The organism is Nonomuraea solani, from assembly GCF_900108335.1.
GTDB lineage: Bacteria > Actinomycetota > Actinomycetes > Streptosporangiales > Streptosporangiaceae > Nonomuraea > Nonomuraea solani.
The window spans coordinates 338402-396072 of record NZ_FNVT01000001.1; the positions used below are offsets into that span (position 1 = coordinate 338402).

47 protein-coding genes (2 of these 47 running past the window's edge) are annotated in these 57671 nt (G+C 71.3%); 21 read left to right on the forward strand and 26 right to left on the reverse strand.

All coding sequences use genetic code 11. The features are described 5' to 3' along the window. The 3 genes from C4V41_RS01600 to C4V41_RS01610 form a co-directional block, all read left to right on the forward strand. Positions 1-548 carry the 3' portion of an SCO6745 family protein gene (locus tag C4V41_RS01600; protein WP_235029850.1) on the forward strand. 208 nt of this gene lie to the left of the window's left edge, so the window shows 548 of its 756 coding nt (coding positions 209-756); the start codon falls outside the window, past its left edge; its stop codon occupies positions 546-548. A gap of 19 nt (positions 549-567) precedes the next feature. Continuing rightward, on the forward strand, positions 568-2844 hold the full coding sequence (locus tag C4V41_RS01605; protein WP_103953903.1) for an ATP-binding protein: 2277 nt from the start codon (positions 568-570) through the stop codon (positions 2842-2844). A gap of 80 nt (positions 2845-2924) precedes the next feature. Then, positions 2925-3683 carry an SDR family NAD(P)-dependent oxidoreductase gene (locus C4V41_RS01610; RefSeq protein ID WP_103953904.1) on the forward strand — a complete coding sequence of 253 codons (759 nt, stop codon included), beginning with the start codon at positions 2925-2927 and terminating at the stop codon, positions 3681-3683. Here the strand turns inward: C4V41_RS01610 and C4V41_RS01615 are convergent. After that, positions 3676-4665: a helix-turn-helix transcriptional regulator gene (locus C4V41_RS01615; RefSeq protein ID WP_103953905.1), complete on the reverse strand. Its 990-nt coding sequence runs from the start codon at positions 4663-4665 to the stop codon at positions 3676-3678. The two genes, C4V41_RS01610 and C4V41_RS01615, sit on opposite strands and share 8 nt — an antisense overlap. Positions 4666-4817: 152 nt before the next feature. Here C4V41_RS01615 and C4V41_RS01620 point away from each other — a divergent pair, with 152 nt between their 5' ends. Genes C4V41_RS01620 through C4V41_RS01645 form a run of 6 tightly spaced genes read left to right on the forward strand, consistent with a single transcriptional unit; the run spans position 4818 to position 13241 of the window. After that, positions 4818-7238 (forward strand): GcvT family protein, encoded by a 2421-nt coding sequence (locus C4V41_RS01620; protein ID WP_103953906.1) that lies wholly within the window; start codon positions 4818-4820, stop codon positions 7236-7238. Continuing rightward, positions 7235-8437 carry a sarcosine oxidase subunit beta family protein gene (locus C4V41_RS01625; protein WP_103953907.1) on the forward strand — a complete coding sequence of 401 codons (1203 nt, stop codon included), beginning with the start codon at positions 7235-7237 and terminating at the stop codon, positions 8435-8437. Before C4V41_RS01620 ends, C4V41_RS01625 begins: the two co-directional genes overlap by 4 nt. Further along, on the forward strand, positions 8437-8679 hold the full coding sequence (locus C4V41_RS01630; RefSeq protein WP_103953908.1) for a sarcosine oxidase subunit delta: 243 nt from the start codon (positions 8437-8439) through the stop codon (positions 8677-8679). Before C4V41_RS01625 ends, C4V41_RS01630 begins: the two co-directional genes overlap by 1 nt. After that, positions 8676-11684: a 2Fe-2S iron-sulfur cluster-binding protein gene (locus C4V41_RS01635; protein ID WP_103953909.1), complete on the forward strand. Its 3009-nt coding sequence runs from the start codon at positions 8676-8678 to the stop codon at positions 11682-11684. The genes C4V41_RS01630 and C4V41_RS01635 overlap by 4 nt, the downstream gene beginning before the upstream one ends. A 53-nt stretch (positions 11685-11737) precedes the next feature. After that, positions 11738-12412 (forward strand): HNH endonuclease family protein, encoded by a 675-nt coding sequence (locus C4V41_RS01640; protein ID WP_235029851.1) that lies wholly within the window; start codon positions 11738-11740, stop codon positions 12410-12412. A gap of 37 nt (positions 12413-12449) precedes the next feature. Further along, complete coding sequence (locus tag C4V41_RS01645; RefSeq protein WP_103953910.1) at positions 12450-13241, forward strand: endonuclease/exonuclease/phosphatase family protein; 792 nt, start codon at positions 12450-12452, stop codon at positions 13239-13241. A gap of 54 nt (positions 13242-13295) precedes the next feature. Here the strand turns inward: C4V41_RS01645 and C4V41_RS01650 are convergent, their stop codons facing one another. The 3 genes from C4V41_RS01650 to C4V41_RS01660 are packed head-to-tail and all read right to left on the reverse strand — an operon-like array spanning position 13296 to position 15617. Beyond that, the gene (locus C4V41_RS01650) at positions 13296-13649 is read right to left on the reverse strand and encodes a PepSY domain-containing protein (RefSeq protein ID WP_103953911.1); all 354 of its coding nucleotides are present in this window, start codon (positions 13647-13649) and stop codon (positions 13296-13298) included. Positions 13650-13695: 46 nt separating this feature from the next. Continuing rightward, positions 13696-14943: a sensor histidine kinase gene (locus C4V41_RS01655; protein WP_103953912.1), complete on the reverse strand. Its 1248-nt coding sequence runs from the start codon at positions 14941-14943 to the stop codon at positions 13696-13698. Continuing rightward, positions 14940-15617 carry a response regulator transcription factor gene (locus C4V41_RS01660; RefSeq protein WP_103953913.1) on the reverse strand — a complete coding sequence of 226 codons (678 nt, stop codon included), beginning with the start codon at positions 15615-15617 and terminating at the stop codon, positions 14940-14942. Before C4V41_RS01660 ends, C4V41_RS01655 begins: the two co-directional genes overlap by 4 nt. Before the next feature lie 92 nt (positions 15618-15709). Between C4V41_RS01660 and C4V41_RS01665 the strand changes: the two genes are divergently transcribed. Continuing rightward, positions 15710-16123 carry a septum formation initiator gene (locus C4V41_RS01665; protein ID WP_103953914.1) on the forward strand — a complete coding sequence of 138 codons (414 nt, stop codon included), beginning with the start codon at positions 15710-15712 and terminating at the stop codon, positions 16121-16123. A gap of 3 nt (positions 16124-16126) precedes the next feature. Here C4V41_RS01665 and C4V41_RS01670 read toward each other — a convergent pair whose 3' ends face one another. The 8 genes from C4V41_RS01670 to aceB all read right to left on the reverse strand — a co-directional run bounded on the left by C4V41_RS01670 (position 16127) and on the right by aceB (position 25227). Then, positions 16127-18043, reverse strand: a complete 1917-nt coding sequence (locus C4V41_RS01670; RefSeq protein ID WP_103953915.1) for a zinc metalloprotease — start codon at positions 18041-18043, stop codon at positions 16127-16129. 63 nt (positions 18044-18106) lie between these two features. Next, positions 18107-18319 carry a DUF2277 domain-containing protein gene (locus C4V41_RS01675; protein ID WP_103953916.1) on the reverse strand — a complete coding sequence of 71 codons (213 nt, stop codon included), beginning with the start codon at positions 18317-18319 and terminating at the stop codon, positions 18107-18109. Positions 18320-18322: 3 nt separating this feature from the next. Further along, positions 18323-19063 carry an IclR family transcriptional regulator gene (locus C4V41_RS01680; RefSeq protein ID WP_103953917.1) on the reverse strand — a complete coding sequence of 247 codons (741 nt, stop codon included), beginning with the start codon at positions 19061-19063 and terminating at the stop codon, positions 18323-18325. 16 nt (positions 19064-19079) lie between these two features. Continuing rightward, positions 19080-19823: an IclR family transcriptional regulator gene (locus C4V41_RS01685; protein WP_103953918.1), complete on the reverse strand. Its 744-nt coding sequence runs from the start codon at positions 19821-19823 to the stop codon at positions 19080-19082. Continuing rightward, positions 19820-21022 carry a (Fe-S)-binding protein gene (locus tag C4V41_RS01690; RefSeq protein ID WP_103953919.1) on the reverse strand — a complete coding sequence of 401 codons (1203 nt, stop codon included), beginning with the start codon at positions 21020-21022 and terminating at the stop codon, positions 19820-19822. Before C4V41_RS01690 ends, C4V41_RS01685 begins: the two co-directional genes overlap by 4 nt. Next, entirely contained in the window at positions 21023-22189 is a 1167-nt protein-coding gene (locus C4V41_RS01695; RefSeq protein WP_235029852.1) for an FAD-binding oxidoreductase, read from the reverse strand. It lies immediately after the preceding gene. 8 nt (positions 22190-22197) lie between these two features. Then, positions 22198-23634, reverse strand: a complete 1437-nt coding sequence (locus C4V41_RS01700; RefSeq protein ID WP_103953921.1) for an FAD-linked oxidase C-terminal domain-containing protein — start codon at positions 23632-23634, stop codon at positions 22198-22200. A 15-nt stretch (positions 23635-23649) separates the two neighbouring features. After that, positions 23650-25227 (reverse strand): malate synthase A, encoded by a 1578-nt coding sequence (gene aceB / locus C4V41_RS01705; RefSeq protein WP_200823763.1) that lies wholly within the window; start codon positions 25225-25227, stop codon positions 23650-23652. Between the two features lie 153 nt (positions 25228-25380). Between aceB and C4V41_RS01710 the strand changes: the two genes are divergently transcribed. The 7 genes from C4V41_RS01710 to holA all read left to right on the forward strand — a co-directional run bounded on the left by C4V41_RS01710 (position 25381) and on the right by holA (position 36925). Beyond that, entirely contained in the window at positions 25381-26073 is a 693-nt protein-coding gene (locus tag C4V41_RS01710; RefSeq protein WP_103953923.1) for a DUF4097 family beta strand repeat-containing protein, read from the forward strand. Positions 26074-26160: 87 nt separating this feature from the next. Next, the gene (gene hflX, locus C4V41_RS01715) at positions 26161-27573 is read left to right on the forward strand and encodes a GTPase HflX (RefSeq protein WP_103953924.1); all 1413 of its coding nucleotides are present in this window, start codon (positions 26161-26163) and stop codon (positions 27571-27573) included. A gap of 470 nt (positions 27574-28043) precedes the next feature. Continuing rightward, entirely contained in the window at positions 28044-29252 is a 1209-nt protein-coding gene (hutI, locus tag C4V41_RS01720; RefSeq protein WP_103953925.1) for an imidazolonepropionase, read from the forward strand. A 256-nt stretch (positions 29253-29508) separates the two neighbouring features. Then, positions 29509-30276: a DegV family protein gene (locus C4V41_RS01725; RefSeq protein WP_235029853.1), complete on the forward strand. Its 768-nt coding sequence runs from the start codon at positions 29509-29511 to the stop codon at positions 30274-30276. A gap of 1007 nt (positions 30277-31283) precedes the next feature. Then, positions 31284-31697, forward strand: a complete 414-nt coding sequence (locus C4V41_RS01730) for a ComEA family DNA-binding protein (protein WP_235029921.1) — start codon at positions 31284-31286, stop codon at positions 31695-31697. Positions 31698-32373: 676 nt separating this feature from the next. Further along, entirely contained in the window at positions 32374-35364 is a 2991-nt protein-coding gene (locus tag C4V41_RS65205) for a ComEC/Rec2 family competence protein (protein ID WP_268808540.1), read from the forward strand. 589 nt (positions 35365-35953) lie between these two features. Further along, positions 35954-36925 carry a DNA polymerase III subunit delta gene (holA, locus tag C4V41_RS01745; protein WP_103954684.1) on the forward strand — a complete coding sequence of 324 codons (972 nt, stop codon included), beginning with the start codon at positions 35954-35956 and terminating at the stop codon, positions 36923-36925. Positions 36926-37355: 430 nt separating this feature from the next. On the opposite strand, the gene C4V41_RS01750 is transcribed toward holA, so the two are convergent. Together C4V41_RS01750 and C4V41_RS01755 are read right to left on the reverse strand one after the other, a co-directional pair. After that, entirely contained in the window at positions 37356-38483 is a 1128-nt protein-coding gene (locus C4V41_RS01750; protein WP_103953928.1) for an epoxide hydrolase family protein, read from the reverse strand. Between the two features lie 48 nt (positions 38484-38531). Continuing rightward, positions 38532-39017, reverse strand: a complete 486-nt coding sequence (locus tag C4V41_RS01755; protein WP_103953929.1) for a MarR family winged helix-turn-helix transcriptional regulator — start codon at positions 39015-39017, stop codon at positions 38532-38534. A 67-nt stretch (positions 39018-39084) separates the two neighbouring features. On the opposite strand from C4V41_RS01755, the gene C4V41_RS01760 reads away from it, so the two are divergent. Next, positions 39085-40260 carry an MFS transporter gene (locus C4V41_RS01760; protein WP_103953930.1) on the forward strand — a complete coding sequence of 392 codons (1176 nt, stop codon included), beginning with the start codon at positions 39085-39087 and terminating at the stop codon, positions 40258-40260. On the opposite strand, the gene C4V41_RS01765 is transcribed toward C4V41_RS01760, so the two are convergent. The 6 genes from C4V41_RS01765 to C4V41_RS01790 all read right to left on the reverse strand — a co-directional run bounded on the left by C4V41_RS01765 (position 40253) and on the right by C4V41_RS01790 (position 49055). Further along, on the reverse strand, positions 40253-40945 hold the full coding sequence (locus C4V41_RS01765) for an ABC transporter ATP-binding protein (protein ID WP_103953931.1): 693 nt from the start codon (positions 40943-40945) through the stop codon (positions 40253-40255). The genes C4V41_RS01760 and C4V41_RS01765 overlap by 8 nt on opposite strands. After that, positions 40938-41873, reverse strand: a complete 936-nt coding sequence (locus C4V41_RS01770) for an ABC transporter ATP-binding protein (RefSeq protein WP_103953932.1) — start codon at positions 41871-41873, stop codon at positions 40938-40940. Before C4V41_RS01770 ends, C4V41_RS01765 begins: the two co-directional genes overlap by 8 nt. Continuing rightward, entirely contained in the window at positions 41870-44455 is a 2586-nt protein-coding gene (locus C4V41_RS01775) for an FtsX-like permease family protein (RefSeq protein ID WP_103953933.1), read from the reverse strand. The genes C4V41_RS01770 and C4V41_RS01775 overlap by 4 nt, the downstream gene beginning before the upstream one ends. Then, complete coding sequence (locus C4V41_RS01780) at positions 44452-47511, reverse strand: ABC transporter permease (RefSeq protein ID WP_103953934.1); 3060 nt, start codon at positions 47509-47511, stop codon at positions 44452-44454. The genes C4V41_RS01775 and C4V41_RS01780 overlap by 4 nt, the downstream gene beginning before the upstream one ends. Positions 47512-47689: 178 nt before the next feature. Then, the gene (gene rpsT / locus C4V41_RS01785; protein WP_103953935.1) at positions 47690-47959 is read right to left on the reverse strand and encodes a 30S ribosomal protein S20; all 270 of its coding nucleotides are present in this window, start codon (positions 47957-47959) and stop codon (positions 47690-47692) included. 109 nt (positions 47960-48068) lie between these two features. After that, positions 48069-49055: a glycoside hydrolase family 18 protein gene (locus C4V41_RS01790; RefSeq protein ID WP_103953936.1), complete on the reverse strand. Its 987-nt coding sequence runs from the start codon at positions 49053-49055 to the stop codon at positions 48069-48071. A gap of 55 nt (positions 49056-49110) precedes the next feature. Between C4V41_RS01790 and lepA the strand changes: the two genes are divergently transcribed. Beyond that, on the forward strand, positions 49111-50940 hold the full coding sequence (gene lepA, locus C4V41_RS01795) for a translation elongation factor 4 (protein ID WP_103954685.1): 1830 nt from the start codon (positions 49111-49113) through the stop codon (positions 50938-50940). A 3-nt stretch (positions 50941-50943) separates the two neighbouring features. Here lepA and C4V41_RS01800 read toward each other — a convergent pair whose 3' ends face one another. Both C4V41_RS01800 and C4V41_RS01805 read right to left on the reverse strand, forming a co-directional pair. Next, entirely contained in the window at positions 50944-51360 is a 417-nt protein-coding gene (locus C4V41_RS01800) for an acyl-CoA thioesterase (RefSeq protein ID WP_103953937.1), read from the reverse strand. Then, on the reverse strand, positions 51357-51650 hold the full coding sequence (locus C4V41_RS01805) for a hypothetical protein (RefSeq protein WP_103953938.1): 294 nt from the start codon (positions 51648-51650) through the stop codon (positions 51357-51359). The genes C4V41_RS01800 and C4V41_RS01805 overlap by 4 nt, the downstream gene beginning before the upstream one ends. A 58-nt stretch (positions 51651-51708) precedes the next feature. Between C4V41_RS01805 and C4V41_RS01810 the strand changes: the two genes are divergently transcribed. Then, complete coding sequence (locus tag C4V41_RS01810) at positions 51709-52200, forward strand: GNAT family N-acetyltransferase (RefSeq protein ID WP_235029854.1); 492 nt, start codon at positions 51709-51711, stop codon at positions 52198-52200. 144 nt (positions 52201-52344) lie between these two features. On the opposite strand, the gene C4V41_RS01815 is transcribed toward C4V41_RS01810, so the two are convergent. Then, positions 52345-53835 carry a DUF6297 family protein gene (locus C4V41_RS01815; protein ID WP_235029855.1) on the reverse strand — a complete coding sequence of 497 codons (1491 nt, stop codon included), beginning with the start codon at positions 53833-53835 and terminating at the stop codon, positions 52345-52347. Positions 53836-54062: 227 nt separating this feature from the next. Next, positions 54063-54686 carry a heme ABC exporter ATP-binding protein CcmA gene (ccmA, locus tag C4V41_RS01820; protein WP_103953941.1) on the reverse strand — a complete coding sequence of 208 codons (624 nt, stop codon included), beginning with the start codon at positions 54684-54686 and terminating at the stop codon, positions 54063-54065. Between the two features lie 163 nt (positions 54687-54849). On the opposite strand from ccmA, the gene C4V41_RS01825 reads away from it, so the two are divergent. Then, a complete protein-coding gene (locus C4V41_RS01825) occupies positions 54850-55089 on the forward strand; it encodes a hypothetical protein (RefSeq protein ID WP_146103490.1) in 240 nt (79 codons plus the stop codon). A 414-nt stretch (positions 55090-55503) separates the two neighbouring features. Here C4V41_RS01825 and C4V41_RS01830 read toward each other — a convergent pair whose 3' ends face one another. Then, on the reverse strand, positions 55504-56766 hold the full coding sequence (locus C4V41_RS01830; protein ID WP_103953943.1) for a glycoside hydrolase family 18 protein: 1263 nt from the start codon (positions 56764-56766) through the stop codon (positions 55504-55506). A gap of 41 nt (positions 56767-56807) precedes the next feature. Further along, positions 56808-57671: the 3' portion of an FAD-dependent oxidoreductase gene (locus C4V41_RS01835; RefSeq protein WP_103953944.1), read on the reverse strand. It continues 363 nt past the right edge of the window; 864 of the gene's 1227 nt are visible here — the last part of the coding sequence; its start codon lies off the right edge, out of view; the stop codon is at positions 56808-56810.

Consider the following 57671-nt stretch of genomic DNA (forward strand, 5'->3'; position numbering starts at 1 on the left):
ACGTCGAGGAGAGCTGGAACGGCGGCCGCAAGCTCGCCGTCGACCGGGCCGTCGAGCTCTACGCCGAGGTGTGCCGGGAGTGGGGCCGGCGCAAACTGGGCGACTACGACGGCTGCGCCAGGCTCGCCGAGTTGCTGGAGCCGGTCGTGCGGGCGGCCTCGCCGGTCGGGGCGCCGCTGTTCGCCGGCTGGCGGGCCGTACCGCTGCCCCAGGACCCGCCCGCCAGGGCCGTCCAGCTCATGCACGTCATCCGTGAGCTGCGCGGCGCCCTGCACGCCAACGCGGTGATCGCGGCGGGCCTGCACCCGCTGGAGGCCACGCTCGCGGCCGGCCACGACGCCACGCCGTTCGGTCAGGTGAACGGCGACATGATCGCCAAGTTCTTCGCCTGGCCCGAGCCCTACACCGAGCCGGGGCCCGACGTCGTGGCGCGGCGCGCGGCGGTCGAAGAGGCCACCAATGACCTCATGGCACCGGTATTTTCGGTCCTCAACGACAGCGAATCGGACGAGCTGATCGAGCTTCTGCGTTTTGGGCACGCTCGTTGACCTGGCAGACTGACTGCCCATGGACGTGGACATCTGGGCCTGGGTCGGCGAAACCCAGCAGCAGCTTTCCGAGGCGGGCAACGTTGGCCTCGCCATGGCGCTGGGAGACCTCCCCGCACAGGCTTATGAGGGCCGATATCCGCAGCTCGACGTCATGGCACCGGCCATCGCGCAGCAGGCGGAGTCCCTCGAGCTGCCGTGGCTCGAGTTCTACGCCCGCTACTGGCATCTGGTCGGCCGCATCGGCGACCGGGCCCAGGGCGCGGTCGCCCTGGACGACGCGCAGCAACTTCTGACGTTCGCTCAGCGCGAAGACGTGCGCGACTGCCCGGCCGCTCCGGCCGCGGTCGAGGCGCTGGTCGTCGCGTGGGCCAACACCGACGGCCCCGGCTACGCCGCCGAGCGCCTGGAGACGCTCAGCACCCACCTCGACGCGACGAGCCCGGAGAAGTCCGCCTTCACCGCGCTCGCGACCGCCTATGTCGCCGCCCTCATCGACGCCGGCAAGCCGGACGAGGCCGTGACCTACGCCGAGTCGGCCGTCGAGCGGCTGCGGGTGGCCGGGCGCGAGTCGAGCTGGGAGCTCGGCGCCGAGAGCGCCCGCGCGCTGCTGGCCGCGGGGCGCACCGAAGACGCGCTCAACGCGCTGCAGGCGGCGGCCGGGTTCCAGGCCGACGACCCGGTGGCCAAGGAGCACCGCGACGGCGTGCGCCGGTCCCTGATCCTGGCCACGCTCGGCCGCACGGCCGAGGCCGTGGACGCGCTGCCCGACCTCGACGTGGTGGGCGAGCACCCGCGCGTGTTCGTGGAGTGGGCGCAGGCCGTCAACAAGCTGGCCGGCTCCGCGCAGATCACCAACACCTGGCAGCTCGGCCGCGTCCTGCGCCAGTGGATGGACTACTTCGGCATGATGGGCGGCTACCGCGCCCGCGTCGAGCTCGCGCTGATCGGGGGCGAGCTGGCCATCGCCAGGAAGGGCGTGTGGCAGGCCAGGCTGCTGGCCGACGCGGCCGAGTCCGGCGCCGGCGAGCTGCGCGAGCCCGGCGACCTGAGCGAGCGCATCGCCTCCCTGCGGGCCGCCGCCGACGCCGCCATCGAGCCCGAGGCGCCGGGCCCGCTGGAGGAGACGGTCGGCCTGTTCGACGCCGCCGACGGCTTCAACGCCGACCCGGAGAGGTGGGTCGGCTGGCTGGCCCCGCTGTCCGGCAAGGACCTCGAGGCCACCCGCCGCCACACCACCACGCTGGGCTTCCTCGGCTACCCGGCCACCGGCGCCGACATCTACTGGAAGATGCTGGTCGACAGCGGCGACATCGCCACCGCCGACTCCGAGGACGTGGCCTACATGACCACGCTGCTCGTCGAGGCCCGCCAGGACGAGCGCCTGGAGCAGATGGCGGCGCTGCTGCCGCACGACGCCCAGCACCTCGCCCTCGCCAGGCTGCACAGCGCCCGCGAGCGCTGGCAGGAGACGGTCGAGGCGGCCGAGCACGCCGTCGCGGCCGGGTCCGGCCTTGAGGCCCGCCGCCTGCTGTCCGGCGCCGCCCAGCAGCTCGACCTGAACGAGCGGGCCGCCGGGGTGCTGCTGGAGGTGCTCGACGAGCTGGTCGACGAGGACGTCTGGCGCATGATCGTCATGGCGACCTCGGCCGAGGACTGGGAGACCGTGCGCAAGGGCGCGGCCAAGATCGGCATGCCGATCAAGTCCACGGAGGGCCCGATCGAGGAGGAGATGGGCCTCATCAGGCTCATCCTGCCCGCCCCCGACGGCGGCCAGCGCCAGGTGCTGTCCATCCGCACCGGTCCCGCCACCGCCAGGCTGGCCCTGCCGCAGCCGCGCGGCATGGACTACAACGCCGGCGACCTGGTCGTGTTCGACCCGCAGTTGCTGGAGCCCGTCCCCGACGACCCGCAGGAGCAGCAGAACTTCGTGCCGCCGTTCGCCGCGGTGCGCATTCTGCGGCCCGGCGGCTACACCAGCTACTTCTTCGACGGCGCCGCGCCGAGCGAAGAGGACTGGGCCGAGTTCACCGAGGTCATGGCCGAGCGCGGCTGGCCGATGTGGGTCTACAGCGACGAAAACTACGCCGTCAACCACCCGACCAGCGGTGAGTCGCTGCCGGGCGTGTTCGGCTGGGTCGCGGTGCCGCCCAACGTGTCGCCGTCCGAGGTCGACGCCCTCCTCGACGACGCCACCGAGCGGTGGGTGCACCCGCTGGCCTGGCTCGACCTGGCCCGCGAGATCGACGTCGAGATCGAGCGGCACGAGCGGATCGTCAAGGAATACGGCCTCTAGAGGCTCTCAGGTGATGCTCCGGTCCTCCTGGCAACACGGGGGCCGGAGCGTTTCGTTTCGGCGGGAATGCGGGGTCTGACATGCTGGAGCGCTTCCGGCTCGACGGCAAGGTGGCGATCGTCACCGGCGCCTCCTCCGGGCTGGGCGTGGCCTTCGCCCGCGGCCTGGCCGAGGCCGGCGCCGACATAGTGATCGGCGCCCGGCGCCTCGACCGGCTGGAGGAGACGCGCCGGCTGGTCGAGGAGACGGGCCGCCGCTGCCTGGCCGTGGCGACCGACGTGTCCCGGCCCGAAGACTGCGACGCGCTGGTGGCCGCCGCCGTCGAGACCATGGGCGGCGTGCACGTGCTGATCAACAACGCGGGCATCGGCACCGCCGTGCCCGCGACGCGCGAGACCCCCGAGGAGTTCCGGCGGGTCGTCGACGTCAACCTGCACGGCACCTACTGGATGGCGCAGGCGTGCGCGCGGGTGATGCCGCCCGGCTCGTCGATCGTCAACATCGGCAGCGTGCTCGGCGAGACCACGGCCGGGCTGCCGCAGGCGGCCTACAGCGCGTCCAAGGCGGGCGTCATCGGGCTCACCCGCGACCTGGCCCAGCAGTGGACCGGGCGGCGCGGCATCAGGGTCAACTGCCTGGAGCCGGGGTTCTTCGCCTCGGAGATGACCGAGCAATACCAGCCCGGCTACCTGGAGGCCATGGTGGAGTTCCGGGTGGTCATGAAGCGGGCGGGCGACCCGGCGGAGCTGGTGGCGGCGGCGGTGTTCCTGGCGAGCGACGCGTCGTCGTACATCACCGGGGTGACGCTTCCGGTGGACGGCGGGATCCTGATCACTTAGGGGCCAGCAAATCGTGCTGGGCGGCCAGGAAGCCGGCGTGGAAGCGGGTCCTGGCGCCGAGGCGCTCGCACAGCACCTGGACGCGGCGCTGCACCGTGCGCGGGCTCAACCCCAGTTGCCTGGCGATGGCGTCGTCCTTCATGCCGGCCGCGAGCAGCGCCAGCACCTCGGTGTCCGGGCCCTGCGGCCACGCCTCAGGCTCCAGGGTCTCCGCCGACAGGCGCAGTGGCACGGCGGCCCGCCACAGCGTCTCGAACAGGCCCACCAGCGCGTCGAGCAGCGCGGACGGGTGCACCACCAGGGCGCTCTCCACGGCCCGGTCCTCGTCGGAGACCAGCGGCAGGATGGCGGTGCGGGCGTCGGCGATGGCCAGCTTGACCGGCACCTGCCCGAGCCTGGCCTGCTCGCCGTCCTCGATCGCGCGGCGGGTGTGGGCCAGCATGCCGGGCTGCTCGAACGCCTGCGGGCCGTAGATGCCCCGGGTGGGCGCTCCCTGGCGGGCCGCGCGCTGCCGGTTCTCCTGGTCGTCGCTGATGTCCACCGCGTACGGCGGATGCACCAGCACCAGCATCTCCCGCGTGGCGTTGCGTTCGAGCTGGAGATAGCGGCGGGCCACGGCGTCGCGCCCGGTCACCACCTCCAGCACCTCCTCGGGATGCGGCCCGCTGCGCTCGGCGACCTCGGTGGCCAGCAGCGCGGCGGCGGCCCTGCTGTGGGCGATCTCCTCCTGGCGGCGCGCGACGAGGATGTCGATGGCGACGTTGGGGGGCGTGGCGACCAGCCGCAGCGGCCGGCCCGCCACCCGGGAGATCAGGCCGAGATCCTCCAGCCGGGGCAGCATGCGGCGGATGGCGGCGGCCGACGAGCCGGTGTCGGTGGCGAGCCGGCTCAGCGTCGCGGGCCCGTGCCTGAGCAGGGCTCGGTAGGCGGTCTCCTCGGCGACGGTCACACCGAGCCCTTCGAGCAAGCGCCGCTGCGCCATGTCGCCTCTTCCTGACATGCCTTGATCTCGATTCAGGGTAGGGGGCGCCGCGGCCGGTGGTCCACCGAGGCTCTTGTTCGAAGGTGCGCGGGGCTTTATGTTCGTTGCGTACTGAGCCACGTGTTGCGCATTGAGGAACAACCGGAGGCGTCATGAGTCGGCCCCGTTTGGTGATCGTGGGGGCGGGGATCGTGGGCTGTGCCCTCGCCGACGAGCTCACCGAGCGGGGGTGGACGGACGTCACGGTCGTTGACCAGGGGCCGCTCTTCGCGGCGGGCGGATCCAGTTCGCACGCGCCCGGCCTCGTCTTCCAGACGAACCCGTCGAAGACGATGACCGAGTTCGCCGCCTACACCGCGGCCAAATACTCGCGGCTCGGCGTCTTCCGGCAGGTCGGCGGCCTGGAGGTGGCCACCACGCCGGAGCGCTGGACCGACCTGCACCGCAAGCTCGGCTGGGCCGAGTCGTGGGGCGTCGAGGCGCGCCTGGTCGACGCCGCCGAGTGCGCCGCGCTCTGGCCGCTGCTCGACCGGGACCGGGTGCTCGGCGGGCTGTACGTGCCATCGGACGGGCTGGCCGCCGCCGTGGACTGCGGCGAGGCGCAGGCGGCGCGGGCCGTCTCGCGCGGGGCCAGGTTCCTGCCGGGGCACACGGTGGTCGGCATCGAGCAGCGGGGCGGCCGGGTCACCGGGGTCGCGGCGGTGACGGCGGGGGAGTATCGGACGCTCCCCGCCGACGTGGTGGTCTGCGCGGCGGGCTTCTGGGGGCCCTCGATCGGCGCGATGGCCGGGCTGACCGTGCCGCTGCTGCCGCTGGCCCACCAGTACGCCAAGACGGGCCCCTTACCCGCCCGGTTCGAGGGCCCGATCCTGCGCCACCAGGACCGCGACCTGTACTTCCGCCAGCACGGCGACCGCCTCGGCATCGGCTCCTACGCGCACCGCCCCATGCCGGTCACCCAGGCCGAGATCGGCCCCAAGGCGACCACCATGCCGTCGGTGCAGGCGTTCACCGAGGAGGACTTCGACCCCGCCTGGCGCGACGCGGTCGAGTTGCTGCCCGCGCTCGCCGAGTCCAAGTACGAGGACGGCATCAACGGGATCTTCTCCTTCACGCCCGACGGCTTCCCGCTGATCGGCGAGGCGCCGCACCTCGACGGGTTCTGGCTGGCCGAGGCCGTCTGGGTGACGCACTCGGCCGGGGTCGCCAGGGCGCTGGCCGAGGTGCTGGTGGACGGGCGTTCGAAGATCGATCTGCACGAGTGCGAGCTCAACCGGTTCGAGAAGGCGCAACTGTCGCCCGCTTTCGTCGAGGAGCGCGGCAAGCAGAACTTCGTCGAGGTCTACGACGTCATCCATCCGCTGCAGCCGATGGAGTCGCCGCGGCCGCTGCGGACCAGCCCGTTCTACGTCCGGCAACAAGAATTAGGCGGATACTTCCTGGAAGGGGCCGGGTGGGAGCGGCCGCACTGGTTCGAGGCGAACACGCCGCTGCTGGAAGACCTCGTACGCCGCCGCGGCCCCGAGCACCACATGGCGGCCGAGCCCTTCCTGGGCGTCGCCCAGCGGGGCGAGTGGGCGAGCCGCTACTGGTCGCCGGTCGCCGCCGCCGAGTCCCGCGCGACCAGGGAGCGGGTGGCGCTCTACGACATGACCCCGCTCAAGCGGATCGAGGTCAGCGGGCCGGGATCGGCGGCGTTCCTGCAGCGCATGACCACGAACAACGTGGACAAGAAGCCCGGCTCGGTCACCTACACGCTGCTGCTCGACGTCGAGGGCGGCATCAGGTCCGACCTCACCGTGGCCCGGCTGAACGAGGACACCTTCCAGGTCGGCGCCAACGGCAACCTGGACCTCGACTGGCTGGCCGGGCACGCGCCCGGCGGCGTACGGGTGCGTGACCTGACCCCCGGCACCTGCTGTGTCGGCGTGTGGGGGCCGCAGGCCAGGGAGCTGGTGCAGGGGCTCACGGACATGGACCTGTCGCACGAGAACTTCCGCTACTTCAGCTGCAAGAGCGGATATGTCGGGCAGGTGCCGGTGCTCGCGCTGCGGGTGTCTTATGTGGGCGAACTCGGCTGGGAGCTCTACACCAGCGCCGACATGGGCCTCAAGCTGTGGGACACGCTCTGGGCGCCGGGCCTGGCGATCGCCGGCGGGCGGGCCGCGTTCAACAGCCTGCGGCTGGAGAAGGGCTACCGGCTCTGGGGCGTGGACATGACGACCGAGCACGATCCGTACGAGGCGGGGCTGGCCTTCGCCGTCCGGCCGGACAAGGACTTCATCGGCCGCGACGCGCTGTCCGCCGACGTCACGCGCCGGCTGGTGCCGCTGCTCAGCACCGAGGTGGTGATGGGCAAGGAGCCCGTACGACACGGTGGCCGCACGGTCGGGTACGTCACCAGCGCCGCCTACGGCCACACCATCCAGCGCCCGATCGCGTACGCCTGGCTGCCCGCCGAGCTCGCCGAACCCGGGACGCATGTCGATATTTCCTACTTCGGCCGCCGCGTCCCCGCGGAGGTCGCCGCCGAGCCGCTGTACGACCCCGGGATGGAGAAGATCAGGCGTTGACCCACCCCGACTTCCTCTGGCGCAACCCCGACCCCGAACCCGCCTACGACGTGGTCATCGTCGGCGGCGGCGGGCACGGCCTGGCCACCGCCTACTATCTGGCCAAAAATCATGGCATCACCAACGTCGCCGTCCTGGAGCGCGGCTGGCTGGCCGGCGGGAACATGGCCCGCAACACCACGATCATCCGCTCCAACTACCTGTGGGACGAGAGCGCCGCCATCTACGAGCACTCGCTGAAGCTGTGGGAGGGCCTGAGCGACGAGCTGGACTACGACCTTCAGTTCAGCCAGCGCGGCGTGCTCAACCTGGCGCACAGCCTGAGCGACGTGCGCGAGGGCAGGCGCAGGGTGAACGCCAACCGGCTCAACGGCGTGGACGCCGAATGGCTGGACGCCGACGAGGTCAAGAAGTTCTGCCCGATCATCAACGTGTCCGGCCGGGCCCGCTACCCGGTCATGGGCGGCACGCTGCAGCGGCGCGGCGGGATAGCCAAGCACGACCACGTGGCCTGGGCGCTGGCCCGCGCGGCGGACGCGTACGGGATCGATCTCATCCAGGGCTGCGAGGTCACCGGGTTCGAGATCACGGACGGGCGGGTGCGCGCCGTGCTCACCTCGCGCGGCCGGATCGCCGCGGGCAAGGTCGCGCTCGCGGCGGCCGGGCACACCTCGGTGCTAGCGGAGCGGGCCGGGATCCGGCTGCCGCTGCAGTCGCACCCGCTGCAGGCGCTGGTGTCGGAGCTGCTGGAGCCGGTGCTCGACTGCGTGGTCATGTCGAACGCCGTCCACGTCTATGTCAGCCAGGCCCACAAGGGCGAGCTGGTCATGGGGGCGGGCATCGACGCGTACAACTCCTATGGGCAGCGCGGCGGCGTCCACGTCATCGAGGCGCAGATGGCGGCGGCGCTGGAGCTGTTCCCGATCTTCAGCCGGGTGCGCGTGCTGCGCACCTGGGCCGGCATCGTGGACGTCTCCCCGGACGCCTCGCCCATCATCGGGCCCACCCCGGTCGAGGGCCTGTACCTCAACGCCGGCTGGGGCACCGGCGGCTTCAAGGCCACCCCGGGCTCCGGCTGGGTGTACGCCCACACGCTCGCCCATGAAAGCCCGCATCCGCTGGTGGAGCCGTTCGCGCTGGACAGGTTCACGACGGGGGCGCTCATCGACGAGCACGGCGCGGCGGCGGTGGCGCACTGATGCTGCTCATCGACTGCCCGCACTGCGGCTCCCGCGACGAGAACGAGTTCCACTACGGTGGCCAGGCCGGGATCGCCTACCCCACGGGGCAGACCTCCGACGAGGAGTGGGCCGGCTACGTCTTCCTGCGCGACAACCCCAAGGGCTGGTTCCACGAGCGCTGGTTCCACGCGCACGGGTGCCGCACCTGGTTCACGGTCGAGCGGCACACGGTCACCCACGAGATCCGGAAGGCGCCATGAGGTTCACGTTCGACGGCCGGCCGCTGCGCGGCGAGCCGGGTGACACGCTGGCGGCCGCGCTGCTGCGCAACGGCGTGCGGGTGGTGGGCCGCAGCGTGGAGCTGGGCCGGCCGCGCGGCGTCTTCACCGCCGGTCCCGAGGAGCCGAACGCGCTCGTCCGCGTGGGGGCCGATCCGATGCTGGCGGCCACCACCGTGGAGCTGTACGACGGGCTGGAGGCGTGGAGCCTGCGCGGCAAGGGCCGGGTGGATCTCGACGCGGTGGACGAGCGGCGCTGCGACAAGGGCTACCTGCACTGCGACGTGCTCGTGGTCGGCGGCGGGCCCGCCGGGCTGGCCGCCGCCGTCGCGGCCGGGCACTCGGGCGCCCGGGTGATCCTCGTGGACGATCAGCCCAGGCTGGGCGGCGACCTGCTGAACAGCCGGGTCCTGCTCGACGGCGCCCCCGCGCTCGACTGGGTGGACGGGCTCGAACTGCCCGGCCGGGTGCTCACGCGGACGACCGCCGTCGGCTACTACGACCACAACTACGTGGTGGCGGTGGAGCGGCGGCCACGGGGCGAGCGGCTGTGGCACATCAGGGCGGGCAGCGTGGTGCTGGCGACGGGCGCGCACGAGCGCTCGGTGGCCTTCCCCGGCAACGACCGGCCCGGCGTGATGCTGGCCTCATCGGCCCGGACCTACGCGAACCGGTACGGGGTCGCGGCCGGGCGGCGGGCGGTGGTGTTCGCCTGCGCGGACTCCGGTTATGAGGCGGCCAGGGACCTGGCGGCGGCCGGGGTGGAGATCGTCGCGATCGTCGATCCGCGCGGCACCGGCCAGATGGTGACCGGCACCACGGGCGACGCGGACGGCGTGCTGAACGGCGTCCACGTGGGCGCGCTGCACTACGAGGCCGACCTGCTGGCCGTGGCCGGAGGCTGGAACCCGGCGGTGCACCTGTTCAGCCAGTCGCGCGGGCAGGTGCGCTTCGACGAGGCCCTCCAGGCGTTCGTGCCGGGCGTCTCGGCCCAGGCCGAGCGTTCGGCCGGAGCCTGCAGGGGCCTGTACGGCACCCGCGAGGCCATCGCCGACGGCTACGCCGGTGCGGACCTCCCCATCCCGGAGTGCGACGAGGACGGCCCCCGGCGGCCGCCGGCCGCGCTGTGGACCGTGTCCTCGGAGGAGGACGAACCCGCCTTCGCCGACCTGCACCGGGACGTGACCGTGGCCGACCTGGCCAGGGCGGCGGGGACCGGGATGCGCTCGGTGGAGCACGTCAAGCGGTACACCACCGCCGGCACCGGCGCCGACCAGGGCAAGACCTCGGGCGCGGTCGTGGTGGGCGTCATGTCCGCCCTCCTCGGCGCCGCCCCTGGCCAGGTGGGCACGACGACGTTCCGGCCGCCGTACACGCCGGTGTCCTTCGCCACCCTGGCCGGACGCGACCGCGGCGAGCTGTCCGACCCCGTCAGGACCACCGCCATGCACGACGCGCACGTCGCCCTCGGGGCCGTGTTCGAGGACGTCGGCCAGTGGAAACGCCCGCACTACTTCCCCCGGGACGGCGAGTCCATGGAGGCCGCCGTGCTGCGCGAATGCCACGCCGCGCGCACCGCCGTGGCCGCCATGGACGCCTCCACCCTCGGCAAGATCGACATCCGGGGCGCGGACGCGGGCGAGTTCCTGGACCGGATCTACACGAACATGTACTCCACGCTCGCCGTCGGCGCCTGCCGCTACGGCGTGATGTGCGCGGCGGACGGGATGGTGTTCGACGACGGCACCACGACCAGGCTGGCCGACGAGCACTTCCTCATGACCACGACCACGGGCAACGCCGCCGCCGTGCTCGACTGGCTGGAGGAGTGGCGGCAGACGGAGTGGCCGGATCTGGACGTGTCGTTCACCTCGGTCACCGACCACTGGGCCACCGTCGCGGTCGCCGGCCCCCGCGCGCGGGAGGTCGTCGCGGCGATCGCGCCGGAGGCGGCCGGGCTGGCCTTCATGCGGTACGTGAGCACGCCCGTGCTGGGGGTGGCCGGGCGGGTGTTCAGGATCAGCTTCTCGGGCGAACTCGCCTATGAGGTCAACGTGCCCCGGCGGTACGGGCGGGCGTTGTGGGAGGCGGTGCTGGAGCTCGGCGCGGTGCCGTACGGGACCGAGACCATGCACGTGCTGCGGGCCGAGAAGGGCTTCGCGATCGTCGGCCAGGAGACCGACGGCACCGTCACCCCACAGGACCTCGGCATGTCGTGGCTGATCTCCGAACGCAAGCCCGACTACGTCGGCAAGCGCTCGCACGCCCGCCCCGACACCCTCAGGGCCGATCGCAAGCGCCTGGTCGGCCTGCTGCCCGACGACCCGGCGGTGGTCGTGGGAGAAGGCGCCCAGCTCACGGTGGACGGCTCCGCGCCGATGCTCGGCCACGTCACCTCCAGCTACGCCAGTGCCGCGCTGGCGCTGGCCAGGAACGTGACGACCGGCGACCGGCTCACGGCGGTGTCGGGCGGTGTGGCCCACCCGGTGACCGTCGTCGAGCCCGTCTTCTACGACCCGGGCAACACCCGCCGCGACGGCGATCCCGTGACCGGGGTGCCCGTCTACGCGGGCGAGTGCCGCGCCGAGAGCCCTGCCGCCCGCTTCGAGAGCGCGTCCGTACGGCTGCGCGAACTCCCGTACGAGCCCATGTGGGAGGTCCAGGGCGCCGACCCTGGCGTCGGCCTGCGCCTGGGCCCGTCCTGGTGGCTCGTCACCGGAGACGCCACTCCTGGCCCCCGCTGGGTGGACGTCTCGGACCAGCGCACCGTCCTGGAGCTGTCGGGCCCGGCCGCGCACGACGTACTGATCACCGGCTGCCCGATCGACCTGCACCCGTCCGTGTTCCCCGGCCACGCCCAGACCCTGCTCGGCCGGGCCTCCGTCATCCTGGAGCGGCGATCCCCCGACACCTACCGGATCTACGTCAGGTCATCATTCACCAGATACCTGACAGAGTGGCTGCTTGATGCTCTTGAGGCGTTATAACCCCGGATAAGGGCATTACCTAGACTTTACGAAAACAAGTCTGGGAGTTGGCAGTGCGGATTCGGGTGTTCATGGCCGGTCTGGCCACAGTGACGATGCTGGCCGGCTGCGGAGGCCTCGACGCGCAGTCCTCCTCGGACGGCGGGAAGACGAGCAAGGCGGACTCGGCCTCGGTCTCCGACGCCCGCAAGAAGCTGGCCAAGCTGGAGGTCAAGGGCCGGGCCCCGAAGACGGGCTTCGACCGCGACAAGTTCGGCCCCGCCTGGTCCGACGTGGACCGCAACGGTTGCGACACGCGCAACGACATCCTCAAGCGCGACCTCGACAACGAGAGGTTCAAGTCGGGCACCCATGACTGCATCGTCCTGAGCGGCACCCTGCGCGACCCGTACAGCGGCAAGACCATCGACTTCAAGCGCGGCCAGGACACCAGCATGGACGTCCAGATCGACCACCTGATCCCGCTGTCGGACGCCTGGCAGAAGGGCGCGCAGAAGTGGTCGGCGGCCAAGCGCAAGGAGTTCGCCAACGACCCGCTGAACCTGATGGCCGTGGACGGGCCGCTGAACGGCCAGAAGAGCGACTCCGACGCGGCCACCTGGCTGCCGCCGCGCAAGGCGTACCGGTGCACCTACATCGCCCGGCAGATCGACGTGAAGGCGAAATACGAGGTCTGGCTGACGTCCGCGGAGAAGGACGCGATGGAGACCATCCTGGATGGCTGTTGATCTGTACGGCGCGTCAGGATGTCCGTAAGATCCGGCCATGATCGCGACAAAACGGGCGCCCGTGATCGCCGCCCTCGCCCTCCTCGCCACCACCGCCTCCTTACCCGCGGAGGCGGCCGCGAGCAGGACGGTAAGCGTCGTGGTGTTCGACTGGAACATCCTCGGTGAGAGCGCCGACATCCCGGCCATGGCCAAGGTCATCCGGGACAGCGGCGCCAACGTCGTCACTCTTCAGGAGGTGCACCGCAGGCCGGGCGCCGACCAGGTACGGCAACTGGCCGACGCGCTGGGCTGGGACATCACGGCCAACGCCCACTTCGGAGTCGGCGACGACGTCGGGCCGTGCGACGCCCCGGAGGAGGGCAAGGCCGGCAACGCGATCCTGTCGTCGTTCCGGATCGTCGAGCGGGTCACGATCCCGCTCTCGAACTTCGCCACCTGCCCGGTCAACCGGTCGATGGCCGGCGCCAAGCTCGACCTCGGCGGCGGCGCCCAGGTCACGGTCTTCACCACCCACCTGTCCCCGGGCCTGTCGGCGACCTCGGTGTCCCGCCGCGAGGCCCAGGCCACCAAGATCCGCGACTACCTCGGCACCAGGACCGGGGTGGTCCTGACCGGCGACTTCAACGCCCTGCCCACGGACCCGCTGTCCAAGAGCTTCGTGTCGGCCGGCTGGACGGACACCGGCGCCCGGTACGCCAACAAGCCCACCCACGGCACCGCCCGCATCGACTACGTCTACACGCGCGGCGTCACCACCACGAGCGGCTCCGTGCTGTCGAGCACCCTGTCCGACCACCGCCCGATCGTCATGCGCATGACCCGCTGACACGGCGACGCCGGCCCGCCGTGGGTGGCGGGCCGGCGTCGTATGCCAGGCGGATCAGTCGTCGTCGTTGTCGTCGTCCTGGTCGTCCTGGTTGTCCTGGTCGGCCTGGCTCTTCTCCTGGTGGGTCACCTTGCCGGAGGCCGCGTCCACGGCCACCTCGTACTGCTCCGCGCCCTTGGTCAGTTCGAGCTCCCACGCGTCCGCCTTCGTGCCACGGGCGTCGAAGTCGAGCTCGCTGACCCAGGTCCCGGGAACCGCCTTGAGAGCGGTGTCGATGGCCTGCTGCGCGGTGACCTTCGGCGCGACGGGAGCGGCGGCCGTGGCGGTGGCGGCGTAGGCCGCGCCCCCGCCGGCGGTCAGTACGACGATCCCGGCACCTGCGATGATGAGCTTCTTCGTGATCTGCATGGCTCTACAAAACCGCGATCACCGGTAATCGCACGCTAAATGATGGTTAAGCCATCTTTATCCCTTTCAAGAGGGCCGCTACGCGGGCACCGCCGCCGGCTGCCCGGGAGACCGTCAGGTGGCCGCCCGAGGACTCCGCGGTGCGCCGGGCGATGTCCAGCCCGAGGCCCGTCGAGCCGCCCCCGCTGTTGCCCCGTTCCAGCAGGTCCGGCTCGAAGCCCGGGCCCGAGTCCTCCACCGCGAGCAGGGCCCCGTCAGGGCGTGGCTCCAGGCGTACCGACATGGAGGCTCCTTCGGGGGTGTGGGCGAAGACGTTGCCGAGCAGCGCGTCCACGCAGGCCGCGAGCTCCTCCGCGCCCACCCCGACCGGCAGCGGGCCGGAAGGCAGGGAGATCGTCACCTCACGGCCCTGGTCCTCGGCCAGTACCGACCAGAAGCGCACCCGCTCCCGCACCACCTCGGCCGCGTCGCACGAGCCGCGGCCCGCCGAGCGGCGGCGCGCCTCCGTGATGACGGCGCTCACCGCGCGCTCCAGCGCGTCCACCCGGGCCTGGACCCGCGCCGCCTCCTCCGGGTCGCGCATCGACTCGGCGTCCAGCCGCAGGCCGGTCAGGGGGGTGCGCAGCCGGTGCGACAGGTCCGCCACGGACTCCCGCTCGGCGACCAGCAACTCGTCGATCCGCCCGGCCAGATGGTTGAGCGCCAGCGCCACCGACCGCACCTCGGGAGGCCCGCCGGGAACGGCCCTGGCGCTCAGGTCACCGCCGGCGAGCCGATGGGAGACCCCGGCCAGCGCGTCGACGGGCCGGGTCACGGCCAGCGCCAGCCGGTCCGCCAGGACGATCCCCAGCACCACCAGCCCGAGCCCGAGCAGCGACAGTGCCAGCCACGCCTCCCGCACGCCCTTGGTCAGCTCGGAGTCGGGCACGAACACCCTGATCACGGCCGTGCCGCCGGGGGACTGGGCGGAGACCAGCACCTCCCTGCCCCCGTCGGTCTCCGCGGTGACGCTGCGGCCGGTGGCGGCCAGGCGTACCGCGTCGGAGCGGGCGGCGGACCTGCCGACCGTGCTCCCGTCCGGCAGGAACACCGTCACCGGGCGCGCCACCTGCTCCACCGCCAGCGTCAGGTCGGGCGTGCCCACCGCGACCGCCACCGACTCGGCGGCGGCCGTGGCCCTGCTCATGGCGCCGTTCTCGGCCACGGCGCGGATCAGCAGCGCCATCGGCACCAGCAGCGCGACCAGCACCAGCGACGTCGTCGCCGCGACCAGCAGCGCCAGCCACCGCCTCACGAGGGCTCGACCAGCTTGACGCCCACCCCGCGCACCGTGTGCAGGTATCGGGGCTCGGCGGCCGTCTCGCCGAGCTTCCTGCGCAGCCACGACAGGTGTACGTCCACGGTCTTGTCCGCGCCCCCGTACGGAAGCTGCCACACCTCCGTCAGCAGCTCCCGCTTGGTCACCACCTCACCGGGGCGCGCCACCAGATAGTGCAGCACGTCGAACTCGCGCGGCGTCAGATCCAGCTCCTGCCCGTCCAGCGTCGCGGTCCGCGCCCGCGGATCGACCCGCAGCGCCCCCACCGTCAGCGTCTCGGGGACCGACCCGCCCGCCCGCCGCATCACGGCCCGCACCCGTGCGTCGAGCTGCGCCGCACTGTACGGCTTCACCACGTAGTCATCGGCCCCCGCGTCCAGCACCGGCACCATCTCGGCGTCCCCGTCCCGCGCGGTCGCCACGATCACCGGCACCCGGCTGACCGCCCGCAACATGCGCAGCAGCTCCACCCCGTCGAGGTCCGGCAGCCCCAGGTCCAGCACGATCAGATCGGGCCGGTCCTGCACCGCCAGCCGCAGCCCCTCCAGCGCGGTGGGCGAGGACGAGACCGCGTGGCCGAGCTCCCGCAGCCCCCGGCTCAGCGCCGTGCGGATCGCCACGTCGTCTTCGATGAGCAGAATGTCGGCCATACCAAGAACCTAGACGCCTCATGGCGCCGCCTTGGGCAGCCTTAGCGTCGCCTTAACCTGGTCTTAGCCGGACATGGGGGAACCTGGTGGCGATGAAGAGACTCGTCCTGGCCTGGGCCGCCACCGCGACCGCCGCCACCGGCGCCGCCGTCGCGGTGCTCGGCCTGCTCGGCAACGGCCTCACCGGCACTTCCAGCCACGTGCTCACCCGGCCGGAGGTGCGCGCGGCCCTGGCCACCGCCACTCCGCGCGCCGCCGGCCCGTCCGGCACCGCGCCCGCGCAGACGTCGCCGGGCAAGCTCATCCGCAGCGCGGGCGGGACGGTGATCGCCGCGTGCACCGGTGACCAGGTGACGCTGCGTTCGTGGAGCCCGGCGCAGGACTACTCGGTGGACGGCGTCGAGCCGGGGCCCGCCCTGGAGGCGAAGGTCGAGTTCGAGCCGCCGGAGGGCGAGGAGATCGAGCTCACCATCGCCTGCTCCGGCGGCCGGCCCGTCGTCCGGTGAGCCTCAGGAGACCTCCGCGCTGAGCGCCGCCTTCGTCAGCTCCGCCTGCCGCTCGATCTGTCCCATGACGATCGGGTTAACGCCCTTGGCCTGGAACGTGGCGACCATCTTGTCCATGACCGCGTTCGCCCGCCCCAGGTCGCCCTGCCGCGCCTCTGCCCTGGCCAGGCGGCGCATCACCAGGTTCAGGGTGATGTTGTCCAGGCCGGCGTCACGGGCGACCGCGCTGAGGTGCTCGATGCCCTGCTTGGGGTCGGGCGGCCGGATCCGCAGCCGGTTGCCGGGGGTCAGCTCCTTGAACTCCCGCTCGGCGTTGAGGCCCTTGACCATGCGGGCGTACACGGCCAGCGGGTGGTTCCCGAACTTGCCGATCACCTCGTCCAGCGCCAGGTTGCCCGAGCGCAGCGCCGGTGAGTCGGAGCCCTGCAGCGAGAAGAGCTGGCCCTGTTCGTCGCCCAGCATCAGCTCGGCCACCTGGTGGTCGTCCTTGCCGACCGGGAAGCGCACCTTGACCAGGCAGGAGGGGGAGACGATGCGGGAGCCGTCGGCGGCGATGTACTGAGCGCGGACGTGGTATTCGCCGGGCTGCTGGAAGTAGTGGCCGTCGCGCCCATGCCCGATGTACGCGCTGCGGTACATGGCCGGGTTGCCCTCGTCCAGCCGGATCTCCGGTGAGGTGTCCACGCAGTGCCGCATCATCGGCCGGTACAGCACCGTCCTGCCGCCCGGCTGGGTGATCGACACCTGGGTGAACTCGGTGTCCGGATGCAGGTGCCCGTGCGTGGCGCGCGGCTCGCCCGCGTAGGACAGCTTGAACTCGACCACGACGGGCTCGCCCAGCTCGAACGAGTCCTTGGCGCGCAGCTCCAGCCGCAGCCCCGAGTGATCCTCGACCGGCTGCTCGAAGGGGTCGATCTCGGCGGCCCCGGTGCCGAACGCGTTCGCGCCCATGGCCACGTCGCGGTAGAAGCCGTGCCGCAGGTGGACCAGCTCCGGGTCGGTGAACTGGAAGGGGAAGGCCGCCCAATAACCCGTCTCGCCGCCGGGGCGGTAGTTCTGCACGTAGTTCATCCACGACAGATCGCCGAAGCCGCCGTCCGGGCCCAGGGGCTGCGGGGGTCTGCCCAGGTTCTTCTGCCACGAGTGCAGCAGGTTGAAGGCGTGCCCCAGCTCGTGCACGTACGTCCGCAACTGCGCCCGTTGCGCCTGCGGCGTCGTCCCCTTGATCGCATCGTAGAACACCGCGGCTCCCTGCCGCTGGTGGGCGTCGTTGTAGTCGAACATGATCCCCCGGTAGCCGCCCACGTGCTTGCTGGCCACCAGCAGCCACACCCGCCAGGCCGTCACGTCCCCGAACGCGCTGAAATGCCGCGTCATCGCGTGATGCAACTCGGCGTCGTCCCATGCCAGGTCAGCGCCCGAGCCCTCCACCGAGACCACCTCGGGCTGAGCCAGAGTCAGCTCGATGCCCGCCTCCGCGTAAGCCGCGCTCACGGTCAGCTCCCTGGCCGGCGAGCCGCCCGGCCCGGGCAGCGACCCCGTCTGGTACGACACGAACGGCACCGACCCGGTCACCGAGTCCACCTCCAGCAGCACGCTGCGGAAATGCGGCGAGGCGAAGGAGATCTGGTACGTACGCCCGGCGACCGCGGCCGTCCCACCGCCGCCGGTGATCGTGACACTGACGTCCCGCACCGCGGTGGTGAACGTGAAGTCCCCACGCCCCTGGATCCGCGCCTCGTCACCCTCGGCCTGCACCATGGGCGCGTTGACCACGAACGAACCGGTGTAGGACGTCGTCGCGCCGGCCACGGTGAACAGATCGCCGCTCACGCGCCCCGTCGGCCTGGTCCCGTCGACGTCGACGCGGAGCGCCAGCCGCGAGTCGCCGTCCTGTCCCTGGTACAACCCGCTGATCATGGCAGCTCCCTGGGGGATCGCTGGGGTTATATCCGGGAACACTTCTCCCAGAGACAGGCCCTGTCAACGACTCCCGCGAACTTCGAGCGCCCCCAGAAGTTCCTCCGATGCTCTGGTGATCGTCTCCACGGCCCGGTCGAACGCCTCCGCGTTGTGCGCCGCCGGCGCGCGGAAGCCGGAGATCTTCCTGACGTACTGCAACGCCGCCGCCCGCACGTCGTCCTCGGTGACGTCGTCGGTGTAAGGGGGCCGGAGAGTTTTGATGCTTCTGCACATGGTCTAACCGTAATAGCCGATGCGCTGGCTTATCTCCTTCGCGGCCGCCACGAGCAGCGCGCCCACCTCGGGCAGCCGGCGCGGCGTGAGCCGGTAGGAGGGCCCGGAGGCGCTGACCGCGGCCACGACCGCGCCGTCGGCGCCCCTGATGGGGGCCGCCACCGCGTTCAGGCCCACCTCCAGCTCCTCCTCGGTCGTGGCCCAGCCGCGCTCCCTCACCTCGTCGAGCCGCAGGCCGGCGGCCGAGGTGACGGTCTTGGGCGTGTAGCGCTCCAGCTCGGCCGGCAGCCGCAGGGCACCGAAGGCCAGCAGCACCTTCCCGCTGGAGGTGGCGTGCGAGGGGGTGCGCTGCCCGACCCAGTTGTGGCCGCTGATCGCGGCGGGGCCGCGTACCTGGCTGATGTTGACCGGGTCGCCGCCGCGCGCCACCGCGATGTTGACGGTCTCGCCGACCGCCTCCGCCAGCTTCAGGCACACCGGCCGGCTCTCCCGCGACAGGTCGAGCTGGGCCGTGGCGGCCCCGGCCAGCCGCACCACGCCGAACCCGAGCCGGTAGCGCCCCCGGTCACCGCTCTGCTCGACCAGCCCGCCCTGCTCCAGCGCCGCCAGCAGCCGGAACGCCGTGGACTTGTGCACGTCGAGCTCTGCCGCGAGATCGGTCACCCGCGTGTCTCCGTCGCGGGCGAGGATCTCCAGGATCGCGATGGCACGATCGACCGACTGAACCGTCGTGCTGTTGCTCATAGCGCAACAGGATACGTCAGCCCGCCGGGCTCAGCTCGTTGCCGAAGTCGGAGGCGAGCTTGCGCATGCCCTCGGCCAGCTCGTCGCGGTCCAGCGCGTCGATGCGCTCGGCGGGCCCCGACACCGACATCGCGGCAACGACCCGGTCACCGCCCAGCACGGGCACGGCCAGGCAGTGCACGCCCAGCTCCTCCTCGCCCAGGTCCATCGCGTAGCCGCGGCCTTTCACGGCGTCGAGCTCGGTCAGCATGGCGGCCAGGTCGGTGATCGTGTTGGGGGTGCGGCGCGGCATGCCGGTGCGCTCGAACACGGCGACCGCCTCCGACGCCGGCCGCCCGGCCAGCAGCACCTTGCCCACGGCCGTGCTGTGCGGCAGCACCCGCCGGCCGACCTCGGCGAACATCCGCAGCCTGCGCGGCGAGGGCACCTGCGCCACGTAGACGATGAAGTCGCCTTCGAGCACGGCCAGGTTCGCGGTCTCGCCGGACAGCTCGACCATCTTGGTGAGGTACGGCCGCGCCCACACGCCGACCATGCTCTCAGCGATCCCGCCCAGCCGGACGAGCCCGCCGCCCAGAGCGTAACGGCGGTCGGACTCCTGGCGTACGTAGCCGCGGGCCAGCAGGGTCTGCAGCAGGCGGTGAATGGTGCCGTACGGCAGCCCGGTCCTGGCGGCGATCTCCGAAAGGCCCGCCTCGCCCCCGTGTTCGGCCAGCGCCTCCAGCACGTCGAGCGCCCGCTCGACCGACTGAACGCTCACAGACCCACCCCGCGCAGCGAGGCGTCCAGCACCTCGGCCGTGTGAGCCACCCTGATGGTCGCGCCGCCGCGCCGCATGGCGGCGGCGATCTGCATGGTGCAGCCCGGGTTCGCGGAGACCAGCAGCTCCGCCCCGGTCGTGCCGACCGCCTTGGCCTTCCGGTCGCCCAGGTCGCGGGCGGCCTCCGGCTGCAGCAGGTTGTACGTGCCCGCCGACCCGCAGCAGATCGCCGACTCGGGGATCTCGCGCAGCTCCAGCTCCGGAATCGCGTTCAGCAGCTCGCGCGGCTGGGCGCGTACGCCCTGGGCGTGGGCCAGGTGGCAGGCGTCGTGGTAGGCGACGCTGAGCGGCAGCGGATGCCGCTTGGCCACGGGCCCCAGCTCCGCCAGATACTCCGACAGATCCACCACCCGGAACCCGGGCTCACGGCCGAGCAGCTCGGCGTACTCCTTCATCGACGACCCGCAACCGGCCGCGTTCACCACGACGGTGTCCACCCCGGCCCGCTCGAACGCCCTGACCGTCCCGCGCGCCAGCCGCCTGGCCTGGTCGTCGCGCCCCGAGTGCACGCTGAGCGCCCCGCAGCAGCCCTGCCCGCGCGGGATCACCACGTCGCAGCCCTCCAGCGCGAGCACCCGCGCGGTGGCCGCGTTGACCTGCGGGAAGAACTCTCCCTGGACGCATCCGGTGAGCATCCCGACCACGGCCCTGCGCTCGCCCCTGGCCTTGACCACGCGGGGCATCCGCTGCCGGTGCTCGACCTTCGGCGCGAGCGCGGCCATGGCGCCCAGGCTCGGGTGCACCCGGGTGAGGAACGGCGCCATCCGCGCGGACAGCCACATTCCGGGCCGCAGCAGCCGCAGCCGGCGCGGGTAGGGGAACAGGCTGAACACGATCCCGCGCACGGCCCGCTCGCGCGGCTCGCGTACGTGCTGCCGCTCCACCTCGACCCTGGTCTGCTCGATCAGCCGGTCGTACCGGACGCCCGAGGGGCAGGCCGTCACGCACGCCATGCACCCCAGGCAGGCGTCGAAGTGCCCCGCCATCTCCGGGGTGATGGGCGTGCCCTCGACGTGCTGCTTCATCAGGTGGATCCGCCCGCGCGGCGAGTCCATCTCCTCGCCCCACAGCGCGTACGTCGGGCAGGTCGGCAGGCAGAACCCGCAGTGCACGCAGTCGTTGATCAGCTCTGGATCCACCTAAACGCCTCCTGGGAACCGGCCGGGAGACATCCTGCGCCCGGGATCGAACCGTTCCTTGACCCGCCGCATCAACGGCAGCGCGCTCACGTGCCCCCATCGCTCGACGCTCGTGTACGGCGCCGCCAGCACGTGCACCCGCCCACCGGCCGCCTCCACCCGCTCCCGCAGCCCGGTGACCAGCGCGCCCAGCTCGCCCTCCCCGAGGGTGTGCCACGCCTCCAGCAGCACCCGCCCCGCGACGGGCGAACCGCGCAGCGACAGCCCGGTCACGGCCGCCGCCTCCAGCACCGTCCCGGTGGCCGACGGCGGGAACCGCACCTCGACCAGCACCTCGTCGCCCTGGATCCGCCCCCACCACGACGGCCGCTCACCGGTCACCGAACCCTGGCCGATCAGCGCGCGCAGCGCCTCGGCCCTGGACTCGGCCGCCGCGCCCTCGACCAGCACGGCCAGCGTGATCGGCCCGCCGGGCTCCGGCCGGTCCACCTCGACCGCGCTCGGCTCGGTCTGCGAGGCCGCCAGCGCGGCGGCGACGGGTGGCAGCTCGGCCGTGCCGAGCTCGGCGACGACCCAGCGGCGATCGGGAGGCAGCGGATGCAGGCGGAACGTGGCCTCCGCGATGACGCCGAGGGTGCCGTACGAGCCGGTGAAGAGCTTGCCGAGGTCGTAGCCGGCGACGTTCTTGACCACCTTGCCGCCCGATTTCGCGATCGTGCCGTCGGGGAGCACGACCGTGATGCCGATGAGCAGGTCGCGGGCGGTGCCGTAGCGGAAGGCGCGCGGCCCGGGCAGCGCGGCGGCCAGTGTGCCGCCCACGGTCGTGTCCTCGGGGAACGGCACGTCGAGCGCCAGCTCCTGGCCCTTGTCCGCGAGCGCGGCCGACAGGGCGTCCATCGTGAGGCCGGCCTGGGCGCGTACGACGAGGTCGCCCGCCGCGTGCTCCAGGAGGGAGTTCATGCAGCACATGTCGAGCAGCACGTCGCAGCGCTCGGGCGGCAGGCCCCAGTGCAGCTTCGTGCCGCCGCCCGCCGGCACCACCGCCAGATCCCGCTCGGCGCAGGCCCGCAGCACCGCCGCGACCTCCTCGACGGTCTCCGGCAGCGCCACCCAGCGGGGGAGCACCCCGCCGACGGCGTCGTCGGAGTCAGGCTGCCTGACCGTCACCCCGCCGATCAAAACTGCTCCGCCTTTCCGGACTCGACCAGCGGATGTACGCCCTTGCGCACGCCCGGCACCTCACCGCAGAGCCGGGGGGTGGGGAACACCTTGCCCGGGTTCGCCAGCCCTTGAGGGTCGAACGCGCACCGGACGAGCTGCATGGTGTCGAGATCGTCCTCGCTGAACATCCTCGGCATATACCGCGATTTATCAACACCGACCCCGTGTTCGCCCGTGATCGACCCGCCGTGCTCGATGCACAGGTCGAGGATCGCGCCGGAGACCACCTCCGCCCGCTCGCCCGCCCCCGGCTCCGCGTCGTCGAACAGCACCAGCGGATGCAGGTTGCCGTCGCCGGCGTGGAAGACGTTGGCCACCTTGATCCCGTGCTCGTGCGAGAGCCGGTCGATGGCGGCCAGCACGGTGGGCAGGGACGTGCGCGGGACCACGCCGTCCTGGACGATGTAGGCCGGGCTGATGCGCCCGACCGCCGCGAACGCCGACTTGCGGCCCTTCCAGATCGCCGCCCGCTCGGCCGGATCGGCCGCCACGCGCAGCTCGAACGCGCCGGAACAGATCTCCCTGAGCTGCTCGAACTGCCGCTCCACCTCGGGCGCGGGCCCGTCCAGCTCGACGATGAGCACCGCGCCGGCGCCCTCGGGGTAGGAGCAGGCCACCGCCGCCTCGGCCGCCGCGATGGCCAGCGCGTCCATCATCTCGATCGCGGCCGGCACGATGCCCGCCCCGATGATCGCCGAGACCGCCAGGCCGCCCTGCTCGATGTTCTCGTACGCGGCCAGCACCGTGGTCACGGACTCGGGGGCGCGGCTGAGCCGTACCGTGATCTTGGTGGCGATGCCCAGCGTGCCCTCCGAGCCGATGAACGCCCCCAGCAGGTCGTAGCCCGGGTCCATGCGGTCGAGCGTGACCAGGTCGCCGTCGGGGGTGACGATCTCGCAGGCTTCGACGTGGTTGACGGTGAAGCCGTACTTGAGGCAGTGGGCACCGCCGGAGTTCTCCGCGACGTTGCCGCCGATCGAGCAGACCTGCTGGCTGGAGGGGTCGGGGGCGTAGTAGTGGCCACGGTCGCGGACGGCCTCGGTGATGGCCAGGTTCGTCACGCCGGGCTCGACGACGGCCCTGCGGTTGGGCAGGTCGATCTCCAGGATCGCGCGCATCTTCGAGGTGACGATGAGCACGCCGTCCTCGCGGGGGAGCGCGCCGCCCGACAGGCCCGTGCCCGAGCCCCTGGCCACGAAGGGGACGCCGAAGTCGTTGCAGAGGCGTACCACGCGGGCGACCTGCTCGGCCGTGCCGGGCAGCACGACCACGCCGGGGGTCGCCCGGTGGTTGGTGAGGCCGTCGCACTCGTAGGTGCGCAGGCGTACGGGATCGGTGATCACCGAGTCGTGCGGCAGGAACGACCGCAGAGCCGCTATCAGGGTTTCCATCACCGATCCCTTTCTTTATGGCATTTGAGCATAGGCCGGAAGGGTCAGGAAGTCGGCGAAGTCGTCGTCCAGCGCCACTTCCTTGAACAGCGCCGTCGCCTGACCGAACAACTTCTCGTCGTAGCCCGGCTCCTCGGCGATCTTGGCCAGCTCCTCCGTGATGATCCGCTCGACGAGCTCCTTCGTCACCTGCGCGCCCGTGTCGGCCAGCGTGATGTCGTTGTGGATCCACTGCCAGATCTGCGAGCGCGAGATCTCGGCGGTGGCGGCGTCCTCCATGAGGTTGTGGATGGCCACCGCGCCCAGCCCGCCCATCCAGGCGGCCAGGTAGCGCAGCGCCACGTCCACGTTGTTGCGCAGCCCCGCCTCGGTGATGCCGCCCGGCGTCTCGGAGACGGCCAGCAGCTCGGCGGCCGACACGCTGACGTCCTCGCGCAGCCGGTCGAGCTGGTTGGGCTTCGACCCCAGCACGCCGTCGAACACCTCGCGGCAGATCGGCACCAGGTCCGGGTGCGCCACCCACGACCCGTCGAACCCGTCGCCCGACTCGCGCGTCTTGTCCCCCCGAACCTTGTCCAGCGCGACGGCGTTGACCTCCGCGTCACGCCGCGACGGGATGAACGCCGCCATCCCCCCGATCGCGTGCGCGCCGCGCTTGTGGCAACTGCGCACCAGCAGTTCGGTGTACGCGCGCATGAACGGGGCGGTCATCGTCACCGCGTTCCGCTCGGGCAGCAGGAACTCGCGGCCCCTGGTCCTGAACTTCTTGATGACGCTGAACAGGTAGTCCCAGCGGCCCGCGTTGAGCCCCGCCGAGTGGTCGCGCAGCTCGTAGAGGATCTCCTCCATCTCGAACGCCGCCGGGTACGTCTCGATGAGCACGGTCGCGCGGATCGTGCCGTGCGGGATGCCGAGCAGCTCCTGCGCCCTGGTGAAGACGTCGTTCCAGAGCCTGGCCTCCAGGTGGGACTCGATCTTGGGCAGGTAGAAGTACGGGCCCTTGCCCTTGTCGATCTGCCGCTGGGCGCAGTGGAAGAAGTAGAGGCCGAAGTCGAACAGCGACGCCGCCACCGGCTGCCCGTCGACCTCGGCGTGCTTCTCGTCCAGGTGCCAGCCGCGCGGCCGGACGACGACGGTGGCCAGCTCGGCGTCGGGCTTGAGCGCGTACGACTTGCCGCCGGTCTCGAAGTCGATCGTACGGTCGAGGGCGTCGCGCAGGTTGAGGTGGCCGCTCACGCAGTTTTCCCAGAGCGGGGAGTTGGCGTCCTCGAAGTCGGCCAGCCACACCTTGGCGCCCGAGTTGAGCGCGTTGATGGTCATCTTCTTGTCGACCGGGCCGGTGATCTCGACCCGGCGGTCCTCCAGGCCCGGCGCCGGGGGAGCGACCCGCCAGTCGCCCTCCCTGACCTCCTTGGTCTCGGGGAGGAAGTCGAGCGTGCCGCCCGCCGACAGCTCCGCCTGCCGCGTCTGGCGGGCCTCCAGCAGCTTGATCCGGGTGCCGCCGAACTCCCGCTGGAGAGCCGCCACGAACGCGAGCGCCTCCGGCGTGAGGATCTCGTCGAACCGGTCGTGCATCGGGCCGGTGATCTCCATCATTCCTCTTTCCGCTCTGTGGAAAATGAGTTCTGGATTGTGGAAGCGAAATTACTCCCCTGGTCGTTCCCCGGTCAAAGGCGGGGGTTACCCCGGAGAGTCTTCGGGGGCATCCCGGATGTGCGCGGGGCCCGGCCGCGCGAGGATTCACCCATGAAGACGATTGCGATCGCGGGCGGGCTGCTGGCCTCCGCAGCGCTGCTCAGCGGGTGCGGGCTCGCGAGCATCACCGGCCCGAGCAACGAGGACACCGCGTCCTACCAGGTGACGGAGAAGGTCACCAGGCTCGATCTCAAGAGCGGCTCCGGTGAGGCCCTGATCACGGAGACGGACGGGACCGCCGTACGCGTCGTCGAGACCCTCCGCTGGCGCGGTGACGACAAGCCCAAGCCCGAGCACAAGGTCGAGGCGGACGCGCTGCTCCTCACCTACGACTGCTCGTCGGAGTGGGGGAACTGCAGCGTCGACTACAAGATCGAGGTGCCCAAGGGCCTGAGAGTCGACCTGGACGCCGGTTCCGGCAACCTGACCCTTCGGGGGCTGACCGGGGAGATCGACGCGAACGTGGGCTCCGGCGACCTGGACGCCACCGGCCTGGCCGGCAAGAAGGTCTATGCCAAGGCGGGGTCGGGCAACATCGAGCTCAAGTACACGACGGCGCCCCAGACCGTCGATCTGCAGGTCGGCTCGGGAGACATCACGCTGCACGTGCCCGAGGGCGGTTATGACGTGAAGACCGAGGTGGGCTCCGGCGACGCGAACGTCTCCGTCAAGGACGAAGCCTCCTCGCCGAACAAGATCTCGCTGTCGGCGGGCTCCGGCGACATCACGGTCCGGCACGGATGATAACCAGGTGATTGCGCGCGGGATGTCGTGCCACCATCGTGGGAAGACATCGAGGTGTCCAGACGTTCCCTAATAGAGATGACACGAATGCACGAATACTCCGCGCTCGACGAGTTCGAGACCGGCGACATGGACCTTGAGGAGCGCCAGGCGCTGCGACGCGTGGCGGGCCTCTCCACCGAACTCCAGGATGTCTCCGAGGTCGAATACCGGCAGCTGCGGCTTGAACGGGTCGTCCTCGTCGGTGTCTGGACCTCTGGCACGGTCGACGATGCCGAAAACTCGCTCCTCGAGCTGAAGCTTCTGGCCGAGACGGCCGGATCCGAGGTGCTCGACGGGCTGATCCAGCGTCGTCAGAAGCCCGACCCGGCCACCTACATCGGCTCGGGCAAGGCCCTGGAGCTGCGCGACGTGGTCGAGTCCAGCGGCGCCGACACCGTGATCTGCGACGGTGAGCTGACCCCTGGCCAGCTCCGTCAGCTTGAGGAGACGGTCAAGGTCAAGGTGATCGACCGTACGGCGCTGATCCTCGACATCTTCGCCCAGCACGCCAAGAGCCGTGAGGGCAAGGCCCAGGTCGAGCTGGCGCAGCTTTCCTACCTGCTGCCGCGCCTGCGCGGCTGGGGTGGCAACCTGTCCCGGCAGGTCGGTGGCCGCGCCGCGGGCGGCGTCGGCATCGGCGGCCGTGGCCCCGGTGAGACCAAGATCGAGCTCGACCGGCGGCGCATCCGCGAGCGGATGTCCAAGCTGCGCCGGCAGATCAGCGGCATGTCCACCTCCCGCGACACCATGCGCAGCCGGCGCCAGCGGCGCGAGGTTCCCGCCGTGGCCATCGCGGGCTACACCAACGCGGGCAAGTCCTCGCTGCTCAACCGCGTCACCGGCGCGGGCGTGCTGGTCGAGGACGCGCTGTTCGCCACCCTGGACCCGACGGTGCGCCGCGCGCGCACGCCGGAGGGCAGGGTGTTCACGATCGCCGACACCGTCGGCTTCGTGCGCCACCTGCCGCACCAGCTCGTCGAGGCGTTCCGCTCCACGCTGGAGGAGGTCGCCGACGCCGACCTGATCCTGCACGTGGTCGACGGCTCGCACCCCGACCCCGAAGGCCAGCTCGCGGCGGTCCGTGAGGTGTTCGCCGACATCGAGGGCGCGTCCGACGTGCCCGAGATCGTGGTGATCAACAAGGCCGACGCGGCCGACCAGGAGGTGCTCGACCGGATCGCCCGGCGCGAGCGCGACCACATCGTGGTCTCGGCGCGGACGGGCAAGGGCATCACCGAGCTGATGGCGCTCATCGAGGAGCGGCTGCCGCGGCTGGACCACGAGGTCCACCTGCTGGTGCCGTACGACAGGGGTGACCTGATCTCCCGGGCTCACAAGGAGGGCGAAGTGCTCTCGGTGGACCACGTGGAGGACGGCACGATCCTGCACGCGCGTGTGCTGCCCAGCCTGTCGCAGGAGCTGCTGCGGGTGGGCAAGCCGGTCGAACGCGTCTCCTGACCGTCTGTACGTTCCGGTATCTACCGGCACGCTTGGGCAGCTCTCGCCGTAAAGCGCGCAGAGCTGCCCAAAAGCGGCAGTGGCTCCCGAACCCTGGGATTGCTAGGATTGGCCAGACCTAACGTTGGTCTGGTCTTTGGTTTGGGTTCGGGTTCTGGGTTTCAGATGATGACTGCAGGTGTCGAAGTCGTCAGCGGGGGCCGTGGGGACGAGTCAGGGCTGCGTGACAGTTGGGATGAATGGTCTTTCTTCCGAATAACCCTGTACACCGGCCCGGCATGTGAAATAACGTAACTGAACTGAAATCGCCGGATCATGGGTCCGGCGATACGGTCACCGCACCAACCTGATGCGGATGAGAGCAGGAGACCCCCCATGTCGTCCGGACCCGGAGCGGACTCAATGGGCGCGGCACAGGCCGTGCGCTGTGCTCTGCGCACGTGCGGGGGGTCATGCGGGGTGGTGATGCGGTGACCGTTCGACTCCTGACCAACATCGGCAGACTCTGGACCGGCAACGAGGTCCTCAGCAACGCCGCCATCCTCGTGCACAACGACCGCATCGCGTGGGTCGGGCGCGCGCCCGACCTTCCGCAGAGCGTGCCCGGAGTCGTCGACGACATCGTCGACGTCGACCACGTGGAAAACCTGGGCGGCGCCCTGGTCACGCCCGGGCTCATCGACGCCCACACGCACCCGGTCTACGCCGGCAACCGCTACGCCGAGCTGGCCATCCGCACCGGCGGCTCCACCTCCGCCTCGATCACCGCGGCGGGCGGCGGCGTGGGCTCGACCGTCACCGTGACCCGCGGCACCGACCCGTGGACCCTCTGCAACGGCGTGCGCGAGCGGCTGCGCGGCTGGCTGCTCAGCGGCACCACCACCGTCGAGGCCAAGACCGGCTACCACCTCACCCGCGACGGCGAGCTCGCCGACGTGCGGCTCCTGCGCGAGCTGGAGAAGGAGCCGATGATGCCGCGGGTGCACGTCACGTTCCTGGCCGCGCACGTGGTGCCGCCGGAATACTTCGGCAGGCAGCGCGAATACGTCGAGGCCGTGGGCGCCTGGTGCGCCGACGCGGCCGCGGCGGGCGCCGACAGCGTCGACGTCTACTGCGACGAGGGCTACTTCACCACCGAGGAGTCCCGCTGGGTCCTCGCCTCCGGCCGTAACGTCGGGCTGCTGCCGCGCATCCACGCCGGCCAGTACAGCCGCCGCGGCGCCGTCCAGCTGGCCGCCGAGCTCGGCTGCGCGTCGGCCGACGGCCTGCACCACATGTCCGACGAGGACATCGCCATCATGTCGCGCTACGGCGTGCCCGCGGTCGTCTGCCCCGCCACGGCCCTGCAGCGCGGTCACCTTCCGCCGGTCCGCCAGATGATCAAGCACGGCGTCCAGATCGCCCTCGGCAGCGACCACAACCCCGGCTACTGCGGCATCACCTCGATGTCCCTGGTGATCGCCATGGCGGTGTCGGCGTTCGGGATGAGCGTCAACGACGCGCTGCGCGCGGCCACGCTGGGCGGCGCCACGGTGCTCGGCGCTCCGGACCGCGGGGTGCTGGCTCCTGGGCGACTGGCGGACATCGTGCAGTGGGACGCCGACCATGAGGGCGCCTTCGCCTGGTCGTTCGGGCTGAAGCCACGGCGGGTGTGGCGGGGCGGGACGCCCGTCCAGTAGTTAATCTCGGGATATGCCGCCCTCGGTTGCCGTTGTCACGGATTCGACTGCTTACCTGCCGTCGGTGCCGGGCGTCACGGTTGTCGCCGTACAGGTGGCGGGCCGTGGACCTTCCCCGCACGGCCCCTCACTCCCCGAGCCCCACCACGACCACCCCTCACCCTCTGAGCCCCGCTCCTCCTCCACCCGACCGCCTTCCACGGCCTCAACGGACGCTCAGAGCTCTCCCAATGGCAGAGCTTTTGCCGACCCGGGATTGCCCACGAACAGTGGGCGGATCACCGGAAGCGCCTCAGGGGGCGGCGGTGCGTCCTTTGACGAAGGCACCTTCACCGGAGACCTATCCTCCGCCACCACCTCCCGTCCCGCACCGGCGCACTTCGCCACCTGCTACGCCACCCTGGCCGCCGCTGGCGCAACGGGAATCGTCTCCATCCACCTGTCGGGCGAACTGTCAGGCACCATCGAATCCGCCCGAGCGGCCGCCAGAGAAGCCCCCGTACCGGTCGAAGTGATCGACAGCCGCTCGATCGCGATGGGCCTCGGCTACCCGGTCCTCGCAGCCGCCCGAGCCGCCGCCCGCGGCGCCTCTCTGGAGTCGGCGACGTCGGCCGCCCGCCGCTGCATCGAGACCACCCGCACGTTCTTCTACGTGGACACCCTCGAATACCTGCGCCGCAGCGGCCGCATCGGCACGGCGGCCTCCCTCGTCGGCTCAGCCCTCCTGATCAAGCCGTTGCTCCACATCGTGGACGGCCGCATCTCCCTCCTCGAAAAGGTCCGCACGGCATCACGAGCCATCGCCCGCTTGGAGGACCTGGCCGTACAGGCGGCGGGCGAGGGCCCTGTGGAGGTGGCGGTACAGCACCTCGGAGCCACCGAACGCGCCGAGGCCCTGGCCGAACGCCTGTCGAAGCGGCTGCCGGGCCTGGTGGAACTCCGGGTGATGGAGGTCGGAGCGGTGATCGGCGCCCATGTGGGCCCAGGAATGCTCGGCCTGACGGTCACATCCTGCGACCTCTAACAGAGGACTCGCGCCCACTCCCCAGATCCAGCCACCCCCACGTCAGCGGCCCCACGTCAGCACCTCCACGTCAGTGGCCCCACACCCAGCGGTCCCACGTCCTGCGACCTTCCGCAGCCGTCCCAAGGAATCCATCCACCGCCCACCTGTGGGGCCTCGTTATCCACAGGCGCGCCCGCCGATCTCACCACCATCCCCAGAACACCATTCGGGCTGATCGCGACCATCGCAGGGACCGTATCTTCGCTGGCGTGCGAACCCCCGACCCAACGGCAGAGCGCGCCATAGCCGAATCCCGGCTCCGGTCGATCACCGCTCCTGCCCGCCGCCCCCGCCGTCTCTTCGGCCGCCCTCCCTGGGGCACGGGCGAGCCCATCAAAGCCCGTCGGGGAAACGCCAACACCCCACCCACCCCCCAGCAGCCCACCACAGGGGCCGGCTGGGACGACCCACACCAACTGATCGACCACGACCCCCTGCACCCACCCGTCCCCCAACAGGTCGCTACGGAGATCGGCTGGGACGACCCACACCAGCCCATCGACCACGACCCCCTGTACCCACCAGAGCCACCCCAGCGCGCCCCGACACCTACCCTCGGACCTGCCCCCGCTCCGCGTAACCCTTGCCCCACTCCCATCCCCGGCCCCGCCGCCGCCCTCCTCAACCCCGGCCCCACTCCTAACCTCGGCCCAGACCCGGCACCTCACCTCGGCCCAGACCCCGGACCTCACCTCAGCCCTGGCCCCTCTCCCATCCACCCCCGTGCCTCCGGTCTCGCCTCCTTCGCCTCACGCCCCCTCCAATCCCTCCGTGAAGCCTTGACCTCCCAAAGCCCTGCCCTCGACCCCGGCAAACCCGGATTGCGCGTCCTCCTGGCCATAGGCGTCCTGGCAGCGGCAGCCGCGGCCTTCTTCGTATGGCGATCCCAACCCTCCCCCCAGCCCCTCCCACCCCTGCCAACCCCGATCGCCCCCGCCACCCCATCCCGAACCACCACCACCAAAGTGACCGTCCACATCGCCGGCAAGATCCGCAAACCCGGCGTCTACCTCCTCCCCTCAGGCGCCCGAGTAACGGACGCAGTGACAGCCGCAGGTGGAGTATCCCGAGGCGCCACCACCGGCCCACTCAACCTCGCCCGACGCCTGATCGACGGCGAGCAGATCGTCGTAGGCGCCACCACCGCCCCCGCGGCCCCCGGCTCGCCCCTCACAGACCCGGCCGCCGCCATCCTCGACCTGAACTCCGCAACCCCCGACCAACTAGAACAACTCCCCGGCGTAGGCGAGGTCCTAGCAGCCCGCATAGCGGAGTTCCGAACCGCCCACGGCGGCTTCACCACCATCGACCAGCTCCGCGAAGTAAGCGGCATCGGCCCAAGAAAGTTCGAAGATCTCAAATCCAAGGTCCGCATCTGACATGGCCGCCCAACCGACCAAGGAAGACCGCCCGGACCGACAGGACGCTGCGCACGCCACAAGCCACGCTCAGCCCCCGAACGCCCCCAGAGCTCAAGAACCCCGCGAACCCGACAGGCGCGAGTACGCCTGGCCGTTGCTCCTCCCGGCCATCGCCGCCTGGACCAGCGCCCTCATCCTGCTGAACTGCTCCGCCCTCACCGGCATGATCGCCACAGCTACGACAACCCTGGCCGCTACAGCGGTGGCCTGGCTAACCCGACCACCGCGCCAACGACCGACGTGGCTCACCCGATCACCGTCCCAACGAGCGACGCGCGGCACACTCACCCAACGAATGGCGTGGCTCCCTCGTCCATCCGCCCCACAACCAGAGCGACTCACCGCGCCACCCGCCCAACGACCGGAGAGACTCCCCGGACCACCCGCTCAACGAACAGAGAACCTCCCTGGCACGCCCGCCCAACCACTGGAGAGATTCCCCGGACCACCCGCTCAACGAACAGGGAACCTCCCTGGCGCGCCCGCCCAGACACAGCAAAGGCTCCCCGACACGCTCGCCCCACCAACGGAAGAGTTCACCAGATCACCCACCCAACCAACGGACAGGCTTCCCGGGCCACCGCCCACCCAACCAACGGTGTGGCGCAACATCACTCTGGCCACGCTCATCTGTATGGCAGCAGCATCGGCATCGGTCGCGTTCCGAATCCACGCGCTCACCACAGGCCCAACACCCGAACTCGCAGCCAAGAACGCCTTCATCACCGCCCAGATCGCCCTGACCGACGACCCCAAACGCAGATCAAGCAGAGCCGGACACTTCAACCAGGAAAGCTACGTCACCCAAGCAACCCTGAAAGTCATCCAAACCACCACCAACCGCCAAACCGTAGACGTCCCCATCACCGTCTTCGCGGCCGGCCGCGCATGGAGCGGCCTCCTCCCCAGCCAGCACCTCGAAGTCACCGGCCGACTGGCCAAGCCGACCCCCGGCGACCTGACAGCGGCCACCCTCCTGGTACGAGGCCCACCACGAGTCCTCACACCCCCGTCCCACCTCCAAACAGCAGCGGGCGCCCTCCGATCGGGCCTCCGCTCCGCCGCCGACGTCCTCCCTCCCGACCAGCGTGGCCTGCTCCCAGGCTTGGTGGTCGGGGACGTCTCACGCATGGACCCACAAGTGTCGGCCGACCTCCGGGAAGCCGGCCTCAGCCACCTCAACGCCGTAAGCGGCGCGAATCTGGCAATTGTGGCAGGCGCCACCCTTGCCCTTTCCCGCCTGATCGGCCTGTCCCTCCCCGCACGCGCCATCTTCGCCGCACTCGCGATGCTCGCCTTCACCGTGGTCGCCCGCCCCTCACCAAGCGTCCTCCGAGCCCTGCTCATGGGCCTGGCCGCCGCCGTCGCACTGGGTACGGGCCGCTCCAAGGACGGCTTCGCCGCCCTGTCGGCAACGGTTCTCTTCCTGGTGCTGTTCGCCCCCGACCTCGCCCGCTCCTACGGCTTCGCCCTTTCGGTCGCAGCCACCGCCGGCATCCTGATCCTCGCCCCCCGCTGGCGAGACAGACTCTCGGGCGTAACGAAGGAGGAGAACGACCAACCAGACCCCCAGACCCCGGAGGCGCGCACCCCAATAGGGCAGCCCTCAGAACCGCAGACCCTGGTAACGCTGACTTCCGAGGTGCCGACCGCTGCGGTACAAGTTCTTGAGGCGCGCACTCCGGAGGTCGGGACCGCTGCAGTGCGGACCCTGGAGGCGCGCACTCCGGAGGTGAGGGCCGCTGCGGTGCGGGTTCTAAAGGCGTGCACGCTGGAGACACGGACTCCAGAGGTGCGGACCGCTGTAGTGCGGGCTCTAGAGGCGCAGGCACCGGAGGTGCCGACTGCTGCGGCGCGAGTCCCGGAGGCGCAGACCCCCGTGGCGCGGACCCCGGAGGTGCGGACCGCTGTCGCGCAGACCCCAGAGGCGCGGATCTCGGTAGCACGGATCCAAAAGGCGCTGAGGCCGGAGGCACAGGCGCTGGAAGCACGGAGCCTGGACGTGGAACGGCTGGGTTCAGGGAGCCAGGATGCACGCCTCCCAGAAGAACGAACGCCGCAAGCGTCGCAGAAGGGCACCTCGAAACCGCCAGGCAAACCGCCAGGCAAACCGCCAGGCAAACCGCCAGGCAAACCGCCAGGCGAACGCCCGGCGAAGCCGTCAGACAATCCGCCAGTCGAACGCCTGGGGGAGTCTCCAGGCAAACCGCCAGGTGAAAGCCCGGGCAAGTCTCTAGACAAAGCGGCAGGTGAACGCCCGGCCAGTCCGGCAGGTGAACGCCTAGGCAAGGCTCCAGGCAAAGCGGCAGGTGAACGCCTAGGCAGGCCTTCAGGCGAACCGGCAGGTGAAAGCCCGGGCAAGCCGCCAGACGAACCGGCAGGTAAACCGCCAAGGCGGTTGCCCCGTTGGGTGGCCGAGGCTGTGGCTGTGCCGGCGGCCGCGCAGATCGCGGTGACGCCCGTGCTGGTGCTCATGTCGGGACAGCTGACTCCCGTCGCCGTGGTCGCCAACCTGCTCGTGGCCCCGGCGGTGGCACCGGCGACTCTGCTCGGCTTCGGTGCCGCGCTGGTGGCGCCCCTGTGGCTCGATGGCGCACGCCTTCTGGCCATCCCGGCCGGTTACGCCGTCGGGTGGATCATCATGGTCGCACGCTGGGCGGTGAACCTGCCGTTCGCGACCCTGCCATGGCCGGCCGGTCTACCAGGGCTCGGCCTGCTCCTGCTCGTAGTGGCCGTGGCGATACCCATCCTGCGACGTCGAGCCTGGCGGACGATGGCGGTCACGTTCGTCGGTGCGGCCTTGGTGGCGGTCCTGGTGGTACGGCCCATCGCCGGTACGTGGCCGCCCAAGGGATGGCTGATGATCATGTGCGACGTGGGCCAAGGAGATGGCCTCATCATCTCGGCAGGGCCAGGCCAAGGGGTGGTGGTCGACACGGGACCCGATCCGGTCGCCATGGACCGGTGCCTGCGCAGTGTGGGCGTACAGGACGTACCCCTGCTCGTTCTCACACACCCCCACGCCGACCACGTGGACGGCCTGCCGGGCGTTCTCAGAGACCGACGGGTGGGCGCGGTCGTCGTCAGCCCGCAGCAGCCAGGCAGACCGGCCGGCATGCGCGTCACCGCCATGCTGGCCCACCGCCGCATCCCCGAATGGACGGCCGTACCAGGAACGCGGTGGCGGTTCGGGCCGTCGGAGCTGACGGTGCTCGCACCCGACCCCGCCCTGGCCGGTACGTACGGGCAGGGCGAGGGCAGTGAGATCAACAACTCCAGCGTGGTCCTCCACGTACGCTGGCGGGCCGGTTCCGCCCTGCTCAGCGGCGACCTGGAGACGGAGGCACAGGACGAGCTGTCACGCCACCTCACCGTACGAGCGGACATCCTCAAAACCCCGCACCACGGATCGAACAGGCAGTCCCCGGCCTTCCTGTCGTCCCTGGGTGCGCGAGCCGCGTTGATCAGCGTGGGAGCGGACAACGACTATGGCCATCCCGCCTCGTCCACACTCGGCCTCCTCCGGCGGCTGGGCCTCACCGTCCATCGAACCGACCAGTCCGGTGACCTCGCCGTGGTGGAAGGAGATGACGGTGGCATGGCGGTGGTTCCAAGAGGGCCGTAGCGGAGCCTGGTTGGCCCCAGGCGAGCTGAAGTTGGTGATCGAAGCGTCAGTCGTTGGCGAGGTGGGGGTCAGCTGGTGCCGGTGGGGCGGGGTCAGGTGGCGCCGGTGGGGGGTGAAGCGGTGCTGGTGAGACGGAGGTCAGGTGGCGCTGGTGAGGTGGGGGTGAAGCGGCGCTGGTGAGGTGGAGGTCAGGTGACGCCGCACCGCTGCATCGGGCACGCCCCGTTGCCGGAAATGGTGCGGGCGCCCAGGACACCCGCACCGTTGCGGGCCAGCCGACGGCGTAGGCGCGGATGATCGTTTGGGTCATCCGGTTGCCGGCGGTGTCGGTGACCGTCGTACGGAGGGAGACGAACCCGGCCGTATGGGGGTTCGCCAGCTTGGGGGGCCAGCCAGTGTGGGCGTGGGTGTGGGTGTCGGCGTGGGTGCCTGAGCCTGCCGGTGTCGATGCGGGCGCCGGGGGATCCGTCAAGACGAGCTCCCGTTCTGAGGTGGTTGTCACGACCGTCTTTATCCGTACGGCCTTGCGTGGTTCCCACACGGCGCATCGAGTACCGGGTTGTCGGTGGCGCATGGCATGCTGCCTGACATGGCGGGAACCGATCCAGCACTTGTGACCTTGGTCGTCGGCGATGAGGAACTGCTGGCCGAGCGGGCGGTGAGCGGTGTCGTCGCGGCGGCGCGGGCGGCCGATGCCGGTTCCGAGGTGCACGACCTCATGGGGGGCAAGGTCGCCGTCGGCGAGTTGACGCAGCTGACCTCGCCGTCGCTCTTCGGCGACCGGTCCGTGGTGGTGATCCGGTCGGCGCAGGACCTGGGGAAAGACGTCATTACCGAGATCGTGACGTACGCCAAACAGCCCTCCGACGACACCGTGCTGATCCTGGCGCACCCGGGCGGGGTGAAGGGCAAGGCGCTGGTCGACGGGGTGAAGAAGGCCGGAGCCAAGGTGATCACGATCAACAAGGTCACCAAGGCGGGGGAGCGGCTCGACTTCATCAAGGGCGAGTTCAAGCGGACGGGGCGCAACATCGCCGGCGACGCGGTGCAGGCGCTGCTCGACGCCGTGGGCAACGATCTGCGGGAGTTGGCGGCGGCGTGCAGTCAGCTGGCGTTCGACACCGAGGAGAAGACGATCAGTGCGGCGGCCGTGGCCCGCTATCACAAGGGGCGCGCCGAGGTCACCGGGTTCAACGTGGCGGACTCGGCGATCGAGGGGCGGCTGGCCGACGCGCTGGAGCAGTTGAGGTGGGCGCTCGGCACGGGGGTCGCTCCTGTGCTGCTGGTGAGCGCTCTGGCCGGTGGGCTGCGGTCGCTGGCCAAGGTGGGCAGCGCGCCGCGCAACCTCCGGGGCGGGCAGTTGGCCGGACATGTCGGGATGCCGCCGTGGAAGGTGGATCGGGTCAAGCGGCAACTTAACGGGTGGGGGCCGGAAGGGTTGTCGAAGGCGATCCAGGCGGTGGCCGGCGCGGACGAGCAGGTCAAGGGCGGGGGAGCCGACCCGGCGTACGCACTGGAGCACACGGTGCAGGTCATCGTGGCGAACCGCACGGGGAGATAGACGCCGCGCCGTCGCCTGGGGGATGTGGGGAGATCGGTCAGCCGTGCGGGTGACGGCTCGGCGCGTGATCGATGCCTCGCCAAGGCAGGTGGTGGATCAGCGCTCGCGGCGGCACGTGGCCAAGGCGGTGGCGGTCCAGCCAGGTGGGTGGCAGCGCCGCCGTGGCCCCGCGCCGTCGGCTGGAACCAGTGGCCGCGCCGCCCTGGGGCCGCGCTGCCGTCGGGGACCGGTGGCCGCGCCGTGGTGGCGCCGCGCCGCCGTGATCCTGCGCCGCCGTGGTCCCCGCCACCGTCGGGGACCGGTTGCAGCGCCGCCCTGGCCTCGCGCCGCCCTGGCCTCGCGCCGCCCTGGCCTCGCGCCGCTATGGCCCCGCGCCGTCGTCGGGGACCGGCCGTGGCCCCGCGTTACGGGCGCGGGCCGGGAGGTGGCGTCAGGGGTGGCGGAGAGGGCGGAAGGAGGTGGTCAGTTCGTTGTGCATGAGTTCGGGTTCCTCCCAGGCCAGGAAATGTCCGCCCCGTCGCGGTTCGGTCCAGTGGTGGAGGTTGGTGCAGGCGCGTTCGGCGATCGAGCGGGGCACGCTGGCCATCGAGGGCTCGTGGCTGAGGGTGACGGCCGTCGGGACCGTGATGCGGGTGCGCGGCGTGTTGTGGGGCCAGTCGTAATACTGCCTGAACGAGGTGCCGATGGAGCCGGTCGCCCAGTACAGCGTCAGGATCGTGAGCAGGGCGTCGCGGTCGAAGCGGGACTCCACGTCGCCCCCGCAGTCGCTCCAGTCGCGATATTTGTCGACGATCCAGGCGGCCAGGCCGGCCGGTGAGTCGAGCAGGGCGGCGGCGATGGTGTCAGGGCGGGTGCCCATGATGGCGCTGTAACCGCCGTCGGTCTCGTCGTACGCCTCCTCCGCCGCCACGAACGCCTCCTCCTCAGGGGACATCGGCGGCTCGTCGAACGAGGCGGGGAACGGCGGGTGGATCAGGTGGAGGCCGATGATCGACTCCGGGTGCAGCGCGCCCAGCCACTGAGCGGTGCCGCCGCCGATGTCGCCACCGAAGGCCGCGTACCGGTCATGACCCAGGGTCTCGGTCATCAGCGTGTGAATGACGCGGGCCATGGCCGCGCGGGTGAGAGGCTCAGAGGGCAGGCCGGAGTACAGGAAGCCCGGCATGGACGGGATCACGACGTCGAACGCGTCGGCCGGGTCACCTCCGAAGCGGGCGGGGTCGGCCAGGTGTTGTGCCAGGGGCAGCATCTCCAGGAAGCTGCTCGGCCAGCCGTGGAGGAGCACGATCGGCATCGGGTCGGGGCCGGCTCCGGCGACGCGGACGAAGTGCGTGCCGCGTTCGCGATGGTGGGACAGCGCGTTGAGCTCGGCTTCGCGGGCCCGCCAGTCGAACCCGTCCACCCAGTACGCCACCAGTTTCCGCAGGTAGTCCGGGTCGGCTCCGCTCGCCCAGGGCTCCGCGCCGGTGGGAGCGGTGAAGCGGGTCTGCCGCAGCCGGGCCCGGAGATCGTCGAGAACCTTGTCGGACACCTCGATGCGGAAGGGCGGAAACGTCACTCAGTGGCTCCTCTGATCAGCGGGAATTCGCTCCTGGGTAGCATAGGGTCAGCGGCCGGCTTCCGCCTTGAGCAGGAGTTGCCTGAGCAGCCCGTCCAGAAGGTCCTGGTCCGCAGGGGACAGGGCGCTCACCACGGACGCCTCCGCCTCGGCGCGGATCCCCATCGCCTCCATCCAGAGGTCGTGGCCCTTCGACGTGATCTCGACGTCCACCCGGCGCCGGTCCTCCGTGCCACGCACCCGCCGTACCAGCTCAGAACGCTCCAGCGTGTCCAGCCGCCCCGTCATGCCGGCCGGCGAGAGCAGCAGGTCCTTGGCCAGCTCGGACGGTGTGGCCGCCCCGCCGCGCGCCACCAGCCGGTGCAGCGTCTCGAACTCGAAGTCCTGCATCCCGACCGCCGCCAGCGCCGCCTCCTTGGTGTGGACCAGGTGCTTCACCAGGAACTGCATGCGCGTCACGACCGCCTCCACCCGCTCGTCGAAGGGTGCCTTGCCGCGCCAGCGGGCCAGATGACGATCGACCGAGTCCTCCATTCCAGGGAGCATACGCCGACAAGTATTTTGTTGACGAAACATTCGATGGCGAAATACTGTGCCCGTCATGGTGAACCGGCTTCTTCTCGGACGTGCCCTGTCCGCCTTGGCCACGGCCCTGATCCCCACCACGCTCACGCTGGCGGTCCTGCGGGTGACGGGCGATGGTGGCGCGGTCGGGCTCGTGCTCGCGAGCGAACTGATCCCGTTGCTGCTGCTCCTGCCGTTCGGCGGGGTGCTGGCCGATCGGCTCCGGCCCGGGCGGGTGGTGCTGCTCGCCGATCTCACCCGATGCCTGACCCAGGCCGCCATGGCCGTCGAGCTGCTGCTGGGGCTGACCCGGCTGCTCGATCTGGCGATCCTGTCGGCGGTCGCGGGGGCGGCCATCGCGTTCGGCAGCCCGGCCGTCCCGCGGCTGGTCGTGGCGGTGGTGCCCGGGCCCGACCGGCTGCGGGTGAACGCGCGTATCGGCGTGGCGACGAGCCTGTCGGCGGTGGCGGCGCCGGCCATCGCCGGGACGATCATCGTGGTCGCCGGGCCGGGGTGGGCGGCGGCGCTGACGGCGGTGTTGTTCGCGTGCTCTGCGGTGACTTTGGGTGGGATTCGTACCGATTCTGCGGTGGCGGCGCCCCAGAACTTCTGGGACGACCTGGGCCAGGGATGGCGGGAGATCAGGCAACGGCCGTGGTTCCTCGGCTGTGTGCTCGGTCATGGCGTCTGGCATTTCGTCGCCGGGCTGTTCCTGACGCTGGCACCCGTGGCGGCCGTACACCACCTGGGCGGCGAGACGAGCTGGATGGTGATCGTGCAGAGCGGGACCGTGGGGCTGGTGCTGGGCGTGTTCGCCGCCCCCAGGCTGCGCGTCCGCCGGCCGCTGGTGGCGGTGCAGGCCGGGGCCGCCTGCTACCTGCTGCCCATGGTGGCGCTGGCGATGTCGGCGCCCGCGGCGGTGCTGGCGGGGGCGTACTTCGTGGCCATGTTCGGGCTCGGGCTGCTCAGCCCGCTGTGGGAGACGGTCGTGGCGGAGGAGATCCCTGAGGGGGCGCTGGGGCGGGTGCGGGCGTTCGACCAGCTCATCTCGTTCGCGTCGCGGCCGTTCGGGCTGGCGGTGGCCGCGCCGCTGGCCGGGGTCACCGGGGTGACGGCGCTGGCGCTCACGGGCGGTGTCCTGGTCGCCGCCGCCAACCTCGCGGCCCTGTCCCCACACATCCGAAAAGCCACGACAGGGGAGCGGGTCAGGTGAGGGCAGCTTCGCGTACCACTCCGTCGCTGATCTCCAGCACCCGATCCGCCAACGTCATCAAGCTGGGGTCGTGGGTGGCGACCAGGGCCGTGACGCCCTCACTCCGTACGACCGCCCGCAACAGCTCCATGATCTGCCGCCCCGTCTGCGAGTCGAGTTGCCCCGTGGGCTCGTCCGCCACCAGCAGCCGCGGCCGGTTGGCCAGCGACCTGGCGATCGCCACCCGCTGCCGCTGCCCCCCGGACAGCTCGTACGGCCGCTGATTGACATGCTGCTCCAGCCCCACCAGGGAGAGCAGCATCCGCACCCGCGCCTCCCGCTCCGCCACCGGCATCCGCAGCAGCCGCATCGGCACCCCGACGTTCTCCGACGCCGACAGCACCGGGATCAGCCCGAACGACTGGAACACGAACCCCACCACGTCCCGGCGCAGCGCCAGCAGGGCGTCCTCCGACAAGGCGGTCACCTCGTGCCCGGCCACCACCACCCGCCCCGCGTCCGGCCGGTCCAGGCCGCCGATCTGGTTGAGCAGGGTGGTCTTGCCCGACCCCGACCGGCCGCGGACCGCGATCAGCTCCCCGGGCCGCACCGTGAACGACACGTCCCGCAGCGCCACGACCTCCTTGGGCCCGCTCCGGTACACCTTCCGCAGTCCCTCCACCACGACCAGGGGCGCGTCAGTCATCAGAGGGCTCCTCTCGGGCGGGCCACACGCCGATGTGGTCGGATTCGAGCTCGAGACGTACCCGCCGTTCCATCTCAAGGGCGTTCATGAAGTCGCGCGGGAGCTGCAGCCGCCCCACCCGGTCCAGTACGGCGTACTCCTCGGCGATGATCTGACCCTCGGCGTCCGCGCGCCGCAGGGTCTCACTGCTGGTACGCCCGTCGCGAATGCCCACCGTCCGGTCGACCTGCTCCGACACCAGCGGGTCGTGCGTCACGATGACCACGGTCACCCCCAGCTCCCTGTTGGCCTTGCGCAGCGCGTCGAACACCTGCTCCGACGTCTCGCTGTCCAGCTCACCCGTCGGCTCGTCGGCCAGGATGAGCTGCGGGGAGTTGGCGAGGGCGACGGCGATGGCCACCCGCTGCTGCTCGCCGCCCGACATTTCGGGAGTCTTCCGGTTTGCGCAGTCGCCGACCCCGAGCAGCTCCAGCAGCTCGCCCGCCCGCTCCCGCCGAGCCCCGGCCCCGCCCCCGAGCCCCGCGAGCTTCATCGGCAGCTCGACGTTCTCCCGCGCGGTCACGTACGGCAGCAGGTTCCTGGCCGTCTGCTGCCAGATGAAGCCCACCACGGACCGCCGGTACCGCAGCCGATCCCGCGCGCTCATCGACAGCAGGTCGGTCCCCGCCACCCTGGCCACCCCCGCCGTCGGCACGTCCAGCCCGGACAGCACGTTGAGCAGCGTCGACTTGCCCGACCCCGAAGCGCCGACGATGGCCACCAGCTCGCCCTTGTCGATCAGCAGGTCCAGGCCCTGCAACGCGACGACCTCGACCCCCTCGGTCTTGTAGATGCGCACGAGGTTGTCGCACACGATGTGCGCGTCACCGCCGAACGCGGCCTTCTGCCGCGTGGCCTTGGCTTCCAGCTCGGACAGGGTCGGATTCATGTGAGGTCCCCTACTCGAAGGACGGCGCCGAGGCTGCGGCGGCGGCCGATGGCGATGTGCGCGTACGCGCCGAGGACGGCGACGGCGGCCAGCCCGGCCGCCAGCGCGCTGGGCAGGAACGGGTCGAGTGCGTAGTCGCCGACGGGCAGGTCACCGGCGTACGACGACAGGTCCACGCCGGGCCCGAGCGCGGCCGGCAGCCCGAGGCCCAGGCCGAGCCCGGCCAGCGCGGTGACGAGGATCATGGGCAGGATCTCCAGCACGGTCAGCCGCTGTGCCTGACGGTCCGACAGCCCCAGCGTACGGAGGAACGACAGCGCCCTGGCCCGGTCGGCCGCCCCGATCACCAGCGAGAGGATGACGGCGATCAGCGCGTACGCGGCCAGCGCGGCCGTCACCACGACCAGCGTCCACCGTACCGTGCTCGTCAGCGGATCATCCTGAATGTCATGCAGGATCCGTTCCTGCGACACCACGGTGGCCGACGGCACCAGCCGCTCCAGCGCGCCGGTCAGTGAGGCGTCGCCGTCGATCAGCAACGTGTTCACCGCCGGCCGCACCTGCACGCCGATCGGCACGACGAGGAACTTGCCCTTGCCGTAGAAACCGGGCACCGACGCGATCACGCCCCGCGTGGCCAGCTTGAGCCGCGACTGCCACCCGATCTCGAACGTCCCCCGCCCCCGCAGCTCGGGCGAGACCAGCGCGCCATCGGACAGGGCGGGCAGGCCGACGGGCGCGCCGCCCAGCAGCTCACGCCACCGCGCGACGTCCACGGCGATGGCCTCGGCCCGTTCGGCGCCGTACCCGACCTGGACCCGGCCCGTCTGCGCGAGCACCACCCGCCGCACCCCGGCGAGCGCGCGCACCTGGTCGATGGCGGCGGCCGGGATCTCGATCTCCGACGTCACCTTGATCGGCGCGCCCGCCCGCTGCCAGGACGCCAGCCGCTGCGTGCTCGCGATCCCGTCGGAGACCACCGCCGCGAACACCGACACCCCCAGCGCGGGCAGCAGGATCAGCACCGGCAGCACGCTCGCCGAGCGCGCCCTGGCCGCCCTGGTCAACCCGAGGAACGGCACGGCCGCCCGCCCGCGCGCGGTCAGCCGCACGAGCAGCCGCAGCGGGTACGGATAACACCGCAACGTGATCAGCGCCGCCGCGAGCGTCAGGGCGATCGGCACCAGCAGCAGGAACGGATCCTGCCCGGTCGAGGCGGTGAGCCCGCGCGCCCGCAGCAGGTACGCCCCGGCCAGCGCCAGCACGACGACCAGCAGCTCCAGCGTGACCCGCTTGGCGGACGGCCGGGCGGCGGCCACGTCGTCGCGCCGCTCGTGCAGCGGCGTACGATGCGCGGCGACCGTCCGCGCGGCCGCGAACCCGACGGCCACGAGCACCACGAGCAGCGGCCCCGCGTGCACGATCGGCAGCACGGGCCCCGGCACGAGGAAGGACAGCGCGTACCCGGCCAGCGCGGCGGGCACCACCGCGAGCCCGGTCAGCGCCGCCGCCGCGCCCGCCACCTGCCGCAGCGCCCCGCCGCGCGCCCGCGTCAGCGACAGCGTGTGGTCGAGCCGGTCGGCCAGCAGGTGCACGGCCAGCACGATCACGCCCAGCGCCACCGCCAGCAGCCCGCCGAGCACCAGGTACATCACGGTCTGCGCGGTCGACAGCCCGGCCAGGAAGTCGTCGAGCAGCTTGGGCAGCCCGGTTTCGAGATGGTACGGGCTGGCCGAGCCCGTGGACTGGAGCGCCACGACCCGGTCGAACTCGCTGACCGCCGCCCGCAGGTCAGGTGCGCCCAACGCGGTCGCCGCCGTCGCGTCGAGCGGCAGCACCCAGCGGTAGGACAGGTTGCGCCCCGCGCCGCTGAGCGCGCTCAGCCCGGCGTCGGACATCAGCGTGGTGATGTGCTTCTCGAAGTCCAGTTGACCAGGTGGCTGGAGTTTGGTGACGTGCAGGAGCTCGGAGTTGTGCGACCAGTAGCGGGCGCCCGGGTCCTTGGCGCGGAAGGCGCCGACGATCTTCACGACGGCGTAGTCGTTCTCGCCGACCGTCTTCGACTCGCCCACCCGCAGGCCCATCTCGGGCAGCGCCTCTTCGGAGATCCCCACCTCGAACACCGGGATCGTCTCGCCCTCGTACCGCGTCGTGGCGGGCGCGCCGGGAACCCGTCCCTGGACCCATTCCACGCGCTCGGCGGCGTCGGACAGCCAGCCCAGGTTGATGTACGACTGGCCGCTGGTGCCGGTGATCGGGGTGAGCGTGGTCTTGGCGGACATGTGGCCGGTCCGTGGCAGCAGCGGCCGCAGGTCCGGGGGCACGATCTCGCGCCAGAGGCTGTCGCGGGAGTCGAACTGGGTGCGTTCGCGCAGGTCCTCGTCCGGCGAACGCGACTCCACGGTCACCGTCAGGTCGGTCTGCACGGCGGGGGCGGCGCCGAGGGCACGGCGCAGCGCCTCGTCGTACGACGCCTGCATCGCCCTGGGCAGGCCCGCGACCAGCAGGCAGGCGCTCAACGTCAGCACGAAGAGCACGGCCACCGTGCCCAGGTGCACCCGGGCGAGCAGCAAGATCCTCACTGTTCCTCCCGGAGGGCGAGCCCTTGCCCGCGCAGGTTGCGTGCCAGCCCGGCGACGATCGCGAACAGCACCCCGGCCACCAGCACCAGCATCGCGCCGGTGGCGGCCCACGGAATGTCGAGCGCCACGTCCGGCGTGACGGCCGACGCCTGGCCGGTCAGCACGATGTGCGGCACCACCAGCACGCCGACGACGATCGCGAGCCCGGTGCCGGCCAGCAGCGACAGCCCGATGACGAACGCCTGCTCCATCGCCAGCAGCCCGAGCACCTGCCGCGAGCTCACCCCGAGCGCCCGCAGGATCGCGAACTCGCCCATCCGCTCCCTGGCCGCGACGGCCGCGTTCACCAGGAACCCGAGCACCGCGAACACCAGCGCCGCCAGGAATCCCAGCATCAGCGCCCCCTGCAGCCCGCCGGCCAGCGGGTCGTCCCGCAGCCCCGCGGCCAGCTCGCGCTGGTCGAGCGCGGTGACGTCCCACTCAGGACGGCTCTTGAGCGCCTTCGCCGCGGCCGCGCCGTCGCCGGTGGCCAGCCACCACTCGGTGGCGGGCCTCGGTGGTCGCGCCGCGGCCAGCTCGTACGCCTGCAGCGACCCCCAGTCGGCGAGTACGGCCTTCTGACCGGCCGAGGCCGTCGGCATCGTCTTCACCACGCCCACGACCTTGACCGGCAGCACCCGGCGGTCGATGCCGGCCCGCCCGCTCTGCCCCACGCCCAGCTTGAGCGAGGCGGCCAGGTCGGCGGTGAGCACGACGGGCAGCGGCCCCGGCTCGGGCTGCCGGACGAAGGGGGCCATCGCCGGGCGGGTCGCGCTCGCGCTCAAGGAGAGCGGAGGCACCGCCACCTCCTGGCCACCGGCGCTCAGCCCGGTCAGGGTCAGGTTCGCGTCGCTCTCGGGCGTGCCCGAGACCAGGCCGCGCAGCGCCAGCGGGTAGGTGATCTTCCCCGTCCGCCCGGCCAGCGACCGCAGGTCCACCTCGACCCGGTTGCCACCTGTGCGCAGCACCCCGAGCGAAATGTCGCGCCAGACCCCGAGCCCATCGGACAGCACCAGCCGCACCGGCAGATCCGCGGTCACCTGGGCCCGCAGGGTCAGCGCCTCCGGCCGCCCGGGCAGCACGAGCCCCCCGTCCGGTGCACCCTTCAGCGCCTTGGCCATCTCCCCGACCGACTGGGCCGACAGATCCGGACGGAGCTGGAACAACCGGTCGAGCTTCCCCGCGTCCACGGCGAGCAGTAGCGCGAGATCGCCGCTCACCTCGGTCTGTCCCCGGTAGGCGGGGGAGGCCGCGGTGACGCCGGGCAGCGCGGTGAAGGCCGTGCCCCGCCCGAGCGCCCCCAGCTCGGGCCCGTCCGGCGGGCCCGACAGCCGCAGATCGGCCCCGGCCTGGTGACGCGCCTGGTCGAGCTGCGAGCCGCGCCAGGTGGACACGGTGGCCATGGACACGATCCCGATCGCGATCGCCATGGTCAGCAGCAGCGCGGGTCCGGCGTACTTCAACGGCCGCCTGCTCACCTGCCACGCCCCGAGCGCGGGGGCGAGCGTCGGCCGGCGCGAGGTCAGCCGCTCGGCCAGCTTCGAGACGCGCGGCACCAGTCGCAGCCCCAGCATGCCGCCCGTGAGCAGGGCCAGCGCGGGCCCGGAGATGATCAGTGGGTCGATGCCGAGCCCGCCCGAGGCCGTCGTCGTCACGGGCGCGCCGTAGCGCTGGAGCTGCCAGATCGCCAGCCCCGCCACCACGAGCAGCGCCAGGTCGGCGCCGGCCCGCTCGATCAGCCCCCGCCCGCCGCCGCGCCCCCGCGCCGACTGTTCCTCCACGTACGTCCGCCGCGCGCCCGCCAGCGCCGGCAACATCAGCAGCACGGCCGCGGCCAGCGCCACCCCGAACGACACCAGGTACGTCCCCAGATCCGCCACCGGCGCCAGCCGTACCCCGGAGGCCCTGATCCACGGGATCCGATTGATCAGCGCGAGCAGCGGCGGCCCCAGGAACGGCGCCACGATCGCGCACGGCAGCGCCACCAGCAGCGCCTCCCCGCCCGCCAGCGCCGCCAGCCGCGTCGTGCCCGCGCCGCGCGAGCGCAGCAGGGCCACCTCCATGCGGCGGTGGTCGGCGAGCAGCCGCGCGGTCAGCATCAGCGCGTACGCGGCCAGCAACAGCAACTGCAGCACCGGGATCAGCATGGTGGAGCGGGCCACCAGCGACGCGGTGCCGAGCTGGGTGAGCATCTCGGGCAGCCGGCTGGCGGTCACGCAACTGGCGCAGCCGCCCGCTTTCAGCCGATCGCCCAGCTCGGCGACCGCCCCGGCCAGCGGCCGAAGCTGCTCCGGCGTCAGTCCGCGCAGGTCCGGCACGGCCGTCCAGGTGGCGTTGACGCTGGTCGCGAACCGGCCGATGAACGTCTCGCGCGCCACCATCAGCGGCCCGTACGTGGTGAACTCGCCGCGCTCCACCCCCCGGCTGAGCAGCGGCTCGCCCGCCCAGCGCGCGCCGAACGGGTCGTTGAGCTGGAAGACGCCGGAGACGCGCACGGTGACCGGGCGCGGGTCGAGGCGCCCCTTCGTGGTGAACTCCTGGCCTGCCTTGAAGCCGGTGGCCGAGGCCGCCGACAGCGAGATCGCCGCCTCGACGGCCGCTCCGCCGGGCTTCGGCCAGGCGCCGGAGATCAGCCGGGCGTGCCGGTCGAGCCCGTCGTAGCTGCCGAACCTGAGCAGCTCGGGCAGCTTCTGGTCCTCCTGGCCCGGCATGGCGTAGGAGTCGGAGCGGAAGCTCGTGGTGATGGCGGGCGGCTCGGTGTAGGCGCGGCCGAGCTCGGCGTGTACCGCCTGGTCGAACGTGGGGAACGTGGCGGCCGTGACGGGCGCGCTGATGGTCGCGGCGGTCTGCTGGTACGAGGCCGTCTCCATCGTCCGGCGGACACCCGCTTCGGCGATGGAGGAGGCGTACATGGTCAGCGCGACCAGCGTGGTGGTCGCCAGCAGGATCGAGCCGAACGCCGCCAGGAGGAGCAGCGGCTCGCTGAACGCCCTTTTGACGACCAACGGCCCCCGCATGTGTCCCCCTTCGCCCCGTTTAGTGCACCTTCGGACAGGGGTTGGGCCGGGGGCAAGGCGATCTTTGCAACGGTGACGCAGCCGATACGGGCGTGTGATATCGAAACCGTGACAAATGGGCTGCGCAAACAAAAACGCCGCACTCCAGAAGGAGTGCGGCGTTGTCTATCGCCAGGTGTTACTTGGTGGCCAGGGCGGCGGCCTGCTTGGCGATCGCCGACTTGCGGTTGGCGGCCTGGTTCTTGTGGATGACGCCCTTGCTGACGGCCTTGTCGAGCTGGCGGGCGGCGACGCGCTGCGCCGCTACGGCCTGCTCGACGTCGCCCTGCTCGGCGGCCTCGCGGAACTTACGGACGGCCGTCTTCAGGGACGACTTGACCGCCTTGTTGCGCAGGCGAGCCTTCTCGTTCTGCTTGTTGCGCTTGACCTGGGACTTGATGTTCGCCACGAAGAAGCCTCGGTGAAAGTCTTGGTGATGGATGGGGCGCGCGGGCTCGTTGAGAGGGCGCGCCACACGCAGTTGCCCAGCGTACCAATAACTGAGGCGGCTGCTCAAATCAACGCCAGCGCGTCATGTATTCGCGCCAGTCTTCCTCCGTGGCCGCGAAGTCCACGTAGAGCGCCAGGCCGAACCGCTCGCGGCGGCCGTGGCCGGTGAGGGCGAGCCGGGCGCCCTCCGCCGCCATCCCGACGCTCTCGGCGTAATCCGCCCAGGCTACCCCGTGGTCGTGGTAAGCGGGCGCGCCGATGTACAGGGCCTTGGTGTCGGGGACCAGGTCAAGGGCCAGTTCGGCCTGGCGGGCCACGTAGCCGCCGTACAGGGACTGCAGCGGCGTGAACGAGTCGTAGGTCATGATCGCGACCTGGTCGAGCCGGTTCACGACCTGCCTGAAGTAGCCCTGGGACCAGTATTTGTCGTGTCCCAGGATCGCCCGCGCCGTCAGGCGCATGCCGGGATAGGGCTCGATCTGCGGGCTGGAGGCCGACAGGAGCCTCGTGTGCCGCCTGGTCCGGTCGAGCAGGTCGAGGAACTCCGTGTCGCCGTCGCCGATCGGCTCGAAGTTGTAGTGGACGCCGTCGTAGCCGGTCTTCATGATGGCGGCGACGCCGGCCAGGACGTTCTCGCGGGACTTGGGGTCGTCGAGGTCGAGGCCGTCTTTCACGTCCTGGCCGAGCCAGGCGGAGACGCGGACGCCGGGCAGCCGCTGATGCATCCATTGGACGAAATTTGCGGCGTTGGGGTATTTAGCGGGATCTAAGCGGCCGTCGAACTCGAACGGGCCGGAGTGGACGTACACGTCCTTGATGCCCGTCGTACGCAGCCGGGCCGCCAGTCGTTCCACATCGCGCTCCGTACGGCGCCCGTCCACCCAGGCGTGGCCGAGCCAGAGGGCGTCGTTGCCCGTGCTCTTCGCCCAGGCCGCCGGGGCACCGGTAAACTGGAGGCGGAGCGCGGCGGCGATGAGGCCGACCAGCGCCACCACGATGGCCAAGGCGAGCGCGAGCAGGCGTACGCCGCGGCGGATGACGGTTCGGGCAATCACCCGGGCATGTCACCATGAAAGACGCTTGACCTCAACCCTGTCGAAACGGACTTCGGTGCGCACTCAGCCTGGCCAGACCGACCCCGCGTTGATCCGCAACTTTTGCATCATCGCGCACATCGACCATGGCAAGTCGACCCTTGCCGACCGGATGCTCCAGATCACCGGGGTGGTCGATGACCGCTCCATGCGTGCCCAATACCTCGACAGGATGGACATCGAGCGCGAACGGGGCATCACGATCAAGTCGCAGGCCGTGCGACTCCCGTGGGACGGCCACGTGCTCAATATGATCGACACCCCCGGGCACGTCGACTTCACCTACGAGGTGTCCCGGTCGCTGCAGGCGTGCGAGGGCGCGGTCCTGCTGGTCGACGCGGCCCAGGGCATCGAGGCGCAGACGCTGGCCAACCTCTACCTGGCCATGAGCGCCGACCTGCACATCATCCCCGTGCTCAACAAGATCGACCTGCCGGCGGCGCAGCCGGAGAAGTTCGCCGAGGAGCTGGCGGGGCTGATCGGCTGCGACCCGTCCGACGTGCTCAAGGTGTCGGGCAAGACCGGCGTGGGCGTGCGCGAGCTGCTCGACCACGTGGTGTCCTCGGTGCCCGCACCGGTCGGCGACGCCGACGCGGCCGCCCGGGCGCTGATCTTCGACTCGGTCTACGACACCTACCGCGGCGTGGTGACGTACGTGCGGGTCATGGACGGACACCTCGGCAAGCGCGAGCGCATCCTGATGATGTCCACCAACGCCACGCACGAGACGCTGGAGATCGGCGTCATCTCGCCCGAGCCCAAGACGTCCGACCTGGGCCTGGGCGTCGGCGAGGTGGGCTACCTGATCACCGGCGTGAAGGACGTGCGGCAGTCGCGGGTCGGTGACACCGTCACCTCCGCGGTCAAGGGCGCCCAGAACGCGCTGGCCGGCTACGAGCACCCGAAGCCGATGGTGTTCTCCGGGCTCTATCCGATCGACGGCGACGAATACCCCGAGCTGCGCGAGGCGCTCGACAAGCTCCAGCTCAACGACGCCGCCCTGATCTACGAGCCGGAGACCTCGGCCGCGCTCGGGTTCGGCTTCCGCGTCGGCTTCCTCGGGCTGCTCCACATGGAGATCGTGCGCGAGCGGCTGGAGCGGGAGTTCGGGCTGTCGCTGATCTCGACGGCGCCCAACGTGGTCTACCGCGTGGTCATGGAGGACGGCGCGGAGCTGACGGTCACCAACCCGTCCGAGTTCCCCACCGGCGGCAAGATCTCGCAGGTCTTCGAGCCGGTCACCAAGTCCACGATCCTGGCGCCCTCCGAGTTCATCGGCGCGATCATGGAGATCTGCCAGGGGCGGCGCGGGCAGTTGCTCGGCATGGACTACCTGTCGGAGGACCGGGTCGAGATCCGCTACACGCTGCCGCTCGGCGAGATCATCTTCGACTTCTTCGACCAGCTCAAGTCGCGGACCAGGGGCTACGCCTCGCTCGACTACGAGCCCGCGGGCGAGCAGGAGGCCGACCTGGTCAAGGTGGACATCCTGCTGCAGGGCGAGGCGGTCGACGCCTTCAGCGCCATCGTCCACAAGGACAAGGCCTACACCTACGGTGTCGACATGGCCAAGAAGCTGCGCGAGCTGATCCCGCGGCAGCAGTTCGAGGTGCCCATCCAGGCCGCCATCGGCGCCAGGGTCATCGCGCGCGAGAACATCCGCGCCATCCGCAAGGACGTGCTGGCCAAGTGCTACGGCGGCGACATCTCCCGTAAGCGCAAGCTGCTGGAGAAGCAGAAGGAGGGCAAGAAGCGGATGAAGATGGTCGGCCGGGTCGAGGTGCCCCAGGAGGCCTTCGTCGCCGCGCTCTCCACCGACTCCAACGCCGACAAGGGCAAGAAGTAGCTTCTACAGGCCGAGCACGGCGGGCCGGCGGGCGAGGGCACGCCAGCGGGTCTTCGGGTCGTCGAGCAGGCGGCGGGCGCCGAGGTCGAGCAGCCCGCCGACGCCCGTCAGCTCGGCCGCCAGCTCTCCGCCGGCGCGCCTGAACTCCTGTTTCACCCGGTACGTCTTCCCGTCGCCCCACTCGAACGCGCACGTCACCTCGACCTCGTCGCCGCCGCGCAGCTCGCGGTGGTAGCGGATGGTGTTCTCCAGCGTGACGGGGCCTATGCCGGTGCTCGTCATGTCGTCGATCGAGATGCCGGCCGCGCGCAGGAACTCCCAGCGGGCGTGGTCGCCGTACTGGTGGTAGACGGCGCCGTTGACGTGGCCCTGGGTGTCGAGTTCGTAGCCGCGTACGGTGATGCGTACCGAGAAGGTCATGACCGTTCCTCCAGCCAGGTATGTGATCGGGCGGTGAGATAGCGCAGGCCGTCGTCGCCGATCTCGATCCACTCGCCCCGCGTCCAGCCGCCGGTCGTCTGCGGGGCGAACCCGTGCCGCTGGAACAGCGCCGACGCCTCCTTCTGCGTCAGCCCCCGCCGGCCCCATTCGCGGATGACCCGCGCCGTCCGCTCGTCCTCGCCCGCCTCCTGCTCGCCCAGCGCGGCGGCCAGCTCCTCCAGCCCGCGCGCGATGAGCCGCAACGAGCTCTGCACCTTGGGGACGTCCATCTCATCGCCTATCGATCGGTACCGATTGCTTGGCGATCGTAACGGATACTCTGAAAGCATGGAAGTGGTGCAGACGGCACGAATGGTGCTATCTCGGGTCACCGCCGAGGACCTCGAATCCGTCCACGAGATCCACTCCGACCCGCGGACCAGCGTGTACCACATCGGCGGCCCCGTCGCCGACCTGGAGTCGAGTCGGGCGATGCTGGACCTGTGGCTGGCCGACTGGGACGAGCGCGGCATCGGCTACTGGGCGGCACGCCGTCCCGGGCACCCGGGCGTGCTGGGCTTCGGCGGGCTGCGCCGGGCGGTGGTGGACGGGGACGAGGTGCTGAACCTGTACTACCGATTCCGTCCGTCGGCGTGGGGACACGGGTACGCGGTGGAGCTCGCGCAGGCGGCCCTGCTGGTGGGTAAGGAACTGGGGCCGGTGGTGGCGGTGATCCGCGACGTCAACGAACCTTCGCGGAGGGTGGCGGAGCGGGCGGGCATGCACCGCGACCGGACGATCCCGTACGGAGGCGTCCCCAGCGACGTCTACGTCGCCTAGCGATCTGTGCGTTGCTCAGCCTGCTCGGCTCGCCTGGCCCTGCCCGGCGTGCTTATCCCGCTCCAGTCTGCTTCAGCCCGTCTGGCTCGCTCAGCTCGCTTGACGTGCTCAGCCCGTCTGGCTTGCTCAGCCCTCTTGATTCGCTCAGCCCGCCTGGCTCGATTTCGCCCGCATCACGTACCCCGCCAGCACCGCCGCGCTCACCACCGCCTGGGCCGCCAGATACGGGCCCAGGGCGTCCGGTGGAGCGGTCAGGGCCGTGAGGGCCGGCAGGCACCCGAGGACCGCCAGATCGACCCCGGTGGCCGCCCAGAGCATGGGCCCGGTCGGGATCGCGCCGCCTGGGGTGTCGAGGATCGGTAGCGAGTGGTCAACGGGACTACGCCTGGCCATCCGCAGCGCGGCGGCGGCCAGCGCGGGCGCGACCAACGGCCCGAACAGCAACCACGACCCACCGCCAACAGCGGGCGCGGTGCCGAGAGCGAGAGGTGCGGTGCTGAGAATTGCCAGGGCGGCCGTTGTCCAGGTGCCGCTCAGCAGGGCGGGGAGCAGGGCGCGGGCGGCCAGGGCCGGGCGGAGGCCGACGCCGATCAGCCGGGCGAGGGCCGGGTTGTCGCCGTCGCGGCGCGCACCCGCCGTACCCGTCGCCGCCACGGCCAGCGCACCCGCCAGCACGCTCACCCCGACGACCGTAGGAGAGCCGCCCGCCTGGGCCAGTATCGCGGGGAGCGCGGCCGTCGCCGCGATGACCGCCAGCCATCTGGGCCTGCGGGCCGCGCGGAGCCAGTCGTGCCAGGCCAGCGCGAGCGGCGCGGGCAACGAGGACGGCCAGCGCCGGGAGCCGAGACTCCTGGTTCGCCAGTGGTTGTCCTCGGCGATCCACGTGAGCGCGCCGGGATCGAGCCCTACGGCCGCCGTCGCCACATGACCGGCACGGGTGGAGGCGGTCAGCAGGGACCTGGTCGGGATCTGGTCGAGTGACGTCCATGCCCGGCGTACCAGCAGGCCGGACATGACGGCGGCGGCCGAGACCGCGGCGGCGACGGCAGGCAGGGGAGCGGCCGCGGCGATCGCGAGCACCGTACGCATCTGGCCGCTCACCGCCACCACCGCCAGCACCAGCAGCCCCGCCATCAGAGCCGACAACCAGAACTGCCATGAGTGCGCGGATTGCCCCAGCACGGCCAGCGCCATCCCGCCCACGGTGGCCGACACACCCAGCACCAGCGCGGCCAGCACCCGCCAGACGAGCTGATCCGGCGCCCCCAGCACCGCCAGCGTCCCGATCCCGAGCAGCAGACCCGCCGCCACCGCGACCAGCAACACCATTCGCCAGCCACGGCCGAGCAGCCCTCGCCGGTGCAGGGGTGACAACAGCAGCCAGGAGGCGTCGGGAGCGGACAGCAGCACGGGACCCGCCGATCGAGCGGCCGCCAGAAAACCGGCCAGGGCCAGCGCGAGCAGCGCCACCCCCGCGCCCATGCGCGCCGGTTCCGCCTGGCCGGCCAGATTCGTGATCACGGAGGAAAGAGGCTGCCCCAGCACGGCGGCGATCATGAGCAGCCCGAACGCGGTGAAGTAGCGGTCGAGCATGCTGGAGGGGCCGCGCCCCCGCGACCGCAGATAAGCCCGCACCGCCCGCACATCACCCTCGACCACAGCCCCGGCCCCGGCTCGAAGACCCGCCCCGGCTCGAAGACCCGCCCCGGCTCGAAGACCCGCCCCGGCTCGAAGGCCCGCCCCGGCTCGAAGGCCCGCCCCTGCCCGGGGATCGGCTCCGATCCCGGCTTGGAGATCGGTCCCTGTCCGGGGATCTGTCCCGGCCCTTCTGCCCTCAGCCCCAGCCCCTGTTCCGGTGTCGGTCATGCGGTCACTCCAGAGGGGGAGATCTGGCGGGCGGAGGTGGCCAGGGCCTGGTCGTGGGTGGCCATGACGATGGTGCCGCCCTCGTTCGCGTAGTCGGCCAGCAGGTCCGTCAGGCCGGTGCGGAAGGCGGCGTCGAGGCCGCGTTCCGGTTCGTCGAGCAGCAACAGGGTGCTCGGGCGCAGGAGCGCGGCGGCCAGCGCGAGGCGCTGGCGCTGGCCGGTGGAGAGATTGAGCGGTGTCGCGTCGGCCCGCTCCACCAGGGCGAACACCTCCAACGCCGCCTCCACCGTCATCCGGGTCGTCGCGTGGACCGCCGCCATCAGTTCCAGGTGCTCGCGCGCGGTCAGCCCCGGGTACCAGGCGGGCTCGTCCGTCAGGAGCGCCACCCGGCCCCAGAAGCGGGCGTCGTCGGACGGCGGCGCCCCGAACACCTCGACCTCGCCGGAGGTGACGGGCTGGAGCCCGGCCAGGCAGCGCAGCAGGGTCGATTTGCCCGACCCGTTCGGGCCGACCACGGCCACGACCTCGCCGGGTGCCACTGTCAGGGACATGTCCCGCAGTACGGGATTGCCGCCGAGTTCGACCGTGAGGTCGCGGGTGCTGATGATCGTGTCGGACACCGTTCGAGCGTAGCCAGTCACCGCCCCGAACGCGGGATCACCGTGTACGCCGGGGATTCTGTCGGTGGCGTCGTCTACCTTTCTGTTCCGAACACCTGTGCGACTGGAGGGTAACGTGATTGCTGCTGAGCGATTTGAGCGTGCCGCCGTGCTGGGGGTTGCCGTGGCTGAGGAGACTCGGCGGCTGCTCCGGCTCCACCTGGGTGCGGGCGAGGAGGAGGGCGATGGCACGGTCCTCGTTGACGTGCCCTACCCCGACGCGGCGGTGGTGACGGCGCTGCTCGACGTGGCGGCCGAGTGTTTCGGCGAGCGGGGCGATTCGGTGGAGGAGACCAGGCAGGCGGCGTTGGAGACGTTGTTACAGCTCGCGGCGTTCGACGAGGAGTCGCAGCTCAACCGATGATTCGAAGGCCGGTTCGCCGGGGTCTCGGTTCGGAGGCCGGTTTGCCGAGGTCTCGGTGTGCCGTCCGGCTCGGGCGCATCATCTCGGTCGAACGTGGGCAATGCGGTCGATGCCGAGGGGCCGGGCAGCTTGTAGTGGACGGCGGCCGACAGGCGGGGCGTCGGTCGACGAGGCGGGCGGTCGCGCACCGGGTGGAGGCGCACCGGGCGGCGCAGGCCAACGGGCCGGGTGCGGACCAATGGGGTCGGTGGGGTTCAGGGGAGGAGTGCCGGTCAGCGGGGCCGGGTGCAGGCCAGCGGGCCGGGTGTGAGTCAACGGGCTGGGCAACGGGTCGAGCACGGATCCTCAGGTGGGGTGCGGTTCTCGGCCGGTGCGGGTCGGTGGGCCGGGCGCGAATCGCGCCCGGCCCGGGCGTCAGCGTAGGACCGAGTACAGAGCCGAGGTGAGGGAGGCCCGTGCGTCGTCCTGGTCGATCGACCACATCATCGACCCCCCGAGCCCCTTGAGCCGGATGTAGGCCGCCTTCTGCACCAGCACCGCCGGATCGTCATAAGACCAGAACTCGTTCCCGTCGTACAGCCACATGGCACCCGTCCGTAGATCGCGGTAGCGCTTGCCGGGCTTGGTGACCAGGTCCTTGTAGTCCTCGCTGCCCGGTGCCCACTTGCCGGGAGCGGGGCCGGTGGCCGGCTTGTAGAGGCCGTCTCCACCGCCGGTCACCCCGGTCCAGCCCTGGCCGTACGCGGGCACGCCGACCACGATCTTGCGGGCGGGCGCCCCGCGCGACAGGTAGTCGCGGACGGTCTGGTCGACGCTGTACCTGACGGGGTTCGGGTCCCGCCGGTCGGTGAACAGGTTCCCGTTGTGCCCGGTCTGCGACTCCCAGGAGCCGTGCAGGTCGTACCCCTGGACGGTGGCGAAGTCGAGCTGCCTGAACACCCTGCGCACCTCGAACCCGGCGTCGATCTTCGCCGCCGCGGCCGGGAGGAAGGCGGTGAGCTGCGTACCCGACGAGAACGCCTTGAGCCGCGCCCGCAGTTCCTCGACGAACAGCGTGAAGTTGCGCTTGTCCTCGGGCCTGATGACGTTGCCCTCGGCCCCCGACGAGCCCGGCCACTCCCAGTCCAGGTCGATGCCGTCGAACACGCCCGCCCCGGCGCCCGGCTCCAGCCCCGGCAGGTTGCCGCGCAGCCACAGGTCGACGCACGAGCTCGCCAGCGCGGCCCGCGACTCGGGGGTGAGGACGGCGTCGGAGAAGTACTTGGAGCCGGTCCAGCCGCCCAGCGAGATCATCACCTTGAGGCCAGGGTGCTTGGCCTTGAGCTTGCGAAGCTGGTTGAGGTTGCCGTTGAGCGCCTGGCCGGGCGCGTCGGCCACCCCGTCCACGCTCTGCTCGGCCGGCACCGGCCGCTGCCAGTCCGCCCACGGGTCGGAGGAGTAGCAGGCGCCCTCGGCGTTGACGAACCCGAACGCGTAGTTGAGGTGCGTGAGCTTGGCCGCGGCGCCCGAGACGTCCACATCCCTGACGTGGTAGTCGCGCCCGTAGACGCCCCACTGGATGAAGTACGCGACCCGCTTGAAGCCGGAGTGGGTCGTGCGCTCCGAGGCGGCCGCGGGGACGGAGATCGCCGAGAGGCCGAGTAACAGCGAGAGTGCGATCAGGATCTTCTTCTTCACGGGGCGGCTCCTGGCACTTAGATAGGAAACTTTCCTATAAGTTAGACGCGATCGTAGAGCCGCTCCCCGCCACCGTCAACGATCCGCCCGACCTGTTCCGGGCTCGACAGCACCGACCACGCGTACGGCGGATCGGAGAACAGCGACAGCACCAGGTCGGCCAGGTCCTGCCTGGTCGTGGCGGCCACCAGCAGCCTCAGCACATGGTCGGCCGGCGGCTGCAGGAAGGCGTTCGTCCAGTCGGTGACCGGCGCCGCCGCCTCCCACATCCGCTCCTCCGTGGCCCGGCCGAACGCGGCGTCGTAAGGACCGCCCGCCGCGATCGCGTCGGCGGCGATCCAGGCGCAGGCCGAGCCCAGGTTCGCGCCCTGCCCGGTGATCGGGTCGTTCGTGATCCATGCGTCGCCGATGGCCAGCGCGATGCGTCCGCTCGGCAGCTCGGCCACGGCGTGCCGTACCGTCGGCGTGACGGCGCCCCGCAGCAGGTCGTCCGGGCCCAGCAGCTCGAACGCCGCCGTATCCACCCGCTCGGCCAGCCGCGGCGCGTGCTCGCGGAGCAGGCCCAGCAGCGTGCCGGGGACGTCCTGCCACGACGTACGGGAGAGCTCCTCCAGCGGCCCGCCGGGAATCGCCTCGACGAGGATCGCGGAGACGACCCCCTCCCGCGTCACCATCGGCGCGCGGAGGATCTCGCCCACACCCCCCGAGATGTTGTACGAGAAGGCGGCTTCCAGATCCAGCCCCCGATACAGCCCCGCCGTCAGCACCCGCTGGGGCCGGTCGAACGGCGAGCGGCCCGGATCGCGCGGGAACAGCTCGGCCACCGACCGCCGCCCCGCGGCCACCACCATCAGCTCGTGCTCGCGCGACCAGCGATCCACCTGGGCCGCGTCCGGGGCCTTGTC

Coding starts and splice junctions, on each gene's coding strand:
- C4V41_RS01660 (WP_103953913.1), bottom strand. CDS start 15,617: ATGGCCGACATTCTGCTCATCGAAGACGACGTGGCGATCCGCACGGCG.
- C4V41_RS01805 (WP_103953938.1), bottom strand. CDS start 51,650: ATGGACGTCCCCAAGGTGCAGAGCTCGTTGCGGCTCATCGCGCGCGGG.
- C4V41_RS01710 (WP_103953923.1), top strand. CDS start 25,381: ATGAAGACGATTGCGATCGCGGGCGGGCTGCTGGCCTCCGCAGCGCTG.
- C4V41_RS01675 (WP_103953916.1), bottom strand. CDS start 18,319: ATGTGCAGAAGCATCAAAACTCTCCGGCCCCCTTACACCGACGACGTC.
- C4V41_RS01800 (WP_103953937.1), bottom strand. CDS start 51,360: ATGACCTTCTCGGTACGCATCACCGTACGCGGCTACGAACTCGACACC.
- C4V41_RS01810 (WP_235029854.1), top strand. CDS start 51,709: ATGGAAGTGGTGCAGACGGCACGAATGGTGCTATCTCGGGTCACCGCC.
- hflX (WP_103953924.1), top strand. CDS start 26,161: ATGCACGAATACTCCGCGCTCGACGAGTTCGAGACCGGCGACATGGAC.
- C4V41_RS01635 (WP_103953909.1), top strand. CDS start 8,676: ATGAGGTTCACGTTCGACGGCCGGCCGCTGCGCGGCGAGCCGGGTGAC.
- C4V41_RS01700 (WP_103953921.1), bottom strand. CDS start 23,634: ATGGAAACCCTGATAGCGGCTCTGCGGTCGTTCCTGCCGCACGACTCG.
- C4V41_RS65205 (WP_268808540.1), top strand. CDS start 32,374: ATGGCAGCAGCATCGGCATCGGTCGCGTTCCGAATCCACGCGCTCACC.
- aceB (WP_200823763.1), bottom strand. CDS start 25,227: ATGGAGATCACCGGCCCGATGCACGACCGGTTCGACGAGATCCTCACG.
- C4V41_RS01665 (WP_103953914.1), top strand. CDS start 15,710: ATGAAGAGACTCGTCCTGGCCTGGGCCGCCACCGCGACCGCCGCCACC.
- C4V41_RS01630 (WP_103953908.1), top strand. CDS start 8,437: ATGCTGCTCATCGACTGCCCGCACTGCGGCTCCCGCGACGAGAACGAG.
- C4V41_RS01760 (WP_103953930.1), top strand. CDS start 39,085: ATGGTGAACCGGCTTCTTCTCGGACGTGCCCTGTCCGCCTTGGCCACG.
- C4V41_RS01650 (WP_103953911.1), bottom strand. CDS start 13,649: ATGCAGATCACGAAGAAGCTCATCATCGCAGGTGCCGGGATCGTCGTA.
- C4V41_RS01755 (WP_103953929.1), bottom strand. CDS start 39,017: ATGGAGGACTCGGTCGATCGTCATCTGGCCCGCTGGCGCGGCAAGGCA.
- C4V41_RS01680 (WP_103953917.1), bottom strand. CDS start 19,063: ATGAGCAACAGCACGACGGTTCAGTCGGTCGATCGTGCCATCGCGATC.
- C4V41_RS01610 (WP_103953904.1), top strand. CDS start 2,925: ATGCTGGAGCGCTTCCGGCTCGACGGCAAGGTGGCGATCGTCACCGGC.
- C4V41_RS01765 (WP_103953931.1), bottom strand. CDS start 40,945: ATGACTGACGCGCCCCTGGTCGTGGTGGAGGGACTGCGGAAGGTGTAC.
- holA (WP_103954684.1), top strand. CDS start 35,954: ATGGCGGGAACCGATCCAGCACTTGTGACCTTGGTCGTCGGCGATGAG.
- C4V41_RS01645 (WP_103953910.1), top strand. CDS start 12,450: ATGATCGCGACAAAACGGGCGCCCGTGATCGCCGCCCTCGCCCTCCTC.
- C4V41_RS01605 (WP_103953903.1), top strand. CDS start 568: ATGGACGTGGACATCTGGGCCTGGGTCGGCGAAACCCAGCAGCAGCTT.
- C4V41_RS01770 (WP_103953932.1), bottom strand. CDS start 41,873: ATGAATCCGACCCTGTCCGAGCTGGAAGCCAAGGCCACGCGGCAGAAG.
- C4V41_RS01780 (WP_103953934.1), bottom strand. CDS start 47,511: ATGCGGGGGCCGTTGGTCGTCAAAAGGGCGTTCAGCGAGCCGCTGCTC.
- C4V41_RS01670 (WP_103953915.1), bottom strand. CDS start 18,043: ATGATCAGCGGGTTGTACCAGGGACAGGACGGCGACTCGCGGCTGGCG.
- C4V41_RS01615 (WP_103953905.1), bottom strand. CDS start 4,665: ATGGCGCAGCGGCGCTTGCTCGAAGGGCTCGGTGTGACCGTCGCCGAG.
- C4V41_RS01620 (WP_103953906.1), top strand. CDS start 4,818: ATGAGTCGGCCCCGTTTGGTGATCGTGGGGGCGGGGATCGTGGGCTGT.